At 72.7% G+C, this 56583-nt stretch carries 52 protein-coding genes and 1 pseudogene (2 of these 53 only partly in view); 17 read left to right on the top strand and 36 right to left on the bottom strand.

Annotation, left to right across the window (positions count from 1 at the left end; genetic code table 11):
- Positions 1-568, bottom strand: partial view of an FAD-dependent oxidoreductase gene (locus tag ACTMTJ_RS06200; RefSeq protein WP_441215121.1) — the beginning only. Its footprint begins 629 nt before the window's first position; the window shows 568 of its 1197 coding nt (coding positions 1-568); its start codon is at positions 566-568; its stop codon lies off the left edge, out of view.
- A 25-nt stretch (positions 569-593) separates the two neighbouring features.
- Positions 594-1829: a prolipoprotein diacylglyceryl transferase gene (gene lgt, locus ACTMTJ_RS06195; protein ID WP_441215120.1), complete on the bottom strand. Its 1236-nt coding sequence runs from the start codon at positions 1827-1829 to the stop codon at positions 594-596.
- A gap of 120 nt (positions 1830-1949) precedes the next feature.
- Here lgt and ACTMTJ_RS06190 point away from each other — a divergent pair, with 120 nt between their 5' ends.
- Complete coding sequence (locus ACTMTJ_RS06190; protein WP_441215119.1) at positions 1950-2438, top strand: NUDIX hydrolase; 489 nt, start codon at positions 1950-1952, stop codon at positions 2436-2438.
- Positions 2439-2560: 122 nt separating this feature from the next.
- Here ACTMTJ_RS06190 and trpA read toward each other — a convergent pair whose 3' ends face one another.
- The 3 genes from trpA to trpC are packed head-to-tail and all read right to left on the bottom strand — an operon-like array spanning position 2561 to position 5437.
- A complete protein-coding gene (gene trpA / locus ACTMTJ_RS06185) occupies positions 2561-3367 on the bottom strand; it encodes a tryptophan synthase subunit alpha (protein WP_441215118.1) in 807 nt (268 codons plus the stop codon).
- Positions 3364-4584, bottom strand: coding sequence for a tryptophan synthase subunit beta (gene trpB / locus ACTMTJ_RS06180; protein WP_441215116.1), 1221 nt, complete (start codon positions 4582-4584; stop codon positions 3364-3366). Before trpB ends, trpA begins: the two co-directional genes overlap by 4 nt.
- Positions 4585-4633: 49 nt before the next feature.
- Positions 4634-5437 (bottom strand): indole-3-glycerol phosphate synthase TrpC, encoded by an 804-nt coding sequence (trpC, locus tag ACTMTJ_RS06175; protein WP_441215412.1) that lies wholly within the window; start codon positions 5435-5437, stop codon positions 4634-4636.
- A gap of 545 nt (positions 5438-5982) precedes the next feature.
- Between trpC and ACTMTJ_RS06170 the strand changes: the two genes are divergently transcribed.
- A complete protein-coding gene (locus tag ACTMTJ_RS06170) occupies positions 5983-6267 on the top strand; it encodes a hypothetical protein (RefSeq protein WP_441215411.1) in 285 nt (94 codons plus the stop codon).
- On the opposite strand, the gene ACTMTJ_RS06165 is transcribed toward ACTMTJ_RS06170, so the two are convergent.
- The 3 genes from ACTMTJ_RS06165 to hisI are packed head-to-tail and all read right to left on the bottom strand — an operon-like array spanning position 6180 to position 8556.
- Positions 6180-6677, bottom strand: a complete 498-nt coding sequence (locus ACTMTJ_RS06165) for a Trp biosynthesis-associated membrane protein (protein ID WP_441215115.1) — start codon at positions 6675-6677, stop codon at positions 6180-6182. The genes ACTMTJ_RS06170 and ACTMTJ_RS06165 overlap by 88 nt on opposite strands.
- Complete coding sequence (locus ACTMTJ_RS06160) at positions 6674-8176, bottom strand: anthranilate synthase component I (RefSeq protein WP_441215114.1); 1503 nt, start codon at positions 8174-8176, stop codon at positions 6674-6676. Before ACTMTJ_RS06160 ends, ACTMTJ_RS06165 begins: the two co-directional genes overlap by 4 nt.
- Positions 8173-8556, bottom strand: a complete 384-nt coding sequence (gene hisI / locus ACTMTJ_RS06155; RefSeq protein ID WP_441215112.1) for a phosphoribosyl-AMP cyclohydrolase — start codon at positions 8554-8556, stop codon at positions 8173-8175. The genes ACTMTJ_RS06160 and hisI overlap by 4 nt, the downstream gene beginning before the upstream one ends.
- Positions 8557-8825: 269 nt before the next feature.
- On the opposite strand from hisI, the gene ACTMTJ_RS06150 reads away from it, so the two are divergent.
- Positions 8826-12500, top strand: coding sequence for a hypothetical protein (locus ACTMTJ_RS06150; RefSeq protein WP_441215110.1), 3675 nt, complete (start codon positions 8826-8828; stop codon positions 12498-12500).
- A 182-nt stretch (positions 12501-12682) separates the two neighbouring features.
- Here the strand turns inward: ACTMTJ_RS06150 and ACTMTJ_RS06145 are convergent, their stop codons facing one another.
- The gene (locus tag ACTMTJ_RS06145; RefSeq protein WP_441215108.1) at positions 12683-13051 is read right to left on the bottom strand and encodes a MerR family transcriptional regulator; all 369 of its coding nucleotides are present in this window, start codon (positions 13049-13051) and stop codon (positions 12683-12685) included.
- A gap of 119 nt (positions 13052-13170) precedes the next feature.
- Between ACTMTJ_RS06145 and ACTMTJ_RS06140 the strand changes: the two genes are divergently transcribed.
- From ACTMTJ_RS06140 to ACTMTJ_RS06130, 3 genes are read left to right on the top strand one after another with little or no spacing between them, the layout of a single operon-like run.
- Positions 13171-13887: an ABC transporter ATP-binding protein gene (locus ACTMTJ_RS06140; protein ID WP_441215106.1), complete on the top strand. Its 717-nt coding sequence runs from the start codon at positions 13171-13173 to the stop codon at positions 13885-13887.
- 52 nt (positions 13888-13939) lie between these two features.
- Complete coding sequence (locus ACTMTJ_RS06135) at positions 13940-14677, top strand: ABC transporter permease (RefSeq protein ID WP_441215105.1); 738 nt, start codon at positions 13940-13942, stop codon at positions 14675-14677.
- A 25-nt stretch (positions 14678-14702) separates the two neighbouring features.
- Positions 14703-15320, top strand: coding sequence for a TetR/AcrR family transcriptional regulator (locus ACTMTJ_RS06130; protein ID WP_441215103.1), 618 nt, complete (start codon positions 14703-14705; stop codon positions 15318-15320).
- On the opposite strand, the gene rpsD is transcribed toward ACTMTJ_RS06130, so the two are convergent.
- Positions 15308-15916 carry a 30S ribosomal protein S4 gene (gene rpsD, locus ACTMTJ_RS06125; RefSeq protein ID WP_441215101.1) on the bottom strand — a complete coding sequence of 203 codons (609 nt, stop codon included), beginning with the start codon at positions 15914-15916 and terminating at the stop codon, positions 15308-15310. The genes ACTMTJ_RS06130 and rpsD overlap by 13 nt on opposite strands.
- 74 nt (positions 15917-15990) lie before the next feature.
- Here rpsD and ACTMTJ_RS06120 point away from each other — a divergent pair, with 74 nt between their 5' ends.
- The gene (locus ACTMTJ_RS06120; RefSeq protein WP_441215099.1) at positions 15991-16743 is read left to right on the top strand and encodes a DUF2470 domain-containing protein; all 753 of its coding nucleotides are present in this window, start codon (positions 15991-15993) and stop codon (positions 16741-16743) included.
- Positions 16744-17134: 391 nt separating this feature from the next.
- Here ACTMTJ_RS06120 and ACTMTJ_RS06115 read toward each other — a convergent pair whose 3' ends face one another.
- A complete protein-coding gene (locus ACTMTJ_RS06115) occupies positions 17135-18886 on the bottom strand; it encodes an ABC transporter ATP-binding protein (protein WP_441215097.1) in 1752 nt (583 codons plus the stop codon).
- Positions 18883-20688 carry an ABC transporter ATP-binding protein gene (locus ACTMTJ_RS06110; protein WP_441215096.1) on the bottom strand — a complete coding sequence of 602 codons (1806 nt, stop codon included), beginning with the start codon at positions 20686-20688 and terminating at the stop codon, positions 18883-18885. Before ACTMTJ_RS06110 ends, ACTMTJ_RS06115 begins: the two co-directional genes overlap by 4 nt.
- Before the next feature lie 108 nt (positions 20689-20796).
- Between ACTMTJ_RS06110 and ACTMTJ_RS06105 the strand changes: the two genes are divergently transcribed.
- Entirely contained in the window at positions 20797-21426 is a 630-nt protein-coding gene (locus ACTMTJ_RS06105; protein ID WP_441215095.1) for a TIGR03085 family metal-binding protein, read from the top strand.
- Positions 21427-21532: 106 nt separating this feature from the next.
- Here ACTMTJ_RS06105 and ACTMTJ_RS06100 read toward each other — a convergent pair whose 3' ends face one another.
- Positions 21533-21985, bottom strand: coding sequence for a septum formation initiator (locus tag ACTMTJ_RS06100; protein WP_441215094.1), 453 nt, complete (start codon positions 21983-21985; stop codon positions 21533-21535).
- Positions 21986-22088: 103 nt separating this feature from the next.
- On the opposite strand from ACTMTJ_RS06100, the gene ACTMTJ_RS06095 reads away from it, so the two are divergent.
- The 5 genes from ACTMTJ_RS06095 (at position 22089) to ACTMTJ_RS06075 (ending at position 27381) form a co-directional block, all read left to right on the top strand.
- Entirely contained in the window at positions 22089-22775 is a 687-nt protein-coding gene (locus ACTMTJ_RS06095; RefSeq protein WP_441215092.1) for a response regulator transcription factor, read from the top strand.
- Positions 22772-24004 carry a HAMP domain-containing protein gene (locus ACTMTJ_RS06090; protein WP_441215090.1) on the top strand — a complete coding sequence of 411 codons (1233 nt, stop codon included), beginning with the start codon at positions 22772-22774 and terminating at the stop codon, positions 24002-24004. Before ACTMTJ_RS06095 ends, ACTMTJ_RS06090 begins: the two co-directional genes overlap by 4 nt.
- A gap of 94 nt (positions 24005-24098) precedes the next feature.
- Positions 24099-24638 (top strand): PepSY domain-containing protein, encoded by a 540-nt coding sequence (locus ACTMTJ_RS06085; protein WP_441215089.1) that lies wholly within the window; start codon positions 24099-24101, stop codon positions 24636-24638.
- A gap of 127 nt (positions 24639-24765) precedes the next feature.
- A complete protein-coding gene (locus ACTMTJ_RS06080) occupies positions 24766-25023 on the top strand; it encodes a hypothetical protein (RefSeq protein ID WP_441215088.1) in 258 nt (85 codons plus the stop codon).
- 531 nt (positions 25024-25554) lie between these two features.
- Positions 25555-27381, top strand: a complete 1827-nt coding sequence (locus ACTMTJ_RS06075; protein WP_441215087.1) for an AMP-dependent synthetase/ligase — start codon at positions 25555-25557, stop codon at positions 27379-27381.
- Between the two features lie 1252 nt (positions 27382-28633).
- Here ACTMTJ_RS06075 and yczR read toward each other — a convergent pair.
- Positions 28634-30088: a MocR-like transcription factor YczR gene (yczR, locus tag ACTMTJ_RS06070; RefSeq protein WP_441215086.1), complete on the bottom strand. Its 1455-nt coding sequence runs from the start codon at positions 30086-30088 to the stop codon at positions 28634-28636.
- Positions 30089-30147: 59 nt separating this feature from the next.
- On the opposite strand from yczR, the gene yczE reads away from it, so the two are divergent.
- Positions 30148-30792, top strand: coding sequence for a membrane protein YczE (gene yczE / locus ACTMTJ_RS06065; protein WP_441215085.1), 645 nt, complete (start codon positions 30148-30150; stop codon positions 30790-30792).
- Here the strand turns inward: yczE and ACTMTJ_RS06060 are convergent.
- A complete protein-coding gene (locus tag ACTMTJ_RS06060) occupies positions 30736-32169 on the bottom strand; it encodes a beta-N-acetylhexosaminidase (protein ID WP_441215083.1) in 1434 nt (477 codons plus the stop codon). The genes yczE and ACTMTJ_RS06060 overlap by 57 nt on opposite strands.
- 59 nt (positions 32170-32228) lie before the next feature.
- Between ACTMTJ_RS06060 and ACTMTJ_RS06055 the strand changes: the two genes are divergently transcribed.
- Complete coding sequence (locus tag ACTMTJ_RS06055) at positions 32229-32645, top strand: hypothetical protein (protein ID WP_441215082.1); 417 nt, start codon at positions 32229-32231, stop codon at positions 32643-32645.
- Between the two features lie 90 nt (positions 32646-32735).
- Here ACTMTJ_RS06055 and ACTMTJ_RS06050 read toward each other — a convergent pair whose 3' ends face one another.
- The 10 genes and pseudogenes from ACTMTJ_RS06050 to hisD form a co-directional block, all read right to left on the bottom strand.
- Positions 32736-34211, bottom strand: coding sequence for a multicopper oxidase family protein (locus ACTMTJ_RS06050; RefSeq protein ID WP_441215081.1), 1476 nt, complete (start codon positions 34209-34211; stop codon positions 32736-32738).
- Complete coding sequence (locus tag ACTMTJ_RS06045) at positions 34208-34930, bottom strand: DJ-1/PfpI family protein (RefSeq protein WP_441215080.1); 723 nt, start codon at positions 34928-34930, stop codon at positions 34208-34210. Before ACTMTJ_RS06045 ends, ACTMTJ_RS06050 begins: the two co-directional genes overlap by 4 nt.
- Before the next feature lie 238 nt (positions 34931-35168).
- A complete protein-coding gene (gene hisF / locus ACTMTJ_RS06040; protein ID WP_441215079.1) occupies positions 35169-35930 on the bottom strand; it encodes an imidazole glycerol phosphate synthase subunit HisF in 762 nt (253 codons plus the stop codon).
- Positions 35927-36646, bottom strand: coding sequence for a bifunctional 1-(5-phosphoribosyl)-5-((5-phosphoribosylamino)methylideneamino)imidazole-4-carboxamide isomerase/phosphoribosylanthranilate isomerase PriA (gene priA, locus ACTMTJ_RS06035; RefSeq protein WP_441215078.1), 720 nt, complete (start codon positions 36644-36646; stop codon positions 35927-35929). Before priA ends, hisF begins: the two co-directional genes overlap by 4 nt.
- A 17-nt stretch (positions 36647-36663) precedes the next feature.
- Complete coding sequence (locus ACTMTJ_RS06030; protein WP_441215076.1) at positions 36664-36981, bottom strand: hypothetical protein; 318 nt, start codon at positions 36979-36981, stop codon at positions 36664-36666.
- A 79-nt stretch (positions 36982-37060) separates the two neighbouring features.
- Positions 37061-37690 (bottom strand): annotated as a pseudogene (gene hisH, locus ACTMTJ_RS06025) (imidazole glycerol phosphate synthase subunit HisH); the annotation flags it as partial.
- Position 37691: 1 nt separating this feature from the next.
- On the bottom strand, positions 37692-37862 hold the full coding sequence (locus ACTMTJ_RS06020) for a hypothetical protein (RefSeq protein WP_441215075.1): 171 nt from the start codon (positions 37860-37862) through the stop codon (positions 37692-37694).
- Positions 37859-38470, bottom strand: coding sequence for an imidazoleglycerol-phosphate dehydratase HisB (gene hisB / locus ACTMTJ_RS06015; RefSeq protein ID WP_441215073.1), 612 nt, complete (start codon positions 38468-38470; stop codon positions 37859-37861). Before hisB ends, ACTMTJ_RS06020 begins: the two co-directional genes overlap by 4 nt.
- Positions 38467-39528 (bottom strand): histidinol-phosphate transaminase, encoded by a 1062-nt coding sequence (locus ACTMTJ_RS06010; RefSeq protein ID WP_441215072.1) that lies wholly within the window; start codon positions 39526-39528, stop codon positions 38467-38469. Before ACTMTJ_RS06010 ends, hisB begins: the two co-directional genes overlap by 4 nt.
- Positions 39525-40817 carry a histidinol dehydrogenase gene (gene hisD, locus ACTMTJ_RS06005; RefSeq protein ID WP_441215071.1) on the bottom strand — a complete coding sequence of 431 codons (1293 nt, stop codon included), beginning with the start codon at positions 40815-40817 and terminating at the stop codon, positions 39525-39527. Before hisD ends, ACTMTJ_RS06010 begins: the two co-directional genes overlap by 4 nt.
- An 87-nt stretch (positions 40818-40904) precedes the next feature.
- Here hisD and ACTMTJ_RS06000 point away from each other — a divergent pair, with 87 nt between their 5' ends.
- Positions 40905-41630 carry an LON peptidase substrate-binding domain-containing protein gene (locus ACTMTJ_RS06000; RefSeq protein WP_441215070.1) on the top strand — a complete coding sequence of 242 codons (726 nt, stop codon included), beginning with the start codon at positions 40905-40907 and terminating at the stop codon, positions 41628-41630.
- Positions 41631-42331: 701 nt separating this feature from the next.
- Here the strand turns inward: ACTMTJ_RS06000 and ACTMTJ_RS05995 are convergent.
- The 7 genes from ACTMTJ_RS05995 to ACTMTJ_RS05965 all read right to left on the bottom strand — a co-directional run bounded on the left by ACTMTJ_RS05995 (position 42332) and on the right by ACTMTJ_RS05965 (position 51605).
- The gene (locus ACTMTJ_RS05995) at positions 42332-43120 is read right to left on the bottom strand and encodes a DUF2567 domain-containing protein (protein ID WP_441215068.1); all 789 of its coding nucleotides are present in this window, start codon (positions 43118-43120) and stop codon (positions 42332-42334) included.
- 37 nt (positions 43121-43157) lie between these two features.
- Complete coding sequence (dnaE, locus tag ACTMTJ_RS05990; protein ID WP_441215067.1) at positions 43158-46697, bottom strand: DNA polymerase III subunit alpha; 3540 nt, start codon at positions 46695-46697, stop codon at positions 43158-43160.
- A 116-nt stretch (positions 46698-46813) separates the two neighbouring features.
- Positions 46814-48427 carry an AAA family ATPase gene (locus tag ACTMTJ_RS05985; RefSeq protein WP_441215065.1) on the bottom strand — a complete coding sequence of 538 codons (1614 nt, stop codon included), beginning with the start codon at positions 48425-48427 and terminating at the stop codon, positions 46814-46816.
- A gap of 223 nt (positions 48428-48650) precedes the next feature.
- The gene (locus tag ACTMTJ_RS05980; protein WP_441215064.1) at positions 48651-49667 is read right to left on the bottom strand and encodes a hypothetical protein; all 1017 of its coding nucleotides are present in this window, start codon (positions 49665-49667) and stop codon (positions 48651-48653) included.
- A 44-nt stretch (positions 49668-49711) separates the two neighbouring features.
- The gene (locus ACTMTJ_RS05975; RefSeq protein WP_441215063.1) at positions 49712-50638 is read right to left on the bottom strand and encodes an RluA family pseudouridine synthase; all 927 of its coding nucleotides are present in this window, start codon (positions 50636-50638) and stop codon (positions 49712-49714) included.
- Complete coding sequence (lspA, locus tag ACTMTJ_RS05970) at positions 50635-51213, bottom strand: signal peptidase II (protein WP_441215410.1); 579 nt, start codon at positions 51211-51213, stop codon at positions 50635-50637. The genes ACTMTJ_RS05975 and lspA overlap by 4 nt, the downstream gene beginning before the upstream one ends.
- Positions 51186-51605 carry a TraR/DksA family transcriptional regulator gene (locus ACTMTJ_RS05965; protein ID WP_441215409.1) on the bottom strand — a complete coding sequence of 140 codons (420 nt, stop codon included), beginning with the start codon at positions 51603-51605 and terminating at the stop codon, positions 51186-51188. Before ACTMTJ_RS05965 ends, lspA begins: the two co-directional genes overlap by 28 nt.
- 553 nt (positions 51606-52158) lie before the next feature.
- Between ACTMTJ_RS05965 and ACTMTJ_RS05960 the strand changes: the two genes are divergently transcribed.
- On the top strand, positions 52159-52788 hold the full coding sequence (locus ACTMTJ_RS05960) for a hypothetical protein (RefSeq protein ID WP_441215061.1): 630 nt from the start codon (positions 52159-52161) through the stop codon (positions 52786-52788).
- A gap of 84 nt (positions 52789-52872) precedes the next feature.
- Here the strand turns inward: ACTMTJ_RS05960 and ACTMTJ_RS05955 are convergent, their stop codons facing one another.
- The 4 genes from ACTMTJ_RS05955 to ACTMTJ_RS05940 all read right to left on the bottom strand — a co-directional run.
- Positions 52873-54378, bottom strand: coding sequence for a potassium/proton antiporter (locus ACTMTJ_RS05955; protein ID WP_441215060.1), 1506 nt, complete (start codon positions 54376-54378; stop codon positions 52873-52875).
- Positions 54378-54677 (bottom strand): DUF167 domain-containing protein, encoded by a 300-nt coding sequence (locus ACTMTJ_RS05950; protein ID WP_441215059.1) that lies wholly within the window; start codon positions 54675-54677, stop codon positions 54378-54380. The genes ACTMTJ_RS05955 and ACTMTJ_RS05950 overlap by 1 nt, the downstream gene beginning before the upstream one ends.
- 532 nt (positions 54678-55209) lie before the next feature.
- Positions 55210-55950: a hypothetical protein gene (locus ACTMTJ_RS05945; RefSeq protein ID WP_441215058.1), complete on the bottom strand. Its 741-nt coding sequence runs from the start codon at positions 55948-55950 to the stop codon at positions 55210-55212.
- Between the two features lie 46 nt (positions 55951-55996).
- Positions 55997-56583: the 3' portion of a DivIVA domain-containing protein gene (locus tag ACTMTJ_RS05940; RefSeq protein WP_308711800.1), read on the bottom strand. The gene runs 211 nt beyond the window's last position; only the last 587 of its 798 coding nucleotides appear in the window; the start codon falls outside the window, past its right edge — the gene reads right to left on this strand; it ends in the stop codon at positions 55997-55999.

Genomic DNA, 56583 nt, shown 5'->3' with positions numbered 1-56583 from the left:
GCCCCTCGTTGAGCGGTGGCACGCGATACCACGGGATGACGGCCCGCCACGCCGCGCAGCCCGAACTGACCACAGTGGACTCCGGCGCCAGCCGCCGCCGCACCGCGCTGTCGATGCCGTCGGCGGCCACGACGACGTCTCCCTCGTACGTGGTGCGGCCGTCGCTCACCGCGGGCCGCTCCCGCTCGTCGGCCCGCACGCCGCGCACGGTCACGCCGGTGCGGATCTCGACCCGGTCGCCGAGCCCGGCCACGAGCGCGTCGTACAGGTCTTCGCGGTGCACGATCACCGGGCCGCGCCCGACCACACCGCGCGGCTGCACGAGCCACTGCCCGTCCGGCCGGCGTACACCGCTGTCGGGCAGCGGCGTGGCGATCGCGTCGAGCCCGCCGGCGAGGCCGAGGGCGTCGAGGGCGCGCATCGCGTTCGGCCAGAGGATCAGCGCGGTGCGCTCGGCCCGGACCCGGTCGTCGCGCTCCAGCACAGTCACCTGCCAGCCGGACCGGGCCAGTGCGCCCGCTACGGCCAGGCCGCCGATGCCCGCCCCGACGACCACAGCCGTACGCATCGGTGGCGCCCCCTAGTCTCGTGCCTCAGCGGTCGTCTTTGGAGGTGACCGCGCGGTCCGGCGGGTCGGCGTCGCCGGCGGGGCCATTGTCGCCGTCCGCGGAAGCGCCGGGGTCGGACGCGCCGTCCGCCTTCTCGGCGTCGTCGTCATCGTCGCCGGGGTCCTCGGTGATCGCCACGTCGCCGGTGCGCTCGATCGTCTCGTCGTCCGCGAAGTCATCGAGCAGGTCGCCCGAGTCGCCGGCCGGCTCGTCGTCGGGTGGCAGGTCGCCGGTCTCCTTGTACCGCAGGTACTGCTCCTCGGTCACCACGCGGTAGCCGCTGGGCTTGGCCGCCGCCCGCTCGGCCGCGCCGCCGGAGACGTCCCGCTGCGAGACGTCGGTGCTCCCGCCGCCGACCGGGGCGAGCGCCGGCGCGTCCCGGGGCACGAGGAACTCCTGGAAGCCGCGGGTGCGCACGAAGTAGAGCAGGGCACCGAGGAAGAGCAGCACCGAGACGTACACGTTGACCCGCACGCCCGCGATGTCGTTGGCCTCGTCGGTGCGCATCAGCTCGATCCAGAACCGGCCGACCGTGTAGCCCATCACGTAGAGCGCGAAGGCCCGCCCCTTGCCCAGCTTGAACCGGCGGTCGACGAGCAGCACCAGCACCGCGACCCCGATGTTCCACAGCGCCTCGTAGAGGAACGTGGGGTGGTAGAGGTCGGGCTCGAGGATGGGGTCGCCGTTTTGGTCCTTGAGGGCGTGGCCCGGGTTTTCCGGGTCCATCTGGTGGATCTTGAGGCCCCAGGGCAGGGTGGTGACGCCGCCGTACAGCTCGTTGTTGAACCAGTTGCCCACCCGGCCGACCGCCTGCGCGAGGGGCAGGCCCGGTGCCACCGCGTCGGCGACGACGGTCAGCGGGATGCCGAGCTGGCGGCAGGCGATCCAGCCGCCGAGCACGCCACCGGCGACCGCGCCCCAGACGCCGAGGCCACCCTCCCAGATCTTGAACGCGTCAGCCGGGCTGCCGCCCTCGCCGAAGTAGTCCTGCGGCGACGTGATGACGTGGTAGAGCCGGGCGCCGACGATGCCGAACGGCACCGCCCACACCGCGATGTCGAGGACCGCCCACGGCGGCCCGCCGCGGCGGCGCAGCCGGAACTCGGTCACCGCGCAGGCGACGGCGATGCCGAGGACGATGCAGAGAGCGTATGCCCGGATCGGGATCGGACCGAGCTCCCAGACCGCTGAGCTGGGGCTCGGGATTGCGGCGATTGTCACGGGTGCACACGCTACCGTCGCGGGCCGCGCTCGCGTTAGCCCGGTCACGCCCAAATCGGGCATGGTTTGTCGGTGAACGACGGCTGACTTCTCCGTTGGGCAGTCGTACGCTCTTTGTCCATGAGCTCTTTGACCTCCGCGGTGGCCGCCGTCATCACCGACGCCGCCGGCCGCGTGCTGCTCTGCCAGCAAAGTCAGGGGCACCGGCTGTGGTGCCTGCCCGGCGGTCGCATCCGCCAGGCCGAGAGCCCGGTCCACGCGGCGATCCGCGACATCCGCGAGGAGACCGGTCTGGAGACCCACATGGTCGACCTGGTCGGCGTCTACGAGCTGACCGGCAACACCTGTGGCGAAGACATGCCCGACGTGCTCAAGTACGTCTTCCGCGGCCAGATCGACGGCGGCGAGGCGAGCGTCAACTCACCCGGCCGGATCAGCCGGCTGTCCTGGCACGACCCCTCGATGCTGCCCGAGCCGATGACCCCGGTCGCCCGCGCGGCGATCGCGGACGCGGTGGCCGGCCACTCCGGTGTGCTGCGCCACGTGCTGCGCGACAGCGAGCCGGAGATCCCCGAAGCCGCCGAGCCGCTCACCGCGGTCGCGGCCTAGATCGCGAGGGAGGCTAGCGCGGCGGCGTCTGGACTGAGGCGACGCGGACCTCGACCACCGCAGACCGCCGCCGAGGGAAGACGTCGCCTTCAAGCGCTGCGCGACCGAGCGATCCGTCAAACTCAGGCCTCCCGCTTGACGGCCCGCACGCCGCGGGCCAGGTCGGCGCTGAGCGCGCGCAGGGACGCCAGCCCGGCGGCCTCGTCGGGCGCTTCCAGCACGCACCGGACCAGTGCGCTGCCCACGATCACCCCGTCGGCGAAGGAGCCGACCTCGGCGGCCTGCGCGCCGTCGCGTACCCCCAGACCCACGCCGACCGGCAGGTCGGTGACCGCCCGGACCCGGGCGACGAGCGCGGGCGCCGCGGCCGACGTCTGGTCGCGGGCGCCCGTGACGCCCATGACGGCGGTCGCGTAGACGAAGCCGCGGCAGTGCCCCACGGTCATCGCGAGGCGGGCGTCGGTCGACGACGGCGAGACCAGAAACGTGCGGTCGAGCTGGTACGCGTCGGACGCGGCCAGCCACTCCCCCGCCTCGTCCGGGATGAGGTCGGGCGTGATGAGACCGGTGCCCCCGGCGGCGGCGAGGTCGCGGGCGAAGGCGTCCACGCCGTACCGCTCGATCGGGTTCCAGTAGGTCATCAGCACCACCGGCACCCCGGTGCCGGCCACGGCCTCGATGGCCCGGAGCGTGTCCTGGGTGCGGACGCCGCCGGCGAGCGCGATGTCGCTCGCCTTCTGGATAACCGGACCGTCCATGACCGGATCCGAGTACGGCAGCTCGACCTCGATCACGTCGATGCCCGCCTCGGCCATCGCGACCATCGCGGCGATGCTGCCCTCGACGGTCGGGAAGCCGGCCGGCATGCACCCGATCGCCACCGCGCGCCCCTCGGCCCGCGCCTTCTCGAAGACCTCGGTGAGGCTCATGCGTCCAAGATCCCGAAGTAGGAACCCGCGGTCTCCACGTCTTTGTCCCCCCGACCCGACAGGTTGACGATGATGGTCGGCTCGCGGCCGAGCTCCGCGGCGAGCGCCGGCGCGATGGCCAGCGCGCCGGCCAGCCCGTGCGCGCTCTCGATCGCCGGGATGATGCCCTCGGTGCGGCAGAGCAGCTGGAACGCGTGCATCGCCTCGGCGTCGGTCACCGGCAGGTACTTCGCCCGCCCGGCCTCGTGCAGCCAGGCGTGCTCCGGCCCCACGCTCGGATAGTCGAGGCCCGCAGAGATCGAGTACGACTCGACGGTCTGCCCGTCCGCGTCCTGGAGCACGTACGTCCGGGCGCCGTGCAGCACGCCGGGCGAGCCGCCGCTGAAGCGCGCCGAGTGGCGGTCGGTGGTGACGCCCTCGCCGCCGCCCTCGAACCCGAACAGCCGGACGCCCTCGTCACCCACGAACGCGTGGAAGATGCCGATCGCGTTGGACCCGCCACCCACGCAGGCGGCGACCGCGTCGGGCAGCGTGCCGGTCTGGTCGAGGAACTGCTGGCGCGCCTCCACGCCGATGCCGCGCACGAAGTCGCGCACCATGCCCGGGAACGGGTGCGGCCCGGCCGCCGTGCCCAGCAGGTAGTGCGTGTCGTCTACAGTGGACACCCAGTCGCGGAGCGCCTCGTTGATCGCGTCCTTGAGCGTGCGGGAGCCAGTCTTCACCGGGACGACCGTGGCGCCGAGCATCTTCATGCGGGCGACGTTGAGCGCCTGGCGCTCGGTGTCGACCTCGCCCATGTAGACGACGCACTCCAGGTCCATCAGCGCGGCCGCCGTGGCGGTGGCCACCCCGTGCTGGCCGGCGCCGGTCTCGGCGATCACCCGCGTCTTGCCCATCCGCTTGGTGAGCAGCGCCTGGCCGAGCACGTTGCGCACCTTGTGCGCGCCGGTGTGGTTGAGGTCTTCGCGCTTGAGGTAGATCCGCGCGCCGGCCGCCGCGGAGAACCGGTCGGCGCGGTAGAGCATCGACGGCACGCCCGCGTAGTCGCGCAGCAGCCGCCCGAACTCGGCCTGGAACGCCTCGTCGGCCATCGCGTGCCGGTAGGCCACGTCGAGCTGGTCGAGCGCCGCGATGAGCGCCTCGGGCACGAAGCGCCCGCCGAACCGCCCGAAGTGCCCGCTGACGTCCGGCAGGAGGCCGGCGGCTGAGGCGTTCACCGTCCTTCACCTTCCGGTCGGTGCCGCGCCGGAAGCGCGGCTGAGGCGTTCATCGCACCGGCCTGGGTGTGGCGGGGTGGTTGCCCGCGTTGACCAGCTCGGCCACCGCGTCGCGGGGGCTCTTCTTGGTGACCAGGCCCTCACCCACGAGCACGGCGTCGGCGCCGGCCGACGCGTACCGGATCAGGTCGTGCGGCCCGCGCACGCCCGACTCCGCGATCTTCACGACGCTGTTGGGCAGGCCGGGCGCGATCCGCTCGAAGACCGAGCGGTCGACCTCGAGGGTGCGCAGGTTGCGCGCGTTGACGCCGATGACCTGGGCGCCGGCCTCCAGCGCGCGGTCGGCCTCCTCCTCGGTGTGCACCTCGACGAGCGCGGTCATGCCGAGCGACTCGATCCGCTCCAGCAGGCCGGTCAGCACCTTCTGCTCCAGCGCCGCCACGATCAGCAGCACCAGGTCGGCACCGTGCGCGCGGGCCTCGTGCACCTGGTAGCTGGAGACGACGAAGTCCTTCCGCAGCACCGGCACGCCGACCGCGGCCCGCACCGAGACGAGGTCGTCCAGCGAGCCGCCGAACCACCGCCCCTCGGTGAGCACGCTGATGCACCGGGCGCCGCCCGCCGCGTACTCCGTGGCCAGGTCGGCCGGGTCCGGGATCTCGGCCAGCTGCCCCTTGGACGGGGACGAGCGCTTGACCTCGGCGATCACGCCCACGCCGGGGCGGCGCAGTGCCGCGTAGGCGTCGAGCGGTGGTGGAGCGGCGGCCGCGAGCTCCTTGACCCGCTCCAGCGACACCCGCTGTTGTCGCAGCTCGACGTCCTCCCGCACACCGGCGAGGATCTCGTCGAGCACACTCGCGGGTCCCCCGGCGGCCGGCTTGCCGCCCTCGTCTTCCGCGTACGCATGCTCAGCAGTCACCAACGGACTCCCCTTTCCGGGTGTCATTCGCCCGATGCTAGGGGGCGCCACGGACGTGTCCGAGTCCGGGGTATGGCACGCCTCACGGGTTGGACTCGGGCATAATGCCCGAGCTGGTCGGCAAGATCCGTCCCGAGGAGCGCAGCGACGAGGCCGGATCGCGCCGGCCAGTCGGGCATCAGCGAGCGAAGCGAGCGCGATCAGCACTGCCCGAGCTGGTCGGCAAGATCCGTCCCGAGGAGCGCAGCGACGAGGCCGGATCGCGCCGGCCAGTCGGGCATCAGCGAGCGAAGCGAGCGCGATCAGCACTGCCCGGCGCATTGTTCGCCGCGTCACGTTCCGGCCATGCGATGGCCATCTGTCCGGGCTGTTGCCGGACACTTGACCGTCGGGTCACCGACCCGAAACACACCTCCCGCACGATCATCTTCAGGCAGACTGTTCGACGGTGCCCGTCACCCGAGTCCCGGAGCGCGACCATGAGCACACAAAACACCGGCGGCCTTGTCGAGATACCCCGTTCCGTCCTTTCGATGGCTGTCGGCGTGATCGACACGGTCGAGCGCGTCGTCGTCGGGGACGCCCGGGTGCGCACCGCCCAGCGCAACGCCTGGGAGGCCATCTGCGCCGACCGGGCCCGCGCCCTGCACCACGACGAGGTGCGCCGCCTGGTCAGTCAGCTCAGCGTCGGGTCTTCGCCGCGGTCGAGCGCGTCCCAGGCCGCCGTCGGGCCGTCGGCCGGCCGCCGCGCCGCGCGCTCGTAGCGGGTACCCAGGCCCGGCCAGGAAGGCCCGCGCACGGCGGCGGCCGCGCCGCCCGCGGCGAGCGACAGCCCACCGGCCACGCAGGCCAGGGCCCACGCGGTGGTCTCGCCGAGACCGTAGGCGCCGCCGGCCGTGACCCCAAGACCCACAAGCAGCAGGAGTACGCCGAGCCAGCGCCGCACCGCGCGACGGGTGGCCACGACCGCGCCGGCCCCGGCGAGCCCGACGACCGCCAGGGGCGGCAGCCAGGGCAGCAGGTCACCCCCGGTCTGCGCCGTGCGGGTGGGTGGCAGCGGCTCGGGCCGCGCGACGACGTCGACCGCCCAGGTGCGGGTGGCCGCGAAGAGCGCCAGCCCGGCGCCGGCGAGGCAGAGGACGACGGTATAGGCCAGCTGGCGTCGCTCGTTCATCGGGCCGGTTTCAACGTCTCCGCCGCGGCGATGGCGGCCAGCACGGCGGCCGCCTTGCTCCGGGTCTCCCGCTCCTCCGCCGCCGGGTCGGAGTCGGCGACGATCCCCGCGCCCGCCTGCACGTAGGCGCGGCCGCCGCGGATCAGCGCGGTGCGGATCGCGATCGCCATGTCCATGTCGCCGCCGAAGCCGAAGTAGCCGACCGTGCCCCCGTACAGCCCGCGGCGGGTCGGCTCCAGCTCCTCGATGATCTCCATGGCCCGCACCTTGGGCGCGCCGGAGAGCGTACCGGCCGGGAAGGTGGCGGCCAGCGCGTCGAACGCCGTCTGGTCCGCGCGCAGCTCACCGACCACGGTGGACACGATGTGCATCACGTGGCTGTAGCGCTCGATGGTCGCGAACTCCGGCACCTCCACCGTGCCCGGCCGGCAGACCCGCCCGAGGTCGTTGCGGCCGAGGTCGACGAGCATCACGTGCTCGGCCCGCTCCTTGGGGTCGGAGATCAGCTCGGCGGCGAGGCCACCGTCTTCCTCCGGGGTCGCGCCGCGCGGCCGGGTGCCCGCGATGGGGTGCAGCAGTGCCGTCCGCCCGGTCACCTTGAGGTGCGCCTCGGGCGAGGAGCCGACGATGTCGAAGTCGTCGAAGCGGAGCAGGTACATGTACGGGCTGGGGTTGGTCGTGCGCAGCACCCGGTAGACGTCCAGCGGGTCGGCGGTGGTCTCCCGCTCGAAGCGCTGCGCCACCACGATCTGGAAGCACTCGCCCGCCCGGATCGCCTCCTTGGCCACCTCGACCGCCTTCGGGTACGCCCCGGCCTCCGTGCGGCTGCGGACCTCGCCCGCCGGCGGGCTGTCCACTGTGGAGATCATCGGCGGGATGGGGCGGGAGAGGGCGGTGGTCATCGCGTCGAGGCGCCCGACCGCGTGGTGGTACGCGGCGTCGGCGTCGTCGCCCTGGACGATCGCGTTGGCCACCAGGATGGCGGCGCCCTCGTAGTGGTCGAGCACCACGAGGTCGGTGGCGAGCATCATGCCGAGCTCGGGCAGCCCCAGGTCGTCTTCGGCCAGGGTGGGTAGGCGCTCGAAGCGGCGCACCAGGTCGTAGCCCAGGTAGCCGACCATCCCGCCGGTGAGCGGCGGCAGGCCTTCCGGCGGCTCGTTGTTGGTGAGGGCGGCGACCGTCTGCTTGAGCACGTCGACCACCTCACCCTCGGTCGGCACGCCGGCGGGTGGGGCGCCCAGCCACACGGCCCGCCCGTCCCGCTCGACAAGGGTGGCGGCGCTGCGCACGCCGATGAACGAGTAGCGCGACCACGCGGTGCCCGCCCCCTGCTCGGCCGACTCCAGCAGGAACGTGCCGGAGCCGCCGGCGAGCTTGCGGTAGACCCCGATGGGCGTCTCTCCGTCGGCCAGCAGCCGCCGGGTCACCGGCACCACGCGGCGGGTAGCGGCGAGACCGCGGAACGTGGCGAGGTCTGGACTGACCGCTCCGGTGGTCATGCGGACGCTCCCGTCTTGACCGGCAGCTCGTCGAAGAAGCACGTGTGGTTGCCGGTGTGGCAGGCGGCGCCCACCTGCTCGACGGTGACCAGCACGGTGTCGCCGTCACAGTCGAGCGACACCGCCTTCACGTACTGGTGGTGGCCCGACGTCTCGCCCTTCACCCAGTACTCCTGGCGGCTGCGCGACCAGTAGGTGGCCCGCCCCGTCGTGAGGGTGCGATGCAGCGCCTCGTCGTCCATCCACGCCATCATGAGCACGTCGCCGGTGCTCTCCTCACGCACGATCGCGGCCACGAGGCCGGCATCGTTACGGCGCAGCCGCGCGGCGATCATCGGGTCGAGTGCGGACGGCCTTCTCGGCGGTTCGGGTAGTGCCACGGTGTCCAATTGTTCCGCACCGGAATCGGTGCTCTTCCGGGGGCTGTGCGAAGGAGCGCCGGACGGTAGGTTGTCGGTGCGCCGCCAGGGTCTCCGGCGGGGTGCCCAGTTGTCAGGCTGGGCCACTATCGCAACGGTTCGGCGTCATGTCCGCCTTCCCGTGGGCTGCGCCGCCGAAGATCGCGTACGGGCGCACCGGGCACCCCGGCGTCCGCTCGCCGGGGCCCAGCCGAGCGGACGGAGGACACCACGCCATGCAGCCCACCCCCATGCCAGGTTCCGAGCACGCCGACACCGAGACCACAGCCGCAATCCCTGTGGTACCAGCCGGGTTGTTGCCCGGCCAGCGCCCGCCCTCCGACCAGACGTCGGCCATCAACGAGCCGACGACCGAAATCCCGATCATCGTCCCCCGCGACCGGGCCGAGGAGTCCCCGCTGCCACCGATCGCCAGCCAGCTGATCGAAGCCTCCACCCCGAGCCCGGCCGCCCCTGACGCCCTCGCCCCGCCCGTCCTCGACGCCCCCACGGCCCCTGACGCCGTATCCGCTCCCGACACCCTCCCGCCCGCCGGCACAGACCCGGACACCGTCCCGTCCACTGAAGCCACCCCCGACGCGGAGGCCGACGCCGCCGACCCGGACGCCAGCGCGGCGACGCTGGAGGCCGACCCGGCGGCTGAGCCCGCGAGCGAGGCGGACGCGACGCTGGACCCGGAGGCCGACGCCGCTGACCCGGCGGCCAGCGCGGCGACGCTGGAGGCCGGCGCCGCCATGAGCCCGGAGGCCGACGCCGCCGACCCGGACGCCAGCCCAGCGACGCTGGAGGCCAACCCGGCGCCGGAGCCCGCGAGCGAGGCGGACGCGACGCTGGACCCGGAGGCCGACGCCGCTGACCCGGCGGCCAGCGCGGCGACACTGGAGGCCGACCCGGCGGCTGAGCCCGCGAGCGAGGCGGACGCCTCGCCAGACCTGGCCGCCGCGCCGGCGGACGCGGCGCTGACCACAGACGACGACCCGACGCCCGTTCCCGACGCCACGACGGACATCGATCCGACGCCCGCACCTGAGGCCACGACGGACACCGAGACGGCGGCCGAGCCCGACACGGCGCCGGAGGCCGAGACCGAGGCGGCGGCGCCCCAGGCTGAGAGCAAAGCCGCGCTCGCCCCAGACGCGGGCGCGGGCGCCGATGCGGCGCTCGACACCGACGCCGGATCGGACACCGACGCGGAAGCCGACACGGAGGCGGAGGCCGACGCCGTGCTCGACCCTGAGGCGAGTGCGGACGCCGACGCCGCGGTGGACACCGATGTGGACGCCGAGACCGACGGCGCGGACCAGCCCGAGGCGGATCTGGCCGCCGAGCCGGACGTGGCCGAGGACACCGAGCCGACGGACGCGGTGACACCGGACGCTGAAGCCGAAGCCACGGTTGAGGCCGACGCGGACGGCGGCACCGAGCTCGATGCCGGAGCCGACGAGACGGCCGAGACGGACTCCTCGGTCGAGGCTACGGCGGACCCGGCGACGGTGGACGAGTTGGACGCCGCGGCGGAGCCAGCGGACGAGCCCGGTGCGGACACCGCCGCCGACCCCGACGCATCGGCCACCACGCTCGAAGAGCCGGCTGGCACGGAGGACACCGAGCCGGATGCCGACGCGGCCCTGACCGCCGACCTGGCAGCCGCCGAAGACGAAACTGAGCCCACGGCCGAGACCGATACCGATCCAGAGGCCGAAGACGAAGCCGAGCCCACGGCCGAAGCCGACACCGCGGATGCCGAAGCCGAGTCCGGTGTGGACGCTGACGCCACAGTGGCCGAGGCCTTGGACACCGACACGCCGGAAGCCGGCGAGGCCAGCAGCACCCCCGCGGACGCGGATGCCGATGGCGAGGCAGACACCGTCGTTGAAGCGAGCACCGCCGACGAGGCGGACGCTGCCGAGGAGGGGGACGCTGCCGAGGAGGGGGACGCTGCCGAGGAGGGGGACGCTGCCGAGGAGGCGGACGCCCTCGCCGAGCCAGACGCCGGCGACGGAGCAGACGCGGTCGAACAGGACGTCACCACCGACGAGGCAGACGCCGTCGATGGAGTGGACGCCGAGCCCTCTGCCGATGCTGAGGGCGACGCACTCGCGGAAGCCGACACCGAGGCCCAAGCACTCACCGAGGCCGGGGCCGAAGTGGAGGGTGCCGCCGAGACCGAGCCTGAGTCCGGAGCGGCCATCGCACCGGAGGTGGACGCCGCGGTAGAGGCGAAGCCGGAGTCCGAGGCCGCCACCGAGCCGGAGGCCGACGCGGGCGAGCCGGTCGCGGGCCTCACCACCGACGCGGAGTCCACAGGGGACACCGACACCGAAGCGGCGGCCGTCTCGGACGCCGAAGCCGCCGCGACCGACTCCGAAGCCGACGCCACCGCAGAAGGCGTCGCCGACGCCGCCGCGGAAAGTGAGCCCGACGCGGACGCAACCGCGGAGAGCGACTCCGACGCCGCCGCGGAAAGTGAGTCCGAGGTGGACGCCGGCGCGGGTCTGGCCGAGGGCGAGGCGAGCGGCGACGAGGCGGCGGCCGCCCTTGATGGTGACGGCGTCGTCGCCGAGACGGACTCCGCCGACGACGAAGGGCCGGAAGCCGAGGCGGACACCGACGACGAAGGATCGGAAGCCAAGGCTCGCACCGACGACGGAGGCTCGGAAGCCGGCGCGGCCGACGCCGGGGCGGAGGGGGACGGCGGCGTTCTCGAATCCGCTGCTGACGAAGGGGACGCCACCGCGGACGAGTGGGCGGGCGACGGCGCCGGTGGTGACCCCGACCTCGACCTCGACCAGCCGGTCGAGGTTGGCGCGCTTGCCGCGCATTCCACGCCGCTTTCGCCTGCTGATGTTCCCGCTGAGGCCGTGCCCGGCATCAACGGGGCGGCCCTCGCCGACGCGTGGGCGGAGCCGGTGGATGGGGCGGTTGAAGAGAAACTCAGTGAGGAGGACATCATTCAACCCACAGATGCCGCCGCCGAGCGGGAGGTCAGCCCATCCGCCGGGCTGTTGGGCAAGGATTGGTCCAACCCGGAGCCGGTCGTCGCGCCGCTGACGGCCAGCGGTCCGCCCAGCGGCGACGACCACGACTGGGCCAGCCCGCCGGCCGGTGGTGACGACCACGACTGGGGGACCCCGCCCGCCGACGACGTTCCCGCGGTCGGCATCCTCGCCGCGGCAGACACCGAGGCCGAGGCCGACACCGACGACGAGGCCACCACCGACGCCGAGGCCACCACCGCCGCCGACAGCGAGGCCACCGCCGACAGCGACGACGAGGTCGAGACCATCGCCGCCGCCGACACCGACGACCGGGCCGACGCCGAGGTCACCGCCGCGACCGCCGACACCGAGGCCGAAGCCGACGGCGAGACCGCAGCGGACGCGGAAGCCGCAACCGATGGCGAGGCCGGGGTCGACGCTGAGGCCGCCGACGACATCACCGTCGAGGACGAGGCGGCGGAAGAAGCCACCGCCGCCGCTGTCGAAGAGGTCGACGCGGAGGGTGACGAGGGCGACCGTGCGGAGGAGCTCGTCGGAGCCGGGGCGCCCGCCGCGCTCGCGGTGCTCGGCGAGGGGGTGGCGCACGGTGACGATCACGCGGTGGCCACCCAGCTCAGGCCGGGCGATCTCGCCGAGACGCACATCGCGGTCTGGAGTGAGGAGGCCGCGGAGCGGTTCCGGGAGGACTGGCACCTGATCAAGGCGAACTTCGTCGACGACCCGTCGGCGGCGGTCGCGCAGGCGCAGGCCCTCGTCGCCAGCGCGGTGCACGCGCTCGGTGAGCGGCTGCTGGACGAGCAGGTCGACCTTGACCCGCGCCGGCAGTCGGAGACTCCGGACACCGAGGCGTTGCGGGTGGCCATGCGCCGCTACCGCGACTTCCTCGACCGGGTGCTCGCACTCTAGTGCGGTGGTAACAAGCCTTCACCGGGTGAGCGGTGGCCTTCGGCCGTCGCTCACCCGGGCCGGCGAAGCCGGCCAACGTTTTTGGCCACCGCACCAGAAGAAAGCGCTCTAGGAAGAAACCTCTCCAGAAAGCGGCCGGGGCCAGCCCAGTGGGCTGGCCCCGCACCATGTGCATCCGGCGGTCAGCAGAGCTCCTGCTCCATCTTCCCGTACACCTCGATCTTGTAGTTGAGGACCTTCAGGTCCTCCTCGAGCTCGGCGATGCGGGCCAGCACCCGGTCGCGGTGCGCCTCGAAGAGGCGGCGGCGGGCGCCTAACGTGCTGTCGCCCTCCCGGGCCAGCTCCGCGTACTGGCGCATGTCCCGCACCGGCATCCCCGTGCGCCGCAGCCGGGTCAGCAGGATCAGCCAGTCGAGGTCCTGCTGGGTGTACCGCCGCCGGCCCGCCGAGTCGCGGCCGACCGGCTCGACCAGGCCCTCCTGCTCGTACCACCGCAGCGTGTACGTGGTGAGGCCGACCTGCTCAGCGGCCTCGCTGACCGTCATCGTCATGTCCACAGACTTCCAGTTCGAGCCCACTCGAAGTCAAGGCCGCGAAAAGCCCGACTTGAGCTGGGCCAAGATTTCATCTAGCGTTGAGTTCATCAGGTGATGAGTTTTTGGGAGGCATCATGACCAGCGCGATCGAGGTCCGGGACCTCGTTGTCGAGCGCGGTAAGAGACGGGTGCTGCACGGGCTCACGTGCTCGATCCCGCGGGGCAGCGTGACCGGGCTCCTCGGCCCCAGCGGCAGCGGCAAGACCACCCTCATGCGGGCGATCGTGGGCGTCCAGGTCGTCAAGTCGGGCTCGATCGAGGTGCTCGGCGAGCCGGCCGGGTCGGCGCCGCTGCGCAGCAAGGTCGGCTACCTCACCCAGGCCCCGAGCGTCTACGCCGACCTCACCGTCCGGGAAAACGCGCGCTACTTCGCCGCGCTCTACGGCTACGACCGGGCCACCGCCGACCAAGCGATCGCCGACGTCGGGTTGGCGAAGGCGGCCACCCAGCTGGTCGGCACCCTCTCCGGCGGCCAGCGCAGCCGGGCCTCGCTCGCCTGCGCGATCATGGGTGAGCCGGAGCTGCTGGTGCTCGACGAGCCGACCGTCGGGCAGGATCCGGTCCTCCGCGACGAGCTGTGGAAGCAGTTTCACGACCTGGCCGGCCGGGGCGCGACCATCCTGGTCTCCAGCCACGTGATGGACGAGGCGGGGCGGTGCGAGCGCCTCCTGCTGATCCGCGAGGGCGCGCTGATCGCCGACGACACCCCCTCGGCGGTGCGCGAGAGGGCCGGCACCGACGACCTCGACGAGGCGTTCCTCCGGCTCATCAAGGCACAGGTGGCGGCATGAGCGCGCAGCGAAGCGGAGCGCGCATGCTTCGCCAGGCAAGGCAGGTGGCGGCATGAGCCCACGCATCCTCGGCGCGACGATCACCCGCATCCTGCGCCAGCTGCTGCACGACCCGCGCACGATCGCCATGCTCGTCGTCGTGCCGGCGCTGCTGCTCGCCCTGCTCTACTTCATGTTCGACGACCAGCCCATGATCTTCGACCGCATCGCGCTGATCATGCTCGGCGTGTTCCCGTTCGTGATCATGTTCCTGGTGACGAGCATCGCGATGCTCCGCGAGCGCACCACCGGCACGCTCGAGCGCCTGCTGACCACCCCGCTCGGCAGGCTCGACCTGCTGTTCGGCTACGGGATCGCGTTCGGCATCGCCGCGGCCGTGCAGGCGTCGGTGGCGGCCGGGCTGGCCTACTGGCTCTTCGACCTCGACACGGCGGGCAGCACCGGGCTGGTCATCCTGATCGCGGTCGTCAACGCGGTGCTCGGCGTGGCGCTCGGCCTGTTCTGTAGCGCCTTCGCACGTACCGAGTTCCAGGCCGTACAGTTCATGCCAGTCGTGGCGGTCCCACAGATCCTGCTGTGTGGGCTGTTCGTGTCCCGGGAGCAGATGGCGGGTTGGCTGGAGGCGATCAGCGACGTGCTGCCGCTGTCGTACGCGGTGGAGGCCCTCCAGGAGGTTGGCGCCAACGCGGACGCGACGGCCACCCTCTGGCGTGACCTCGGCATCGTCGCGGGATGCGTCGTGGTCGCCCTCGTGTTGGCCGCCGCCACGCTGCGCCGCCGCACCGCTTGACGAGAAGCAAGGAACAAGGACGCACATGGCACGACGGACCGGACGCCGCCCTGGTAACCCGGACACCCGTGAGTCCATCCTCACGGCGGCTCGGGACGCGTTCGCCGAGCGGGGCTTCGAGGCGGCCTCCATCCGCGGGATAGCGACCAGCGCCGGTGTGGATCCGGCGCTGGTCCATCACTATTTCGGGACCAAGGAGCAGCTCTTCAAGGCGTGCATGAACTTCCCGATCGACCCGGGCGAGGTGCTCCCGCAGGTGCTCTCCGGCGGGCCGGACGAGATCGGCGAGCGGCTGGTGCGGTTCTTCCTCCGCATCTGGGACTCGCCGGCCGGGGTGGGCGGGGTGGCGCTGATGCGCTCGGCGGTCTCCAACGAGTGGACCGCCCGCCTGCTGCGCGAGTTCGTGACCACGCAGATGATCCGCCACGTACTGCCCAAGCTCACCACCGACCCGGCGGAGGCGCCGCTGCGGGCCAGCCTTGTCGCGTCGCAGATGGCCGGGTTGGCCATGATCCGCTACGTGCTCAAGCTCGAGCCGCTGGCCTCCGCCCCGGTCGAGGTCGTGGTCGCGGCGGTGGCGCCCAACGTCCAGCGGTACGTCAACGGAGACCTGGGCGCCCCCCACGCCGCTCAGCGCGAGTAGAACTCCACCACCAGCTGCTCGTCGCAGATCACCGGCACCTCGCGGCGCTCCGGCTCGCGCAGCAGCGTGGTGGTCAGCTCGGGCAGGTCGGTCGACAGGTACGGCGCGGTCGGGCCGTCCACGTGCGCGCCGGCGGCCGCGATCTGAAACGGCGGCTTCTGCCGGCTCGACTCGCGCACCCGCACGACCTGGCCGGGCCGCAGCCGGTACGAGGGGCGGTCCACCTTGGCGCCGTCCACGGTGATGTGGCCGTGCGCGACGACCTGGCGCGCCTGGTAGATGGTGCGGGCCAGCCCGGCGCGGAAGACCACCGCGTCCAGGCGGCGTTCGAGCAGCGAGACGAGCAGGTCACCGGTCTTGGCGGTGCTGCGGTGCGCCTCGGCGAAGGTGCGGCGCATCTGCTTCTCGCTGATGTTGTACTGGAAGCGCAGCCGCTGCTTCTCCAGCAGACGCACCTGGTAGTCGGAGGTCTTGCGGCGCGACCGCCCGTGCACACCCGGCGGATATGGACGGCGCTCGAAGTACTTGGTGTCCTTGCGCGTCAGCGGGATGCCGAGCGCCCGCGAGATGCGCGCCTTGGGTCGAGCCTGGTTCACGTGGACGACTCCGTTCGAGTAGGTTAGCCTGCCCTTACTAAGCCTAACCTAACCGACCGCCGGAGGTCCCCGACATGCAGCCCACCCCCGCCGAGGTCGCCCGCACCCTGGCCGCCGGCCGGCTCCCCGGCACCGCGCACATCGCCTGCCGGCCCAGCCCGCACCGGGTGCGGCACGCCACCGACGCGGCCGGGCGGGTGCTGATGCTCGTACCGGCGGGTGGCGAGCTCGCCGACTCCCTGCGCCCGGCCGAGGGCACCGACGACGTGGCCGTGGTGCTCGACGTGCAGGACGTGCCCCCGGTGGCCGGCTCGCCGACGCTCGGCCGCGTATGGGTCTCCGGCTGGGCCGCCCCGCTCACCGGCGTCGAGGCCCGCCAGGCCGCGCAGGACTTCGTCGACATCGACCCCGTCGGCGACCTGCTCGACGTGGGCCGCGGCCAGGTGCTCTTCCGCATGGAGCCGGCCGAGGTCCGCCTGGAGGTGGGCGGCCGCATCCGGGACATCGATCCCGACGAGTACGCCGCGGCCGAGCCCGACCCGCTCCAGGCCGTCGAGTGGGACCTGCTGACCGACCTCGCCGACCACCACGTGCCGGAGATGGCCGAGTTCATCCAGCGGCAGCTCGCCGGCAGCGGCCACACCGGCCCGGACGGCCCGCCGCCGCGGGTGGTGCGCCTCGACCGCTACGGCTTCGTGGTGGCCCTCGGCGCGCCCGGCCGCGAATACCGGGCCCGGCTCGCCTTTCCCCGCCCGGTCGCCGACCGCGCCGACCTGGCCCGCCTGCTCCACCCCGTGCTCTGCCGCCGCTGCGCCGTCACACCCTGAGCCCGCGACCGGGGCCGGCCACGCAAGCTTGGGAGGGCCGTGCGGGTAAGGCCCCGGTCGCGTATTTACCGATTTGCCCACGTCCGCGTCAGCGGCAGACCGTATGCTCCCGCGGGCACCGCTCCCGGCCGGCGGCTCGCAGAGCGAGCCGAAACCCCCGGCCGTCCGCTGCCGGGCCCGCGGGTCAAGCCCACCCGCACCCGACCCGCCGCACCCAAGAGGGCAGCCCTCTACACGCCTGGCCGGTGACACGGGAGCCCTCCGCGGAATTCACGCCCAAGAGGGCTGCCCTCTTGGGGCAGCCCGGAGGTTTGGGCTTGCACGGCGGAGCCGGCGGCCCGCGGGAGCATACGGTCTTCAGCTGACGCGGACGTGGGCAAATTTGCTTGGGTTATCGGGTTTGTTCGAGCCAGGAGGCGTAGAGCCTCGCGTAGACCGAGCCGCGTTCCTTGACCAGCTCGGTGTGCGGGCCGCGCTGCACGATGCGGCCCTTGTCGACGACGATGACCTCGTCGGCGGCCTGGGCCGTGGAGAGGCGGTGGGCGATCGCCACCGTGGTGCGGCCGCGGGTCACCGCGTCGAGCGTGCGCTGGAGCCGCACCTCGGTCGCCGGGTCGACGGCGCTGGTCGCCTCGTCGAGCACGAGCAGGTCGGGGTCGGCCACGTACGCGCGGGCCAGCGCCACCAGCTGCCGCTCGCCCACGCTCAGCGCCTCGCCGCGCTCGCCGACCGGTGTGGCCAGGCCCATCGGCAGGCCCTCGACCCAGTCGGCGAGGCCCAGCTCGGCGAAGGCCAGCGCCAGCCCGTCGGAGCCCAGCCCCGGGCGGCCGAAGCGCACGTTGTCGGCCACCGTCGCGTCGAAGAGGAACCCGTCCTGCGGCACCATCACCACGCGGCTGCGCAACGAGTTGAAGCGCACCCGGTCGAGCGGCGCGTCCGACAGCAGCACCTCGCCCGTCGACGGGTCCATGAGGCGGGTGAGCAGCTTCGCGAACGTGGTCTTGCCGCTCCCCGTCTCGCCCACGACCGCCACCCGCGACTTCGGCGCGATTTCCACGTCCACATCGGACAGTACGGTGGGGCCGCCGGGGTAGGCGTACGAGACGCCGGCGAAGCGGATGCCGAGCGGGCCGGGCGGCAGGTCGACGCCCTCCTTGGCCGGGTCGGCCACGTCGGGTTCGAGGTCGAGCACGTCGAGGACGCGGCGCCAGCCGGCGATCGCGTTCTGCGCCTCGTTGAGCACCTCGGTGGCGATCTGCACCGGCTGCACGAAGAGCGCGACGAGGAAGAGGAACGCGGTCAGCTGCCCCACCGTCAGCGTGCCGTCGACGCCGAGCAGCACACCCACGACCACCACCGAACCGAGGGCCAGGCCGGACGCCAGCTCGCCGGTCGAGAAGCTCGTCACGCTCAGCGTCATCGCCCGGCTCTGCGCCCGCCGCTGCGCGTCGATGGTCGCGTCAAGCTTGCCGGCGGTGCGGCCGGAGACGCCGTACGCGCGGATGACCGCCGCGCCCACCACGCTCTCCGAGATGGCCGCCAGCATCGCGCCCATGCGCTGGCGCACGATCCCGTACGCGCCGGCGAGGCGCTTCTGGAAGCCCCGGATCACCGCCACCGCGGGCAGGAACGCGGCGAAGACCACGAGCGTGAGCTGCCACGAGTACACGGCCATCACGACCACGGTGACCACGACCTGGCCGGTGCTGACCAGCAGGATCACGCCGCCCCACTGGAGGAACTGGGTGATCTGGTCGACGTCGCTGGTCACCCGGGAGACGAGCGAGCCGCGCCGCTCCGACTGCTGGTGGAGCATCGACAGGTCGTGCACGTGGCGGAAGGTGCGCACCCGCACGTTGGCCAGCGCGGTCTCGCTGACCGTGAAGAGGCGGCGCATCATCAGGTAGCCGCAGAGCGTGGTGACCACGAGCACGGCGGCGGTGATCCCGACGACGGTGCTCACCACGCCGATGTCCGGGCCACCGGGCGCGCGGAGGCCGCGGTCGATGCCCTGCTGGATCGCGACGGGCACGGCCGCCCGCCCCACCATCGACACGACGGCGAGCGCGAGGGTGCCGGCCAGGCCGGTGCGCAGCTCGGGTGAGAGCGCCAGGCCGCGGCGCATGGTGGCCCAGGCGCTCATGCGACTTCCTCGTAGGCCCGCTCGCGCTCCCGCTCCGCTTCGGCCTTCTCGTACGCGGTGACGAGGTCGGCGTACCCGGGCACGGTGGCCAGCAGCTCCGGGTGCGTGCCGGTCGCCACCACCCGGCCGTGCTCGACGTAGACCACCTCGTCGGCGAGGGCGATGGTGGCTCGGCGGTACGCGACGACGAGGATCGTGGCGGGCGGGTCGGCGGCCCGCAGCGAGCCGAGGATCGCCGCCTCCACGCGCGGGTCGACCGCGCTCGTGGCGTCGTCGAGCACGAGCAGGCCGGGCCGGCCGGCGAGCGCCCGGGAGAGCGTGAGCCGCTGCCGCTGCCCGCCGGAGAGCGTGGCGCCGCGCTCGCCGACGTGGGTGTCGAGCCCCTCTGGCAGGCTGGCGACGAAGCCCTCCGCCTGTGCCATCCGCAGCGCCGCCCACACGTCTTCGTCGGAGACGCCGGGGCGGTCGAGCGTGACGTTGGCCCGCACGCTGTCGTCGAAGACGAACGGCACCTGCGGCACCAGCGCGATCGTCTCGGCCAGCGACTCGGCGGTCAGCGCGGTCAGCGGCGTGTCGTCGAGGAAGACGGTGCCGTGCGCGGGGTCGACGAGGCGCGCCGCGAGCGACGCGATCGTCGACTTGCCCGAGCCGGTCGGTCCGACCAGCGCCACGGTCCGCCCCGCCGGCACCGTAAAGGAGACATCCGAAAGGACGGGCGCGTCCTCGTATCCGAAGTGGACTGAGTCGAAGCGCAGCGTCGCGGGCGTGCCGCGACCGCCCCGGGCGCGGGCGCCGTAGGGCATCTCGCCGTCCGCGGTCAGCACCCGCTGCACCCGCTCCCACCCGGCGACGCTGCGCGGCAGCTCGGCGAGCACCCAGCCGATCGCCCGCACCGGAAACGCCAGCACCGTGAACAGGAACGCGACGCTCACCAGCTCGGTGACCGTCACCGCGCCCTGCCGCAGCCGCCAGGCGCCGACCAGGAGCACGGCGAGCGTGCCGAGGCTGGGCAGCGTCTCCAGCATCGGGTCGAAGACGCCGCGCAGCCGCCCCACCGCGATGAGCGAGTCGCGCAGCTCGGCCGCGCGGGTGGCGAAGCGGGCGGTCTCCTCGGCCTCGCGGCCCATCGTCTTGACCACGAGCGCGCCGTCGAAGCTCTCGTGCGCGATCGCGCTCACCTCGCCGCGCAGCGCCTGGGCGCGGGTCTGGCGGGGCGCCATGCGGCGGGAGTAAACCACGTTGAGGGCGAAGAGCGCGGGGAAGATGGCCGCGCCGACCAGCGCGAGCACCCAGTCGGTGGCGAAGAGCGACACGAACGCGCCGGCCAGCATGATGAGGGTGCCCACCGCGAACGGCAGCGGCGCGATCGGAAACCAGGTCGCCTCGACGTCGGAGTTGGCGTTGGAGAGCAGCGTGCCGGTGGCGTTGCGCTGGTGCCACGCGACCGGCAGCTCCAGGTAGCGGCGGGTGACCTGGCGGCGGTACGACGCCTGGAGCCGGTACTGCATGAACGCCGCACCCAGCCGCCGCGCGAAGATCGAGCCGACCTTGAGCAGGCTCAGCCCGACGAGCGCCGCCGCCACGAGGAAGAGCAGGCCGGTGTCCGCCTCACCGTCCTCCACCGCGGGCACCACGATGTCGCCGACGATCGCGCCGACCACATACGCACCGGCGATCGTGAGCAGGCCGAACGCGCCACTGCCGACGACCGAGACGGCGAAGATGCGGCGCTCTTCGCGGATCGCGCGCCCCAGGATGCGCAGGCCCTGGACCAACACATCCCGGCTGGTACTCTCCGCCACCACTCCCCCGTAAGCACTATTTGGTCTTCTCTATCCTTACCGGAGGAAACGCCTGGTGGCGACCGCTTATCCGCTGTGTCAGCCGTCACACGCGCTAACTTGGGGCGCATGGCCCGCTATGCCCAGAGTGAACGGCAGCTCCTCGCCGACCTGCTGATCGCGGTCGGCCCCGACGCGCCCACGCTGTGCGAGGGCTGGACGGCACGCGACCTGGCCGCCCACCTGGTGATGCGGGAACGCCGCCCCGACGCGGCAGCCGGCATCCTCATCGGCCCGCTGCGCCGCCACTCCGAGCGGGTGCGCACGTCGCTGGCCACCCGGCCCTACCCGGAGCTTGTCGACATGGTCCGCGCGGCACCGTGGTGGAGCCTGGTGAGCAACCCGCTCGCCGACGCGGCGGCGAACACGATGGAGTTCTTCATCCACCACGAGGACGTCCGCCGCGGCCGCCCCGGTTGGCGCCCGCGCGAGCTGCCCCGCGAGCAGCAGGAGGCCCTGTGGCGGCGGGCCAAGGGGGTGGCCAGGCTCGCCCTGCGCCGGGTGCGCGCCGCCGTGCGCGTCCAGGCACCCGGGTACGGCGAGACGACCGCCGGCTCCGGCGGCGCCCAGGTACGCCTGGTGGGCGCGCCCGGCGAGCTGGCGATCTTCCTGAGCGGCCGCCAGCGGGCCGCCCGGGTGCAGGTCGACGGCACCCCCGAGATGGCCGCGTTTCTCCGCTCCGCCAAGCTCGGCGTCTGAGTGCCCGCGGGTTCGAAAAACCGCGACCCAAGAAACCAGGGTGAGGCGCGGGAGCGGCGGCCTGGACCACGACGGGCATCGCGGCAGCTCAAATCCCTGTCTTTGGCTAGTCGTCGACGCGGGTGATCGCCGGGGTGCCGGCGCGGCAGGCGATGTGCAGCTCGACCTCGCCGCTGCCGTGCCCCTCGCCGCCCCGGTCGAAGGTCACCTCCGCCTCCTCGGCGGGGCCCTTCTCGTAGTCGGTGACCTGGTATCCCTGGGCGGGCGACCACGAGACGAGCGTGACGAGGCCACCGCCGCAGGTGGCCACGACGCGGCCGGCGTCGTGGGTGAGGAGGGTGCCCGCGCCGGCGGTGGTCGACGGGGTCGGCCGCGGGCCGGCGGTGGTCGGCGGCACCGGTGACGCGAGGGCCTCGGCGACCTCCTCCTCGGTGAGGGTGGTCGCGGCCGTGCCGGTGATGCCGTCGCCGATCACCCGCACCGCGCCGAGGCCGGCGACCGTCGCGACCGCCGCCGCGACGAGCCAACCCACCATCGCGAACGCGGCGCGGCTACGCATTCCCCGACTATGCCCTGCCCGCCGTTAAGGCGGGCGCCGGGCGACGCTAAGGGAGGGTTAACGCAGGTCCCGCGGCGTGCGGGTGCAGGATAGGTTGCCTGGTGTGGCCCGCCTGCTGCTCATCGAAGACGATCTCGCGATCCGCACGCCGCTGATCCGGGCGCTGCGCGAGCGCGGGCACGCGGTGGCCGCCGCGCACACCGCCATGAGCGGGCTTCAGACCGCGCTCCAGGAGCGCCCCGACCTCGTGGTGCTCGACCTGGGCCTGCCCGACCTCGACGGGCTCGAGCTGCTCCGCATGCTGCGCGGCGTGAGCGCGGTGCCGGTCATCATCGCCACCGCACGTGACGACGAGGCGGAGATCGTGCGTGGACTCGACGCGGGGGCGGACGACTACGTGGTTAAGCCGTTCACGGCGGCGCAGCTCGACGCCCGGGTGCGCGCGGTGCTGCGGCGCGGGGCCGGCGACCCGGGCGAGTCGGCCGTGCTCGTCGGTGAGCTGCGGGTCGACCCGCGGTCGCGGGAGGCGACGCTGGCGGGGGCGGCGCTCGATCTGACGCCACGGGAGTTCGACCTGCTGCACCACCTCGCGGCCCGCGCCGGGCAGGTGGTGACGAAGCGGGAGCTGCTGACCGAGGTGTGGCAGGTGCCGTACGGCGGGGCGGACAAGACCGTCGACGTGCACCTCTCGTGGCTGCGCCGCAAGCTGGGCGAGACCGCGCAGGAGCCGCGCTACCTCCACACGGTGCGGGGTGTTGGCGTGCGCCTGTCGGCGCCGGGGCCTTCGTGAGGCGGCGGCTCGCGCTGCTCGTCACCGCGACGGCGTGCCTGGTGCTTGTCGCGTTCCTGGTGCCGCTCGCCGTGCTGGTGCGGGCGGTGGCGCAGGACCGCGCGGTGGTCACGGCCACCGCCGACGTGCAGGGCCTGGTGCCGCTGGCCGCCACCACCGACCGAGCCGGCCTCGCCTCGCTCGCGTCGGGCGCCGGCCGCCCGGTCACCGTGTACCTCCCGGACGGCTCGTCGGTGGGCGCGCCGGCTCCGCGTACCCCGGCGGTGGAGCTGGCGGCGCGCGGCCGGAGCCTGACCGTGAAGGTCGACGGCGGCCGCGAGATCGTCGTGAGCGTCCAGGGTCGCGACGACGGCACGGTGGTGCTGCGCACGTTCGTGACGGCGGAGGAGCTCTCCCGCGGCGTGACCCGCGCCTGGCTGGTGCTGGCCGCGCTCGGCGTGGCGCTGGTGCTGGTCGGTCTTTTCGTCGCCGACCGGCTGGCCCGCTCGCTCGTCGCCTCCATCACCGAACTGTCCACTGTGTCCCACCGCCTCGCCGGCGCCGAGCTCTCCGCGCGCGCCACGCCGTCCGGCCCGGCCGAGCTGCGCGACGTGGCCGGCGCCCTCAACCACCTCGCCGGCCGCATCCAGGACCTGCTGCGCGAGGAACGCGAGCAGGTCGCCGACCTCTCGCACCGCCTGCGTACGCCGCTGACCGCGCTCCGCCTGGAGGCCGAGGCCCTGGCCGACCCGGCCGAGGCCGCCCGCGTGACCGCCGGCGTCGACGCCGTCGAACGCGCGGTGAGCGGCCTCATCCGCGCCGCCCGCCACTCGGCACCGGCGGCCGGCGGGTGCGACGCCGCGGCGGTGGTCCGCGACCGGGTGGCGTTCTGGGCGGTGCTCGCCGAGGACACCGGCCGCGACGTCCGCCTCGACCTGGTGGACGGCCCGCTCCCGGTGCCGGTCGCGGCCGACGACCTGGCCGCGGCCGTGGACGCCCTGCTCGGCAACGTCTTCGCGCACACGCCGGACGGCACACCGTTCGGGGTGAGCCTCGGCGGCGACGGCGTGCTGACCGTCACCGACGAGGGCCCCGGGCTGCCCGCGGGTGCTGGCGAGCGGGGCGAGAGCGGCGCCGGCTCCACCGGCCTCGGCCTGGACATCGCCCGCCGCGCCGGGCGGGTCCTGCGCCTGTCCAACTCCCCGACCGGTGGCGCGGTGGTGACGCTGGAGCTCTTGGCGCGGCCGTAGCCTCAGCCGCCGCGCTCTTAGCGCGGCCTTAGCGTTGCCACAGCGCGCCCCTAGGCCGCGTCGGGCGAACCTCATGTCGACAAGGAGGTACGTCATGGCACGCAAGACATTGCTGGTACTGGTCAGCGCGGTGGCCGCCGCCGGGATCGTCGCGACCGGGGCGGCGGCGGGTGCGGCGCTCACCGGAGGCGCCGCGGACGACGGCTTCGGCGTGGCAGTCTCGGCGTCTGCGTCATCCCCGTCGGACGACCCGACGTCGACGGCGCCCGCCGCCGACGCGATCGGCCGCGACCGGGCGATCGACATCGCGCTCGCCACCACCGGCGGCGGCACGGTGGTCGACACCGAACGGGAGTTCGAGCACGGCCGGCCGACCTGGAAGATCGAGATCGTGAAGGGCGGCGTGGAGCACAAGGTCTACGTCGACCGCGAGACCGGCGCCATCGTCAAGTCCGACCGAGACGACGACCGCGACGACAGCGGCCGCGGCGGAGACGACGACAGCGGCCGCGGCGGAGACGACGACAGCGGCCGCGGCGGAGACGACGACAGCGGTCGCGGCGGAGACGACGACAGCGGTCGCGGCGGAGACGACGACCGCAGCGGCAAGGGTCGTGGCGGGGACGACGACTAGTCCCAAAACGCACCGGACGATCGGTCGCACCCTGTCTATAGAACGATAGGGTGCGACCGTTCATTTTGGCTAAATCACAAATGCCCGGCGGACAGTTTGGTTCCTGAAGCTCTGCCAAGATGGCGCGGTGCACGTCTTCGTCGACGAGTCCGAACGCCACGGCACATATCTGCTTTGTGCGGCGATCTACGAACCAGCCGATTTACCAAAGGCTCGGACGATCCTGCGCGGATTCGCCAAACCCGGGCAGCGGCGCGTGCACATGGTGAAAGAGCGAGACTCCCGCCGCCGGGAGATTCTGGGCGTCATCGCGACAAGCCGGGCGCGCGGGAGGATCTACCTTTGCGACGGACCCGCCGTCGCGGCGCGAGAGGCCTGCCTCTAGCAGCTCCTCGGCGATCTGACGATCACTCGGGCATCGGCACGCTCCTTGATCCTGGAATCGATGGACGGCCAGGATCACCGGGACCGGGAAACCATCGCCAAGGCTCGCAAAGCGATGCCTTCGCTCAAGGAGCTGTCATATGCACAGTTACGTGACACGAGGAGCCATTATTGGCAGCCGCCGACTGCATAGCCTGGTCCTACGGCGCGGGCGGGGACTGGCGAAAGCGAATCGATCCCTTGATCAAGAAGATCACCGAGCTGCGCCTATGACGATCCCAGAAAGCGCGAAACCCGACCTCCCACCGTCCGGAGAAAGGCCGGGATCACTTCCGAAAGCTCAACAGCAACCGGCCCACCCATGGTCCCCCAGTCCCACCGCCCCCGCAACCCCAGTCGGCGTGGTGGGCCGAGACACGATGTGGATGGGAGGTCGGTGGGTCTTGGCGACAGGGCCGGTCCACCACTACCGTTCAGTAACACACTAGCGTGACGGCGGTCACGTTGTTGACTTGTGAGGCGGCCCCCAGCTATGTCTCTTGATATCCCCTACCGGTCCATACCGGACATGTTCCTGAAACGCGTCGCGGCGACTCCCGACCGCGAGGCACTGGCCCATCCCGCGCCGGACGACTCCGGGCCGGTCTGGCTGAAGTGGTCGGAGATCGGCCGCCGGTCCAAGGCGATCGCCGCCGGGCTGATCGGGCTCGGCGTCGGCATGGAAGACCGCGTCGCCATCATCTCCAACACCCGGCTGGAGTGGGTGCTGGCCGACCTCGGCGTCATGTGCGCGGGCGGCGCGACCACCACGGTCTACCCGACGACCGAGCCGGAAGACGTCGCGTACATCATCGGCGACTCGGGCTCGACCGTCGTCATCGCCGAAAACGCCACCCAGGCGGGCAAGCTAGCCGGCGCCAGCGTGCCGGCCGTCAAGCACGTCGTGCTCATCGACGGCCCGGCCGATCCGGCCGCCGCGCCACCGCAGACCACACTCGCCGACCTGGAGGAAGTGGGCGCCGAGCGGTTGAAGGCGGAGCCCGACATGATCGAAAAGATCGTGGAGGGCATCACCCACGACCACCTGGCCACGCTGATCTACACGTCGGGCACCACCGGGCGCCCCAAGGGCGTCGAGCTGCTGCACGGCGGGTGGTGCTGGGAGGCGGTCGCGCAGGCCGGACCGGGCCTGATGGAGCCGGAAGACCTCCAGTACCTGTGGCTGCCCCTCTCCCACTCGTTCGGCAAGACGCTGATCACCGGCATCATCCACGTCGGCATGCCGACCTATGTGGACGGCCGCCTCGACAAGCTCGTCGACAACCTCGCGGTGGTCAAGCCCACGCTGATGTGCGGCGCGCCGCGCATCTTCGAGAAGGTGTACAACCGCGCGGTGTCGTCGGCCCAGGACGCGGGCGGCGCCAAGGCGAAGATCTTCGCGTGGGCGGTGCGCACCGGCAAGCAGAAGGTGGCGCTGGAGCAGGCCGGCAAGCCGGTGCCGCGCGGCCTCGCGATGCGGTACGGCCTCGCCAACCGCCTCGTCTTCAGCAAGCTCCAGGCCCGCCTCGGCGGCCGCATCCACAAGCTCGTCTCCGGCGCGGCGCCGCTGTCGGTGCCGATCGCCGAGTTCTTCGCGGCGGCGGGCCTACCGATCGGCGAGGGGTACGGGCTCACCGAGACCAGCGCCGGCAACTTCGTCAACCGGCGCGACTGGGTCAAGATCGGCACGTGCGGCCCCGCGCTGGGCGACCTCGAATGCAAGATCGCCGAAGACGGTGAGATCCTGCTGCGCGGCAAGCCGGTCATGCGCGGCTACCACAACCTGCCCGAGGAGACGGCCGCCGCGTTCACCGACGACGGCTTCTTCCGCACCGGCGACATCGGCGAGCTCGACCCGGACGGCTTCCTGCGCATCACCGACCGCAAGAAGGACCTGGTCAAGACGTCCGGCGGCAAGTACATCGCACCGTCGCACATCGAGGGCATGTTCAAGGCGCTGTGCCCGTACACGTCGCAGGTGGTCGTGATCACCCAGGGCCGCAACTTCTGCACGATGCTGGTCACCCTCGACCCCGACGCGATCGTGGGGTGGGCGGCCGGCGGCCCGCACGCCGGCAAGACCTACGCCGAGATCGCCGGCTCGCCCGAGGCCCGGGCGATGGTGGCCGGCTACGTCGAGGAGCTGAACGCCAAGCTCAACCGGTGGGAGACAGTCAAGAAGTTCACGATCCTGCACCGTGATCTCACGATCGAAGACGGGGAGATGACCCCGTCCATGAAGATCAAGCGCCGCGTGGTGGAGGCCAACTTCACCGGCGAGATCGACAAGATGTACGAAGGCAGCCTCGCCGAGATCTGACCGACGTGGAGGGCGAGCCCAGGTGGGCATCCGCCTGGGCTCGCCCTCGACCGATCCGAAGACAGCTTCGATCCCTGAATCCCTTATATAGACAGAGATTTGAGCTACCGCGACGCCCGTCGTGGTCCATGCCGTTGCTCCCGCGGCCTCACCCGTCCGCCGCTGGTCACGCTCACCTCGCGCAACCGGAGGGGAGGACGCGAGGGCGGCTGGATTGGGCTCGCGCCAGGCGGCTGTCGACGTTTGTCCACAATGTCTGCTGGATGGGCGCTCCAGGAAGCAACGGGCGTTTCGTCGCCGCGAGTAACCGCCGCGACGGTGTGAGCGGCGCAGCGCCGGGGCCGCCAGCCGCCGTCTGATCGGCGCGTTTTGTCGTGGTGTGGAGGCCGTGGCGCTGGTCTGCTCTCCGTGCGGGAGGACGACGGCATACGGCATGGCCGGGCTTCGCCCGCTGGCTGCGGCTGAGGGGTTGACCGGGCCGCGAAACACAAGGACCGGCGGGTCACCGGCCGACTTTCCCACTGTTTGGGGAGGTGGCTCAGCATCCGGGATGCGTCATGATCGTTAGCCCGGAACCCGTGTGACACGCCGGCACGGACGCGGGTTTTGGGCTAACGATCACCGAAGCGTGGTGGGCACCGGGCTTGCGAAGCCTTGCCCCTTGATCGATGGCCGGTGTTTTGGTGCTGGTCAGGCCGCACCCAGGCCTCCGCTCGCACAGGTCCCTTGATCGGCGGGCCGTGTTGTAGATCGTGGTCATCTGGACCCCCTCCAGGGGGTCTGAACGACCACGATCACCGGGACTTGCCCCATCCTCGTCGCCGATCAAGGCCTTGCGGCACCACCCTGGACACCTAACGCACCACAGGCACCCCAGACCACCTCTCGCGCGACCGTGCCGAACCGGCGACACCCGCTCTGGCCAGCACCGAAATACCGGCCAACAATCTGGACCTGGACGGCGGGTCGGGATGTCGCAGGTTGGGGCTTGTCCCGCGGACCTGGCAGTGGACGGCCGGGGATTTCGGCTCGCCCTGGCGAGCCGCCGGCCGGGAACGGTGCCCGCGGGAAAGCACCCCAAGAAAACGCTCCGCTGCGCTCCACGTTTCCCCGGGGACCCCGCGCATACGGTCCGCAGCTGACGCGGATCTGGGAAAGAATCTGCCTCCAAGCAGCGCCACGACGAGCGGCGACGCTGACCGGGCAAGGCCTCGGTGAGGCCGCGAGAGCAGCGGCCTGGACCTCAAATCTGTCAGGTGAGGATCGCCGGCTCGCGCCACTGTGGACGGCGGGTGCGGTCGAGGTCGTAGCGGACGGCGGCCAGGCGCTTGACCGCGTCTTCGAGGTCGGAGGCGGGCAGCGTGAACGGGAGGCGGACGAACCGCTCCAGCGTGCCGTCGACCCCGAAGCGCGGGCCGGGCGCCAGCCGCACGCCGACCTCCTCGGCCGCGCGGGAGAGGGCGCTCGAGACCGGGCCGTCGAGCTCGGCCCAGAGTGTCACGCCGCCGCTCGGCACGCGGATGCCCCACTCGGGCAGCTCGCGCCGGAGGGCCGCGACGAGCGCGTCGCGCTGCTCGGCGAGCTGGCGACGGCGCTGCGGCACGATGACGTCGGCGAGCTCCAGCAGCTGCACGGCCACGAGCTGGTCGAGCACCGGGCTGGCCATGTCGACGCCGACCCGCAGCGCGGCCAGCCGCTGCACCAGTGGGGCCGAGGCGCGCACCCAGCCGATGCGGAGGCCGCCCCAGTAGGGCTTGCTCATCCCGCCGATCGAGACCACCCGCGAATGGCGGTCGTAGCAGGCGACCGGCGGCGGCATTTCGGTGCCGTCGAGTGGGAGGTCTACAAAGGACTCGTCGATCACCAGGTCGGTGCCGGCGGCGTGTGCGGCCGCCACGACGCGCTCGCGCAGCCCGGCTGGCATGAGGTGGCCGGTGGGGTTCTGGAACTCGGGGATCAGGTAAGCCAGCCGTGGCCGGGTCTGCCGCAGGCCGTCGAGCAGCAGGTCGGCGTCCCACCCCTCGCCGGTGTCGAGGCCGTGGGTGGCGATCCGCGCGCGCCGCGCGGACAGTGCGGCAAGCGCGTTGGGATAGGTGGGCGACTCCAGGAGCACCGGCGCGCCGGGCGGCGCCATCAGCCGCAGCACCAGGTCGAGGGCGTGCTGGGTGCCGCTGGTGACCATGATCTGGTCGGGGCTGGTGGGGAGGCCCCGCTCGGTGTACCCCCGGGCCACCGCCTCGCGCAGCTCGATGATGCCGGTGGGGTGGTAGCCGGCACCGGACAGGTAGCGGTGGAGGCCCTGCGCGGCGGCCGCGGCGGCCGGCATCAGCTCGGGCGGGGCGGCGAGCGCGGCGCACCCGAGGTCGATCATGTCGAGGTCGTCCTGCGGGGTCCACAGGCCCGAGCTGGCCACCTTGTGCCCGCCGGGGAGCGTGGTCCAGCTGCCGGCCCCACGCCGGCTGGTGAGGTGGCCCGACTCGCGCAGCTCCCGGTAGGCCGCGGTCACCGTGGTGCGGCTCACCTTGAGTGCGTCGGCGAGCTCGCGCTCGGCCGCGAGTCGCACACCCAGCGGCAGGCGCCCGTCGGCGAGCAGGCCCCGGATTGCGCCCGCGAGCGCGGCGTAGTCGGGGTTGCGCCGGCGGCCCGGCAGCGCGTGCCAATGGCCGAGCAGGCGCGCGAGCTGGCTCCCTCTGACGGTGCTGGTCATGCCACCCTCCCAAGATTGGCCATTGGTGAGGATACCAATCTGGCCGGAGAGTGGACACCATGTTCACGATCGAGCGGGCCACTCGCCGGCTGACACAGCTCTTCGCCGGGCTGGTGCTCTACGGCGCCAGCATGGCCCTGATGATCGAGTCGCGGCTCGGCCTCGACCCGTGGGACGTGTTCCACCAGGGGCTTTCCGAGGTCACCGGCCTGCGGTTCGGCTGGATCGTGATCCTGGTCGGCGCGGCCGTGCTGCTGCTCTGGATCCCGCTGCGCCAGCGCCCCGGCATCGGCACGGTGGCCAATGTCGTCGTGATCGGCCTCGCCGTGGACGCGCTGCTGGCCGTGCTGCCCACCGCCGAGCCGCTCGCCCTACGCATCGCGTTTCTCGTGGGCGGCATCGTGCTCAACGGCGTCGCGACCGGCCTCTACATCGGCGCGCGCCTCGGCCCGGGGCCGCGGGACGGGCTGATGACCGGCTTCGTGGCGCTGAAGCCGGGCCGCTCGATCCGCGTGGTGCGCACGGTGATCGAGGTGACGGTGCTCGCGGTGGGCTGGCTGTTGGGCGGGACCGTGGGCGTGGGGACGGTGCTCTACGCGGTGGCGATCGGGCCGCTCGCGCACGTGTTCATCCCGCTCTTCACGGTGTCAGAGCGGCCGGTAGCGGACCCCCATGCGGTCGAGCCGGCCGAGGTGGCCCGCTAGCCGCTGCCGAAACTCGCCGAAGTCGCCGCCCGGCCCGCTCCACCCCAGCTCGGCGATCGCCGCCAGCCGCGGAAACGCCCGCCACTCCACCAGGTCGGTCGTCGGCAGGTACTCGCTCCACACCTGCCCCTGCACGCCGATCACGCCGTCGTCGGGCCGGTAGCCGTACACCTTCTCCAGCGGGAGCGGGCCGTTGATCGCGAGCGGCTCGTCCGGGTCGTCCACCGTCTCGGCCCAGTCGAGGTACGTATGGCTCTGCGGCGCCGCGACGGTCGGGTGGCCGGCGGCCAGCGCCACGCCCACCCGGCGCTCGCCCTGCCACGCGAAGACCGTGGCGCCGGGCGGTGCCTGCCGGTCGACGAGCTCGTCCCACACGCCCACCTTGCGGCCGCGCGCGGCCAGGTGCTCCGCGAGCAGCCCGGTGAACCACCCCTGAAGGTCGGCCACGTCGCCCAGGCCCAGCTCGGCCGCGCGGGCGAGCGCGTCGGGGCTGGCCCGCCACTCCTCGGTGGGCACCTCGTCGCCGCCGACGTGCACGTACTCGAACGGGAACACCTCGACCACCTCGTCGAGCACGTCGAGCACGAAGCTGCGCGTGGCGTCGGAGAGGTTGAGGATGTGGGACGAGATGCCCCATGTGGTACGCGTCTCGAGCTGGCGGCCGGGCAGGTTGCCCAGCTCGGGGTAGGCGGCGATCGCCGACTGGGTGTGGCCGGGCAGGTCGATCTCCGGCATGATCCGCACCCCGCGCCGCGCGGCGTACGCGACGAGGTCGCTCAGCTCCCGCTGCGTGTAGAAACCCCCGTGGGGTACACCGTCGGAGCGCCCCTCCCGCGCGTGCCCGGCCGGTGACTCGCGGCGGAAGCCGCCCACCTCGGTGAGCCGGGGGTACTTGCGCACCTCGAAGCGCCACCCCTGGTCGTCGGTCAGGTGCAGGTGGAGGGTGTTGAGCTTGTGCATGGCGAGCAGGTCGACGTACCGCCGCAGGAACGGCATCGGGTGGCACCAGCGGGCGACGTCGAGCAGCGAGCCGCGCCACGGGTACGCGGGGCGGTCGGTGACCTCGACGCACGGCAGCCGGCGCGGCTCTCCGGCCGGCACGAGCTGGAGGAGCGACTGGACCGCCCAGCGCAGCCCGTCTTCGGTCGCGGCGGTCGCGGTTACCCCGTCCGGGGTGACCGACAGGTGGTATCCCTCGGCGCCCAGGCTCCCGTCCGCTACGACCCGGAAAGTCAGGTCTGATCCGTCGCTCAGCGGAAGGGGCAGCAGCTCACGCACCAGAGCGGTGATCGCCGGTGGCCCGCCGAGGCCGGCCCCCTCGGCCAGCAAGAACTGTCCATCGTGGAGGGTGGCGTCCGCGGATCGAGGAAGCAGCATACTGATCAGCAAATCACATGGACTTCCGGGAGGCGGGCCCACCAAGGCAAGATGTCGCCATGGCGGAGGCGGGTTGGGATAGGAGCGACGCTTGGATCTTCGTCTCGGTGGTCATCGGCGGCGGCTCCGGCCGGCACCTGAGGTCACCCAACACGCGCCGGCCCGAAGGCGTCCCGCTGGCCGGGCTGCTCGCCACCGCTGAGCATTTGCAGGATGCAATCCCCGCCCGCGACGAGGTGGAGAGCGCGATCCAGCGCTTGTGCGGCGCCGACCTGGTCACCGTCCAGGATGGCTTCTTCCGCCTGACGGCCACCGGCGAGACACTCTGGCGCACGCGTCCGCGGTCGGGCCTCTCCAGCACCGTCGACACCATGCACGGCATCCTGACCCGGAGCCGCCCACCCGGCCCAAGCGCCACCTGGACCCTGACCGAGCCCGACTACGCGGCGGCGGTGCGCGCGGCCTTCGCCCCCTGACCGACCACTCAGTCAGCCGCGGCTTTTGGCGGCACTCGCCGGTCAGCCAGCCGCGGCTTCGCGGCTGGGACCGGTCAGCCGCGGCGGCGGTCAGCCGGCTACGGCGTCGCGGGTGACCTCGAAGCTGAACATCATGCCGCCCTGCATGTGTTCGGCGATGTGGCAGTGGGCCATCCAGAGCCCGGGGTTGGTCACGTCGAGGAGGATGTCGACGACCTCCCCGGTGCGTATCAGCACGGTGTCCTTCCAGACGAGGTTGGGCTCGACCTCCCCGTCGCGCGTGAGCACCAGGAAACGGCCGGCGCCGTGGATGTGGAACGGGTGGTGCATGGGATGGTCGGAGTCCATCTCGTTCACCAGTCGGATCTTGACTCGCTCACCCACGGTGAAACGCCAGTCGATCTCGGCGTTGGCAGCGCCGGTGCCGCGGTCGACGATCCGCCACCGCATGTTGGCCGTGGTGGTCTGCCGGTTGACGTCCACCATCTCGTCTTCCCACTCGATGCCGCCGCCGTCGCCGTGACCGTGGTGATGGTGATGATGGTGATGGCCCTGGCCGTCCATCTCGGCGACGAGCGCCAGGGTCTTGTCCGGCGGGGCGGCGATCCACCGGGCGAGCCGCTGCCGCTCGGCGCGCAGCTCCGGGGCTTCGCGCGGCACCGCGAAACGCGCGGCGACCGACGGCGCCGCCGGCCGCTCACCCACCTTCACGGCGGCGAGGCGGTGCACCCGGCCCGGCGTGTGGTGCTCCAACGCCAGCTCGCCCGGCCGGTCCAGGAGGACGTCGACGACCGCCCGCTCGGACGGCGCCAGCAGCACCTCGTCGACCAGCTCGGCGCGTTCCATCCGGCCGCTGTCGCCGCCGACAAGCTTCATCCAGGCCCCCGGCAGGCGGACGTTGAACACCCGGGTGTTGGCCGTGTTCGTGAGCCACAGCCGCACCACGTCGCCGGCGCCGGCGGTCAGCTGGAGGTCGGTCTGTCCCGCCACCAGGAGCACGGTGCCGTAGCGCCCCATGGCCACGTGCGTGATCTCGGTGGTGCTGAACGGGGCGATCGCGCCGTCCTCGACGAGCAGGTCGTCGAGCGTGAGGACGAACTCCCGGTCGACCGGCGGCCAGTAATCGGGCTCGGCGGGCACCACCAGGATGTTGCCGTACAGGCCCAGCTCCTGGGTGTAGTCCTCGCGGATGTGCGGGTGGTACCAGTACAGGCCGGGGTCGGGAAACTGGATCCGGTAGCTGAAGCCGCCGCCCACCGGGATGGGCGCCTGTGTCTCGTGCGGCACGCCGTCGTACCTGTTGTCCAGGCGCAGGCCGTGCCAGTGGACGGTGGTGTCCAGGTCGCCGCGGTTGGTGACGTCGACCTGGATCTCGGCGCCCTGCGGCACCTTGAGGGTCGGGCCGGGGATCGAGCCGTTGTAGCCGAGCATGCGCACGGTGGCGTCGCCGAGCCGCTTGGCCACCGGACCGATCCGCAGGTCGAAGGTGTCGCCGTGAGCCAGCTCCAGCAACGCCGGCCCGGTCGCCTCCGGCAGCCCCGCCGGGTCGGTGGGAAATCCCGTCATGACACACCCCGCCGTTCGCGAAACTTGGTGAGTACCCGCCGCCAGGCGACCGTGGCCACCGCGCGGGCCTCGGACGGATTGACCGCGACCCTCCTGCCGAGCGCCTTGGCGTTGCCTAGGACGGCCGCGCTCGCCTTGCTCGGGTGGCCGGCGTCGAAGGGCGGATCCGGGTCGTACTCGATGTACAGCTGGATCGTCTCCGCGTGCTCCCGGCCGGCGATCTCCCCGGCGAGCCACAGGCCGAGGTCGATGCCGGCGGAGACGCCCGCGGCGGTGACCACCTTGCCGGCCCGCACGATCCGCTCCCCCGGACGCGGCTCGGCGCCCATGGCCGCCAAGGCGCGGACGACGTTCCAGTGGGTCGTGGCTGGCTGCCCGTCGAGGATGCCGGCGGCGGCGAGGATCAGCGCGCCGGTGCAGACCGACGTCGTCCACTGTGTGGTCTCGTGTACCTGCCGCAGCCAGTCGCCCAGCGCGGTGTCGGCCATCGTCGTCGCGGTTCGCGGGCCGGACCCGGGGACGAGCACGACGTCCGGTCGGGGCGTCTCGGCGTAGCCGTGGGTGGCGCCGAGGAAGAGCACACCGCTGTCGGCGACGACCGGCCCGGGCTCCGCCGCGACGAACCGTACCTCGGCGTCGGGCAGCAGCCGCAGCACCTCGTAGGGCCCGATGGCGTCCAGTGCCGTCAGGCCCGGGTAGAGCACGATCGCGATCTGCATGAACGGATCAGTACCACGGCCGTGCTTCAATCCGGCTTCACCGCTGCCGGGCCGGCTCGGACCGGGCCCGGCCCGGGTCCGCTCGGGCCACGCCGGCTCGGGCCGGCTCGGGCCGCGCCGGGCCGGCCGCTGGGCCACGGGTCAACGGCCGGGCCGGGCCACGCCGGGCCGGGCCACGCCGGGCCGGGCCACGCCGGGCCGGGCCACGCCGGGCCGGGTCATGGCGCTGAGCCGCGGGTCAGCGCACGGGGTTGCCGGCCTCGCGCAGGGTCTCCTTCACCTCGCCGATCGTCAGCTCGCCGAAGTGGAACACGCTGGCCGCCAGTACCGCGTCGGCGCCGGCCTCGACCGCGGGCGGGAAGTGGGCGCGCTCGCCGGCGCCGCCGCTGGCGATGACCGGGATCTCGACGACCTCGCGGACCGCGCGGATGAGCGGCAGGTCGAAGCCGGCCTTGGTGCCGTCGGCGTCCATCGAGTTGAGCAGGATCTCGCCGGCGCCGAGCTCGGCGCCGCGCCGCGCCCAGTCGACCGCGTCGATGCCGGTGCCGCGCCGGCCGCCGTGGGTGGTGACCTCGTAGCCGCTCGGCGTGTCGGGTGTGGCGCGCACGTCGAGCGAGAGCACCAGCACCTGGTTGCCGAACCGGTCGGCGATCTCCGCTATGAGTGAAGGGCGGGCGATCGCCGCGGTGTTGACGCCCACCTTGTCGGCGCCGGCGCGGAGCAGAGTGTCCACATTGTCCACCGAGCGGACTCCCCCGCCGACGGTGAGCGGGATGAAGACGGACTCGGCGGTGCGCCGCACCACGTCGAGCATCGTGCCGCGGTCGTCGGACGAGGCGGTCACGTCGAGGAACGTCAGCTCGTCGGCGCCGGCCGCGTCGTAGGCGGCGGCCAGCTCGACCGGGTCGCCCGCGTCGCGCAGGTCGACGAAGTTGACGCCCTTGACCACCCGGCCGGCGTCCACGTCGAGGCAGGGAATCACCCGCACGGCCACGCTCATGCCAGTGCCGCCAGCGCCTCCGGCACCGTGAACGCCCCCGCGTACAGCGCCTTGCCGACGATGACACCCTCGACGCCTTCGGACTCCAGGCCGGCGAGCGCGCGCAGGTCGTCCAGTGTGGACACACCACCGCTGGCGATGACCGGGCGGTCGGTGCGGGCGCAGACCTCGCGGAGCAGGTCGAGGTTGGGGCCGGTGAGCGTGCCGTCGCGGTGCACGTCGGTGAGCACGTACCGCTGGCAGCCGGCCTTCTCCAGCCGTTCCAGCACCTCGAAGAGGTCGCCGCCGTCCTTGGTCCACCCGCGCGCCGAGAGGGTGTGGCCGCGGACGTCGAGCCCTATGGCGACCCGCTCGCCGTACTCGGACACGACCCGGTCGCACCACTCAGGGTTTTCCAGCGCGGCGGTGCCGATGTTGACCCGGGCAGCGCCGGTGTCGAGCGCGCGGCGCAGCGACTCGTCGTCGCGGATGCCACCGGACAGCTCCACGTCGACGTCGAGCCGGCCCACGACCTCCGCCAGCTGCTCCGCGTTGGAGCCCCGGCCGAACGCGGCGTCCAGGTCGACGAGGTGGACCCACGAGGCGCCGTCGCGCTGCCAGGCGAGGGCGGCGTCGAGCGGGTCGCCGTAGACGGTCTCGCTGCCGGCGGCGCCCTGCACGAGACGGACGGCCTGGCCGCCCGCGACGTCGACGGCGGGGAGGAGGACAAGGCTCACGGAGGCTCCAAAAACGATCAGGTACGGCGGCCGAGCGCGATCACCACGACGGCCGGGAGGACGAGCATAAGCAGGACGATCAGCACCAGGCGCAGGCCGAGCGGATCGACGAGGAACCAGGTGGCGGCGATCAGCACCGCGGAGACCGCCACGATGCCGGCCCGCTGCGCCCGGCTGCGGCGGGCGAGCAGGGTGCCGGTGCGGCGGCGGCGCGGCAGGGTGGGCTTGAGGCGGCGCAGCGCGTCACGGCGCTGGCGCCGGCGAGCGGCCTTCGCCTTTTCCCGGGCCGCGAGCGCCTCCCGCTCGGCCCGGCGTCTGGCCCGCTCCTTAGACACCGCCAGACACCCCGGGCACCCCGGGCGCCGACGCGACACCACCCGACACCCCGGGCGCCCCCGGCGCCGACGCGACACCACCCGACACCCCGGACGCGACACCGGCGAGCGTCCCGACCCAGTTGCGCAGCAGCGCCGCACCGGCGTCGCCGGACTTTTCCGGGTGGAACTGGGTCGCCGACAGCGAGCCCCGCTCGACCGCCGCCACGAACGGCACGTCGTGCGTGCACGTGGTCACGCCCGGACCCGAGCCGAAAGCCGCGTACGAGTGGACGAAGTAGAACCGCGTGCCCGGCGCCATCCCGGCGAAGAGCACCGAGCCGGCGGCCGGCTCGACAGTGTTCCACCCCATGTGCGGCACGCGCTCGGCGGGCAGCCGGGTCACGCCGCCGGGGATCAGGCCGATGCCTTGGGTGACGGTGCCGTGCTCGTCGCCGTACTCGAAGAGGATCTGGGCGCCGACGCAGATGCCGAGCACCGGACGCCCGGCGGCGACCCGCTCGGCGATGACCGGCCCGGCGCCCAGCTTGTCGACGCCGGCCATGCACGCCGCGAACGCACCGACACCCGGCACGACGAGGCCGTCCGCGGCGGCGGCCGCGTCGAGGTCGGGCGTGACCGTCACGTCGCCGCCAGCCCGCGCCAGGGCCCGCTCGGCGGAGCGCAGGTTGCCCGAGCCGTAGTCGAGGACCACCACGCTGGGCGCCATGTCAGCCCTCCCCCGGCATCAGCCACAACAGGCCACCGCCGGCCGCGAGCGCGGCGAGCACCGCGACGACGCCGACCGCGGCCCGCGCGGCACCCTGCTTGTGCAAAGACCATGCGCCACCGGCCAGCACGCCGGCGAGTGCGAACAGGGCGACCGGGGCGACGGAGCTCACAGCGTCCCCTTGGTGCTCGGCACCGCACCCGCCGCACGCGGGTCGATCGAGGTCGCCTCGCGCAGGGCCCTCGCCACCGCCTTGAACTGGCCCTCGACCACGTGGTGCGCGTCGGGGTGGCCGCCGGGGCGGGCGGCCCGCAGCACGGTCACGTGCAGCGTCACCTTCGCCGCCTGGCCGAACGACTCCCACACGTGGCGGGTCATGCTCGTCGGGTAGACCGGCCCGATGTACGGGGCGAGGGCGGGCTCGTCGTGCACCACGTACGGCCGGCCGGACAGGTCGACCGCGGCCTGCACGAGCACCTCGTCCATGGGGACGACGGCCGAGCCGTACCGCCGGATGCCCGCCTTGTCGCCGAGCGCCTCCGCGAACGCCGCGCCCAGCGCGAGCGCGGTGTCCTCCATCGTGTGATGCGCGTCGATCTCCAGGTCGCCGACGGTGTTGACGGTCAGGTCGAAGCCGCCGTGCCGCGCGATCTGGTTGAGCATGTGGTCGTAGAAGCCGACCCCGGTGCTGATCTCGCCCTTGCCGCTGCCGTCGAGGTCGATCTCGACGAGCACCTTGGTCTCTTTGGTGATCCGCTCGATGCGGGCGGTGCGACTCAAGGAAGGACCTCCACTGACGAAAGGAAGGCGTCCGTCTCCGCGGGCGTCCCAGCGGTCACGCGCAGCCAGCCGGGCAGGCCGACATCGCGCACGAGCACACCACGGTCGAGCAGCTCACGCCATGCCTTTTTCTGGTCGCCACCGGTGGAGTACAAGACGAAATTGGCGTCGCTGTCGGCGACCCGGAAGCCGCGCGACCGGAGCGTGGTGACGATGCGGTCGCGCTGCTCTTTGATCGCCTCGACGGTGGCCAGCAGCGCGCCGCGGTGGGCGAGCGCCGCGCGGGCGGCGGCCTGGGTGAGCGAGGAGAGATGGTACGGCAGGCGCACGAGCTGCACCGCGTCGACCACCTCGGGGTCGGCCGCGAGGTAGCCCAGCCGCCCGCCGGCGAACCCGAACGCCTTGCTCATCGTGCGGGTCACCACGAGCCGCGGGTGGCCGGGCAGCACGCTCAGCGCGCTCGGGGTGCCGGGCCGGGCGAACTCCGCGTACGCCTCGTCGACCACCACCATCCCGCGCGCCGCGTCGAGCACAGCGGTGACCACGGCCGGGTCGAGGGCGGTGCCGGTAGGGTTGTTGGGCGAGCAGAGGAACACGATGTCGGGGCGGTGGCGCTCGACCTGCTCGACCGCGTGGGCCGCGCTGAGCCCGAAGTCTTCGGCCCGGTAGCCGTCGACCCAGGCCGTGCCGGTGCCCTTGGCGAGGAGCGGATGCATCGAGTAGGCCGGGGTGAAGCCGAGCGCGGTGCGCCCCGGGCCGGCGAAGACCTGGAGCAGCTGCTGCTGGATCTCGTTGGACCCGTTGGCGGCCCAGACCCGCTCGCCGGTGAGCCCGTGCCCCAGGTAGGCGGCGAGGTCGGCCCGCAGCGCGACCGCGTCGCGGTCGGGGTAGCGGTTGAGGTCGCGCAGCTCGGCCTGGAGCGCCTTGCCGATCGCCTCGACCACCGCGTCGGGCACGGGGTACGAGTTTTCGTTGGTGTTGAGCCGGACCGGCACGTCGAGCTGAGGCGCGCCATAAGGCGTGAGCCCGCGCAGGTCGTCGCGGATGGGGAGACTCACCTGAACCGCGCCTCCACCGCTTGGCCGTGCGCCGGCAGGTCTTCGACGTTGGCGAGCGTGACCACCTTGCCGGCCACGTCGCGCAGGGCCGCCTCGCCGTACTCGATCACGTGGATGCCGCGTAGGAACGACTGCACCGACAGCCCCGAGGAGTGGCGTGCGCAGCCGCCGGTGGGGAGCACGTGGTTGGACCCGGCGAGGTAGTCGCCGAGCGACACCGGTGACCACGCGCCGACGAAGACCGCGCCGGCGTTGCGGACGCGGAGCGCCCAGGCCCGCGCGTCGACGGTCTGGACCTCCAGGTGCTCGGCCGCGTAGGCGTCCACCACGCGCAGGCCCTGCTCCAGGTCGTCGACGAGCACGGCGCCCGACTGCGGACCGGTCAGCGCCTCGGTGATGCGGCCGGCGTGCTTGGTGGCGGCCACCTGGCGAGTCAGCTCGACCTCGACCGCCTCGACCAGCGCCGCGGAGGGCGTGACGAGCACGCTCGCGGCGAGCGGGTCGTGCTCGGCCTGGCTGATCAGGTCGGCGGCCACGTGCACCGGGTCGGCGGTGTCGTCGGCGAGGATCGCGATCTCGGTCGGGCCGGCCTCGGCGTCGATGCCCACCACCCCGCGGAGCAGCCGCTTGGCCGCGGTGACCCAGATATTGCCCGGCCCGGTGATCATGTCGACCGGCTCGCAGTGGCCCTCCACGCCATACGCCAGCATGGCGATGGCCTGGGCGCCGCCGACCGAGTAGACCTCGTCGACGCCGAGCAGCGCGCACGCGGCGAGCACCCGCGCGTCGGGCAGCCCGCCGTTGTCGACCTGGGGCGGGCTGGTGATCACCAGGCCCTCGACGCCGGCGACCTGGGCGGGCACGACGTTCATGACCACGGTCGACGGGTACATCGCGAGGCCACCCGGCACATACAGCCCCACGCGGCTCACCGGCACCCACCGCTCGGTGACCGTGCCGCCCGGCACCACCTGCGTGGTCACGTCGGCGCGCCGCTGGTCGGTGTGCACCTTGCGGGCCCGGGTGATCGCCTCGGTCAGCGCGGCCCGCACCTCGGGGTCGAGATGGGCTGCCGCGGCCTCGATCGCCTCGGCCGGCACCCGAAGCCGCTCCAGCCGCACCCCGTCGAAGCGCTCGGTCGCCTCCCGGACCGCGGCGAACCCATGCTCGCGCACCGCCTCCACGACCGGGCGGATCGTCTCCACCGCGGCGGAGACGTCGAGCTGGGCACGGGGCAGCAGGCCGCGCGGGTCGGTGGCACCGCCGCGCAGGTCGATCCGGTTGAGCACGTACCGAGTCTATGCGGCGGTTTGTGGCACCCCGGCGCGCCCGTCCGGCCGGTCCAGGCCTTGAGATTCCTCCGTTAGGCTTTCTGGATGAGTCCGCGGCTGCCGGTCTTTCCGTTGGGCACTGTGCTCTTCCCCGGTCTCGTCCTTCCCCTGCACATCTTCGAGGAGCGCTACCGCGAGCTGGTGCGCCACCTTGTCGCGCTGCCCGACGGCACGCCCCGCGAGTTCGGCGTGGTGGCGATCCGCCGCGGGTGGGAGGCCCCGCTCTCCACCGCCCCCGGCGCGAGCGCGCCGGCCGCCGACGTGAGCCTGCACGAGGTGGGGTGCACGGCGGAGCTGCGCCAGGTGACCGAGCTGCCCGACGGGCGGTTCGACATCGTCACCGTCGGCCGCCGCCGCTTCCGCCTCACCGACGTCGACAGCGACTCCCAGCCCTACCTGACCGGCGAGGTCGAGTGGCTTCCCGAGCCGGGCGGGCAGGAAGACCTCGCCGACCTGCTGGCCCCGCGGGTGCTGTCGGTGTTCCGGCGCTACCTGCGCCTGATGCGCGCCGACGGCGACACCGACGACACTGTCGACCTGGCCGAGGTCAGCGAGCAGCTGCCCGAAGACCCCACCGTCCTGTCCCACCTCGTCGCCGCCACGGCCGCGCTCACCGTCGAAGACCGCCAGCGCCTGCTGGCGGCCGACGACACGGCCGCCCGCCTCCGCTCCGAGCTGCGCCTCCTCAACAGGGAGGCCGCCCTGCTCGGCCGCGTGCGGGCCGTGCCCGTCCCCTTGGCCGAGCTGGCCGTCCCGATCAGCGCCAACTAGAGCTTCGGGGTCGGCGGCGCTGTCCGTCGTGGCGGTGCTTCGAGGCAGATTTTCCCAGGTCCGCGTCAGCTGCGGACCGCATGCTCCCGCGGGCACCGCTCCCGGCCGGCGGCTCGCGGGGCGAGCCGAAACCCCCGGCCGTCCACTGCCAGCTCCGCGGGACAAGCCCCCACCACCGCCAGCATCCTGACGCAGCGTCACCAGCCCGGGGGCCGGGCTTCGAGATCTTGGGGGCAAGGCTTCGCAAGCCCGGTGCCCACCACGCTTCGGTGATCGTTAGCCCAAAACCCGCGTCCGTGCCCGCGTGTCACACGGGTTTCGGGCTAACGATCACCGCGCCGTCCAAATCCTGAGCCGATCGTCCCGTCACCTGGGAGACGCGGGGCCGCGGCGGGCGCAACGATCAGACGGCGGCTGGCGGGCCACGGCCACCAAGAACGCGAACAAGGGCCAGGCGGCCCCGTCCGGAGCCCGAGGCCCCGCCGGAGGCGCACTAACCGCAACCACCAACAACCCGACAGGAGCGAACTCCGAAAGTCGAGGCGCCCTAACTCACCGAGATCTCGCCTCGTGCGCCGCACACACCGTCAGCGTGACCAGCGGCGGACGGGTGAGGCCGCGGGAGCAACGGCATGGACCACGGCGGACGTCGCGGTAGCCCATATCTTGATCTTGGGTTGGATCTTCGCGGTCGGCGGACCTCAGCTGGGTGGCGCGGCGGGGCCGTGCGGTGGGGAGGCCCAGGGGCCGGCGCCGGGCATCGGGTCCTTCGCCGGGCCGTCGATGCCCATGCCGTTGAGCGGCTGGGGGCGCCAGTCGGGGCCCGCCGGCAGGCGCGGCACGTCCGGCGGAGGCTGCCAGGCGTGGTCGGCCACCAGCTCCGGGGCGGCCTCCAGCGCGAGGGGCGCCGCCGGCTCGGGCTCGGGCACCAGCGAGGGGTAGCGGGACCAGCCGGCCAGCAGCGTGTACATGACCACGGCACCGAACGCCGGCAGCAGGACGTCGCCCTGGAGCGTCGGGACGAACCCCCACAACCACTCGAACCCGCCGGCCCGCAGCTCGGCCGGCTGGCTGAGCGGGGTGCCGACCGGCGCGCTCGCGGCCAGCCGCTCGAAGTCGCCGTGCGCGAGCGTGCCCACCCACCAGGCGACGAGCGCCGCGCCGACGGTGCCCACCGTCAGGCCGAGCAGCAGGACCGGGCCGCGGTGGCGGCGCAGCAGCGCCCAGACCACGATGGCCGCGAGGATGCCGAAGCCCAGCCCGAGCAGCGTGAACCACCCGTCCGCGGCCACGAACTCCTCCGGCTGCGGGTCGGTCAGGCGGGCGCCGCCCTCGGTCTTGATCAGGGGCACGTCGGGGGCCAGCGCCGTCCACAGCCAGCCGAGCGGCGCGCCGAGAGCGGCCAGAACGAGCGCCAGAACGAGGCCGACCAGCGCCGTGGGCCACCCCTTGCGCTTCGGCTCGGGCCGCCCATTCGGATGCTCGCTCACGGCCCGATCCTCTCAGGCCCGAGCGGCCACCGGCACATCAGCCCGCGACCGCGGCGGGGCCGAGGAGTGCCTTGAGGTCGGCCATCAGCGCGGTGGTCGGCGCGACCCGGGTGGGGCCGAGCCGCAGCAGCGTGGCGCGTGAGCCGTTGACGAGCTTGACGTGCACCTCGGCCTTGCCCGGGTGGCTGCTCAACACCTCGCGCAGGCGCTCGACCATCGGCGGCGTGCACCGCGACGGCGGCAGCGCCAGCACGACCGGCTTGATCTCGTCGGCCGCGGTGATGTCGGGCAGTGACATGTCCATGGCCATCAGCCGCGGCTGGTCGTCGCGCCGGTCGACCCGGCCCTTCACCACGACGATCGCGTCCTCGGCGATGTACTGCCCGACGATCTCGTACGTGTTGGGGAAGAACAGCACCTCGACGGCGCCGCCCAGGTCTTCCAGCGTGGCCGAGGCCCAGGCCCGCCCCTGCTTGGTGATGCGCCGCTGCACGCCGGAGAGGATGCCGGCGAGGGTGACCACCGCGCCGTCGCCGACCGAGCCCTCCTCGGCGAGCGCGGAGATGGACATGTCGGCGGCGGCGCTGAGCACGTGCTCGACGCCGAAGAGCGGGTGGTCGGAGACGTAGAGGCCGAGCATCTCGCGCTCGAACGTGAGCAGGTCGCCCTTGTCCCACTCGCCGGCCGGGATCTGCGGTGTGACCACCATGCCGCCGCCGGCCGCGTCGTCACCGCCGCCGAACGCGTCGCCGAAGAGGTCGTACTGCCCGATCGCCTCGTTTTTCTTGATGTCGAGGAACGAGTCGATCGCGTCGGCGTGCACCGCGAGCAGGCCCTTGCGCGGGTGGCCCATCGAGTCGAACGCGCCCGCCTTGATCAGCGATTCGATGGTCTTCTTGTTGCAGGCCACGGCGTCGACCTTGCGCAGGAAGTCGTAGAAGTCGGTGTACGCGCCCTTTTCCTTGCGGCACCGCATGATCGCCTCGACCACGTTGGTGCCGACGTTGCGCACCGCGGCCAGGCCGAAGCGGATGTCCTCCCCCACGGCGGCGAACCGGGCCATCGACTCGTTGACGTCGGGCGGCAGCACCTTGATGCCCATGCGCCGGCACTCGGCCAGGTAGACCGCGGACTTGTCCTTGTCGTCGCCGACGCTCGTGAGCAAGCCGCTCATGTACTCGGCGGGGTAGTTGGCCTTGAGGTAGGCGGTCCAGTAGGACACCACGCCGTACGCCGCGGAGTGTGCCTTGTTGAACGCGTAGTCGGAGAACGGGACGAGGATGTCCCACAGCGTCTTGATCGCCGCGTCGGAGTAGCCGTTGTCCTTCATGCCGGCGGCGAAGGGCGCGAACTCCTTGTCGAGGATCTCCTTCTTCTTCTTGCCCATCGCGCGGCGCAGCAGGTCTGCTTTGCCGAGCGTGTAGCCGGCCACCTTCTGCGCGATCGCCATGACCTGCTCCTGGTAGACGATCAGCCCGTAGGTGTCGCCCAGGATGTCTTTCAGCGAGTCGGCCAGCTCGGGGTGGATCGGCACGACCGGCTTGCGGTTGTTCTTACGGTCGGCGTAGTCGTTGTGCGCGTTGGCGCCCATCGGGCCGGGGCGGTAGAGCGCGCCCACGGCGGAGATGTCTTCGAAGTTGTCCGGGACCATCGAGCGCAGCAGCGCCCGCATCGGCCCGCCGTCGAACTGGAAGACGCCGAGCGTGTCGCCGCGGGCGAGCAGCTCGTAGGTCGGCTTGTCGTCGAGCGGCAGGTCTTCGAGCACCAGGTCGATGCCGCGGTTGTCACGGATCGCGTCGAGGCAATCATCGAGGATCGTGAGGTTTCGCAGGCCCAGGAAGTCCATCTTGAGCAGGCCGATGGACTCGCAGGCGCCCATGTCCCACTGGGTGATGATCGCGCCGTCCTGCTCGCGCTTGTGGATCGGCAGCACGTCGACGAGCGGGTCGCGGGAAAGGATCACGCCGGCCGCGTGCACGCCCCACTGCCGCTTGAGCCCTTCGAGGCCCTTGGCGGTGTCGACGATCTTTTGCACCTCGGCGTCGCCGTCGTAGAGCTGGCGGAACTCGACCGCCTCGGGGTAGCGCGGGTGGCTGGAGTCGAAGATGCCGCCGAGCGGGATGTCCTTGCCCATCACCGCCGGCGGCATCGCCTTGGTGATCTTGTCGCCCATCGCGAACGGGTAACCGAGCACCCGGGCCGCGTCCTTGATCGCGGCCTTCGCCTTGATCGTGCCGTACGTGATGATCTGCGCGACCCGCTCCTCGCCGTACTTCTCCGTCGCGTACCGGATCATGTCGCCGCGCCGGCGCTCGTCGAAGTCCATGTCGATGTCGGGCATCGAGATGCGGTCGGGGTTGAGGAACCGCTCGAACAGCAGGCCGTGCTGCATCGGGTCGAGCTCGGTGATGCCCAGCGCGTACGCGATGAGCGCGCCCGCCGCCGATCCGCGGCCCGGGCCGACCCGGATGCCCTCACGCTTCGCGTACGCCACGAGGTCGGCGGTCACCAGGAAGTAGCCCGGGAAGCCCATCTTGATGATGACGTCCAGCTCGTACTCCGCCTGGGCGCGCCGGTCGTCGGGCACGCCGCTGGGGAAGCGCCGCTCCAGCCCGCGCATGACCTCCTTGCGCAGGAACGACTCCTCGGTCTCACCCGCCGGCACCGGGAACTGCGGCATGAGGTTACGCGCGGCGAACAGCGCCGAGTAGTCGCCGATCTTTTCGGCGATCTCCAGCGTGTGGTCGCAGGCGCCGGGCACCTCGGCGTCCCACAGCTTGCGCATCTCGGCCGGCGACTTGAGGTAGAAGTCGCGGGCGTCGAACTTGAACCGCTTGGGGTCGGCCATCGTCGAGCCGGACTGCACGCAGAGCAGCACCTCGTGCGCGTCGGCGTCGCGGTCGAACGTGTAGTGCAGGTCGTTGGTGGCGACCGGCTTGAGGTTGAGCCGCTTGCCGAGCCGGATCAGGTCTTCGCGGACGCGGGTCTCGATGTCGAGCCCGTGGTCCATCAGCTCCAGGTAGAAATTGTCCGGGCCGAAGATGTCGCGGAACTCGGCCGCCGACGCGCACGCCTTCTCGAAGTCGCCGATGCGCAGCCAGGTCTGGATCTCGCCGGACGGGCAGCCGGTGGTGGCGATGATGCCCTTGGCGTATCGATGGAGCAGCTCGCGGTCGGCGCGCGGCTTGTAGAAGTAGCCCTCCAGGCTCGAATACGACCCGAGGCGGAAGAGATTTTGCAGGCCGCCGGCGTCGGTGGCGAGCATCGTCATGTGCGTGTAGGCGCCACCGCCGGAGACGTCGTTTTCCCCGCCGTCGGCCCACCGCACGCGGGTGCGATCGCGCCGGTCGGTGCCCGGTGTCAGGTAGGCCTCGAGACCGATGATCGGCTTGACGCCGGCGGCGGTGGCCTGCTTGAAGAAGTCGTAGGCACCGAAGAGGTTGCCGTGGTCGGTCATCGCGAGGGCCGGCATCTCCAGCCGCCTGGCCTCGCTGAAAAGATCCTTGAGCCGCGCGGCGCCGTCGAGCATCGAGTACTCGGTGTGTACGTGAAGATGCACGTAAGACGGCTCCGACACCCTGCCCCCTCCCAATGTCAGTTCGAGGCGAGCCTAGCCCGCGGGTACGACGGCAGACACGGCTGACACGGCACCGAAGCGTGCCATCTGGATCACGCCACCGGAGACTTGCGGAGCTAACGGACGAACGGCTCCAGCATCACCGAGGCCGCCTTGAGCCAGGCCGACCGGGTGTCCGGCTGGAGCTGGTTGTACTCGATCGAGGAGCCGGTCTCCAGCGCCGGGTCGTACGGCACGACGGCCACCGCCCGGGTACGCGTGGAGAAGTGCCGGGCCAGGTCTTCCAGCAGCGGCGAGTGGCCGGGCGTCGGGCAGGAGAGCAGCGTCACCGCGTTGGCCGCCAGCTCGCCCATGCCCACCTCGTCGAGCAGGTCGAGCATCCAGTCGGCGGTGAACGCGGCGTCCTCGCGCGGCACCGTGGTGATGACCAGCTGGTCGGCGGCCTGTAGCACGGTCTGCCAGTTGGCGCTCTCCACGTTGTTGCCGGTGTCGACGCAGATCACGTCGTGGGTGCGGCGGAGCAGCTCCAGCACCCGGCGCACCGTGTACTGGTCGAGGCGCTGCGCGAACCGCGGGCTCTCCTCACCGGCCAGCACGTCGTACGAGCCGTCGGAGGCGTGCCGCAGGTAGTCGTCGAGCTCCTCCTTGAGCTCCAACCCGTGGCGGGCCTCGACGTCGGCCAGGTCGGCGATCAGATGCCGGATCGTGCGGGCGTGCCGCGCGCTGCCGGCCCGCAGGCCGAGGGTGCCGCGCAGCTCGTTGTCGTCCCAGGCGAGCACGCCGCGCCCGCGCACGCTGCCCACGGTCGCGGCGGCGAGCACCGTCGCGGTGGTCTTGTGCACGCCGCCCTTGGGGTTGGCGAACGCGAGCACCTTGGGCATGCCGAGGTCGCGCCGGAGCACACTGACCGCCCGCTCCACCTCCGCGTCGGGGCGGGACTGCCGGAACTCCACCTGTGGCACGTAGCCGTTGTCCGGCGGCGGTGCCGGCGGGGGCGGCGGGGGCGGCGGTGGCGCGGACCGGGGCGGCGCCGGTGGCTGCCACCCGCCCTCGAGCTCGGCCCACCGGCTGTATCCACCGGGCGACGACACCGGCCGGGGCGCCGGATCACGCTGGACCGGCTCACGCGGCATGGGCTCGCGCGGGGCCGGCTCGCGCACGACCGCCGGGCCGGGCCGCGCCGCCATGCGCGGGTCGGGACCCGGGTAGCCCGGCTCGGCCGGGTAGCGCGGCGGCTCGGGCCGGCGCCCGCCGCCGTCGCCGTAGCGACCCTCGGGGTAACGCTGGTCGGCGTAGCGCGCGTCCGGCGGGTAGCCGTCCTCGGGATAGTCGACCGGGCTCCCGTACGCCACCGGGCTGCCGTATCCGCCCGGCGGGGCGTAGCCGCCGCGGCCGCGGCCGTTGGTGCCGTTGGCCGCGCCGTTCGCCCCCCGGGGGCGCGGCGGCGGACCCTCGAACCCGCGGCCGCCGTCGTAGCCACGGCCGTCGCCACCGCGCTGGTCGTCCCACCGGTCGTCGTATCCGCCGTCGAGCGGGCGGGGCGGTGGCAGGTCGAAGGCGGGTCCGTCGTCGTCGCGGCCGTCCAGCGGGCTCGGCGCCCGGCGCCCGCGCGGATCGAAATCTACGTCCGTCTGTTCACCATTTCGGCCGCCTCGGGCACGGTCGAGCAGCGCCCGCCAACGCGGCGCTGGTTCCGCAGGCCGGCCCCAGCCGGTCTCGGTGCCCTCCACGGCTCGGCCCTCCCAGCGCCATATCGGTCCCGCCCTGACAGGCTACGAACAAATCCTCGTTGAGACCACACCATCTGCCCAACGAGCGAAGCACACACAGTGCGTCACTTCCGGTTCCTTCCTGGCCACCCGGTCCAGACACGAACCCCGCCGGCCAATAGTTCAACGCGCCGTCTGTGATCCGGGATGCTGCCGCACGGAGTGACCGCTACCGCACGTGAGGTCACTGCGGGGCCGCGGGCGAGGTCGCCGGCTCGGTCGGTGGCGGCGGCGACGCGGGCGGTGTGGTCTCCGCCGGCTCCGCGGTCGTCGGGGCGGGCGAGGCCGGCGCCTCGCTGGTCACGGCCGGCTCGGGCGGTGCGGCGCTGTCGCTCGGCTCCGGGACGGCAGCGAACGTGGCCGGCGCGGTCGGGTCGGGTGTCGGCAGCGCGGTGTCGGCCGGCGGCCGGACGACGTCGTCCTGCTCGGGCAGCGGCGGCAGGAACACGGCCCGGTCGAGGCGGCGCACCTCGGGAGCCGGGTCGACCGCGCGCACCTCGGAACGGGTGGAGATCTGCTCCAGAGCGGACGGTGTGGCACGAATCACCGCCGCGTACACGCACGAGCACTTCGACCGGTACGCGGTCGCCTCGGCGATCGCCACCGCCGCGCCGCTGTCGTACACCTGGCGCAGCTGCCGCTCCCGCTCGCCGTCGCCGGTCAGCTTGCTGCTCAGCATCCGGTACTCGGCGGCCTCGGTCTCCTTGCGCTCGGCGATCTCGGCCATGCCGGCGACCACGTCGGTGGGGATCCGCACCGCGGGAATGTGGACGATCTGCGTCTGGGTCTGCGCCAGCGGCACCCGGCCAAAGACCTGTGCGACCGAGGCGTCCGCCAGCACCGGGGTGAGCCGGTCCGGCGCCAGGTACTCCGTGAGGGTGACCAGCGCGTACGTGTCTCCCGTGGACGGTGGCGTGGCGACGAGCTGGGCGAGCTCCTTGCGGCTCGACGCGACGTATCCGGGGATCGACTGGCCGTCGCCCACGCCGACCCGCACGACGTCACCGACCGTCGGATCGCCGCCGGGCGCGCCCCGGTCGGCCGCCCACACGGCGGTCAGCAGCACGGCTGTCGACGAGAGCAGCGCGGCGCTGGTCAGCACCCGCATCCGCAGGCGCCCCTGCGCCAGCCGCGACATCGCCTTTGCCAGCGGCGGCAGCAACCGGCTGTCCAACCGGCGCAGCAAGTCGCCAGTGCGCACGGCGTAGCTCTCCCTCGAATGTCTTCGGCCCTCGACCCGTGTGGTCAGGCGGCGTCACGGAGCGTGTCCAGCGCGTGCGCCAGGTCATCAGGGTAGTCGCTGACGAAGCGAACTTCTTCCCCCGTACGGGGGTGGAGGAAGCTGAGCGCACGGGCGTGCAGCCATTGCCTGGTCAGACCCAATCGGGCAGCGAGCGTCGGATCCGCGCCGTACGTCAGGTCACCGACGCACGGGTGCCGCATGGCCGAGAAGTGGACCCGGATCTGGTGCGTACGGCCGGTTTCCAGCCGCACATCGACGAGGCTTGCGGCCGGAAACGCTTCCAACGTGTCATAGTGCGTGATGCTCGGCTTACCGCCCGACATCACCGCCCACTTGTAGTCGTGGGTGGGGTGGCGGTCGATCGGCGCGTCGATGGTGCCGCGCAGCGGGTCGAGGTGCCCCTGCACCAGCGCGTGGTATCGCTTTTCGACCTCGCGCTCCTTGAAGGCCCGCTTCAGCACCGTGTACGCGTGCTCACTCTTGGCCACCACCATCACGCCGGTCGTGCCGACGTCGAGGCGGTGCACAACGCCCTGCCGCTCGGCCGCGCCGCTGGTGGAGATGCGGTGGCCGATCGCGGCGAGGCCGCCGATCACGGTCGGACCCGTCCACCCTGGACTCGGGTGCGCGGCCACGCCGACCGGCTTGTCCACGACGACGATGTCGTCGTCCGCGTAGATCACCCGCAGCCCCGGCACGGCCTGCGGCACCACCTCGACGGCGGCCGGCGGCGCGGGCAGCGTGACCTCCAGCCACGAGCCGGCGGTGACCTTGTCGGCCTTGGGCCGCGGCACCCCGTCGACGAGCGCGTTGCCCGCCTCCACCAGCGCGGCCGCGGCGCTGCGCGACAGCCCGAAGAGGCGGGACACGGCCTGGTCCAGGCGCAGGCCGTCGAGCCCGTCCGGGACGGGTACGGAACGGGTGGTCATTTGCCCTTTACCCTCGTGCCGTCGCGCTGGCGGCCGGTGAACTCGAGTGCGATGGCCAGGACCACGCCGCAGACCAGCGACGAGTCGGCCGCGTTGAAGATCGGCCACACCTGGCCGTGCGGGTCGAAGAGGCTCACCATGTCGACCACGTGCCCCTGGAACGGGCTCGGCGCGCGGAAGACCCGGTCGGCCGCGTTACCCAGCGCGCCGCCGAGCACAAGGCCCAGCGCGACGCCCCACGGCACCGAACGCAGGCGCAGCGCCATCCACACGATCCACGCGATCACACCGCAGGTGATCAGCGGAAACACGAACGTGTAGTCGCTGCCGAGGCTGAACGCCGCCCCGCTGTTGCGGGTCAGGCTGAGGTAGACGGCACCGCCCAGCAGGCGGACCGGTTCGCTGTCTTCCAAATAGGAGAGTGCGAGCTGCTTGGTGCTCTGGTCGACGAGCACCGAGACGGCGGCGGTGGCGAGCAGGATCCACACCGCCCGCCGTCGTGCCGGCGGTGCCGGACGCTCGCCAACCGCTTCTTCCGTCTCCGCGCTCAGCGCCGCTCCTCCAACTGTTTGCACGTCACGCACAGCGTCGCCGACGGGAAGGCGGCGAGCCGCTCCACCGGGATCGGGTTGCCGCACCGCTCGCACCAGCCGTAATTGCCCTCGTCGAGCCGCTCCAGCGCACGCTCCACCTGACTGATCCGGTCGAGAATGCCGTTTGCGAGGGAAATCTCCTGCTCCCGCTCGAACGTCTTCGTGCCCGTGTCGGCCTGGTCGTCGCCGGCCGAGTCGGTGAGCCGCTCGCGCTGAAGCTCGGTGATCTCGCTCAGCGTCTGATCGTACTCGGCTTGCAGTTCGTCCCGGCGCCCTGCCAGGGCGGCCCGGATCTTCTCGGTCTCCGCGGCGCTGCGGGTCCCCTTCGCCGGCTTGCGGCTGGTGGCGGTCTTGGTGTCAGCTGGCTTCGCCATCGTCGCTCCCTTGGCCGCGGTGTCCGCGGCGATAGGCGGGGCCTGGGTGGCCGCGGTCGGTGTCGTGGTGCTCGCAGCACTGCCGGCCGGGTGGGCCGGAGCCACGGCCTCCGCCGGCGCCGGGGTGGGCGCCGGTGTCTGTGGTGGTGCGCCCGCGCCGGTCACCGTGGTCGGTGGGGTCGCGGTCGCGGCGGGGGTTTCCGGGGGTACGGCTCGCGCCGCCCCCTTCCGCGCGGCGGACTTCTTGGTGGTGGTCGCCGTGGCGGCGGCCTTCTTCGCGGCTCCGGCGGCCTTCGCGGCTGCTGGCGCTCCGACCGCTTCGGCGCGCTTCGCGGCTTGCGTCGCCTTGGCGGTGCCAGTGGTCTTCGTGGCTTTAGCCGGCTTTGTCTCTTCAATCAGCTTCGGGGGCGCGGACTTCGCCGTCTTCCTGGGCGCGGCCTTGGTCGGGGTGGCCTTCTTTCCCGCCACCTTCTTGGTAGTGCGCGTCGCGACCTTGGCCGGAGTCGCGATCTTGCCAGTGGTCTTGGCCGGCGCCGCGACCTTGCCGGCGCCCTTGGCCGGGGCCTTCTTCACCGCCGCCTTCGCGGAGCCAGCCGCCTTCGCGGGAGGCACGGCCTTCGCGGGAGGAGCGGCCTTCGCGGAGCCGGCCGCCTTCACAGGACCAGCCGCCTTCGCGGGACGGGCGGCCTTCGCGGAGCCAGCCGCGGCCTTCGCGGGCGCCGCAGCCTTCGCGGGCGCCGCAGCCTTCGCGGAACCAGCCGCGGCCTTCGCGGGCGCCGCGGCCTTCGCCGGGGTGCTCGACCGCCCGCTCGCGGCCGGCTTCGCGGGTGCCTTCTTCGCCGCCGTCTTGCTGGTGGAGGTGCCGGCGCGCGCCGGACCGGACGATGCCTTGCGGGCGCTCGTGGCCTTCTTCGCCGGGGTGCCGCCGCCGTTTCTGGCCGCCGCCGCCCCGGTGCGGGCCGGTCCCGCGGCCGCCTTCTTCGCGGCCGGTGCCTTGGTCGCGGGCACGTTCGCGGTACGCTGCGCCGCGGCCCGAGTGCCTCCGGTGCGTGTGCTCGCACCGCCCTTCGATGCCGCCTTGCGTGCGGCTTTCGCCCGCTCGGCCATCGCGTTCCCCCACTTGCAAAACGGGCGCGCGGCGGACGCCGCGCACTCCGGTGGCTGGCAAGAATACGGAACGTGAAGACGTCCGACAACATGCCGCACCGCTCGTACCCAATTCAGAGGCTGCTAAACCCACAAACCGGGCAAAGGACACTCTAGTCGATCAATCGTCGCGATCGTCGCCGTACTCGTGAAACCACTTCGCCAACCTGCCCCGGCGGCTCACCGCGCGCAGGCGCCGTTCGGCCGCGTCGCGTACCTGGGCGGTGGCCACGATCAACAGGCTGTCGCCGACCTTGAGCCGGGTGTCCGGGCCGGGCACGAAGCCGACCCCGTCGCGCAGCACCAGCGTGACCGACGCGCCGACCGGCAGGCGCAGCTCGTCGAGGTGCACCCCGGCCAGCCGCGAGCCTGCCGGCACCTCCATCTGGAGCAGGTCGGCGCGCATGTGTTCGAGCGGGGCACTGTCCACATGGATCTCGGCGGCCTCACCCGGCGCGGTGACCCGGAGCACGCGGGCGACCGGCGCGAGCGTGCCGCCCTGCACCAGCGTGTAGATCACGACCAGCACGAACACCACGTCGAAGAGCTGGGTGGCACCCTCGACCCCGGCGGAGAGCGGCACGGTCGCGAGCACGATCGGCACCGCGCCGCGCAGCCCGGCCCACGACAGGAACGCCTGGTCGCGCACCCCCACCCGAAACGGCATCGCGGACAGCGCCACCGACAGCGGCCGGGCGAGCAGCACCAGCGCCAGGCCGGTCACGATCGCAGGCACCAGCGCGTCGCCCAGCCGCCCCGGCGAGACGAGCAGCCCGAGGAGCACGAAGAGCCCGATCTGCGCCAGCCACGCCAGCCCGTCGGCGAACCCCAGGATCGCCTGCCGGTGTGGCAGCCGGGCGTTGCCGAGCACCACGCCGGCGACGTACACCGCGAGGAATCCGGAGGCGTGCGCGACGGCGCCGGCGGCGTAGGCGAGCACGGTGAGCCCCACGGCGGCGATGGGGTAGAGGCCGGCCGACGGGAGCGCGGCCCGGCGGAGTGTCCACCGCCCGCCGATCCCGACCAGGTAGCCGATCGCCGCGCCGGTCGCCAGCTCGTAGGCGACGACCAGCACCTCGTACCACCAGGGGTGGCCGCCGCCGATCGGGTTCGTGGACAGGAGGACGACGAGGAGGACGGCGGGCGCGTCGTTCATGCCGGACTCGGCCTCGAGCGTCGCCACCAACCGGGGTGGCAGGCGCAGACGGCGGAGGGTGGCGAAGACCGCCGCCGCGTCGGTCGAGGAGAGCACCGCCCCGTAGAGGAGGGCGAGCCGCCAGTCGAGGTCGAGCACGAGGTAGACCGCGACCCCCACGATGGCCGAGCTGGCCAGCACCCCCAGCGTGGCGAGCGTGGCCGAGACGCCGAGCACCGGCCGGAGCATGCCCCACCGCGCGGTCAGCCCACCCTCCGCGATGATCACGATGAGCGCGCAGAAGCCGAGCGTGCGGGTGAGCTCCGCGTTTTCGAACTCGATGCCCAGCCCCGACTCCCCCAGCGCGACACCGATCGCCAGGTAGACAAGGAGGCTGGGCAGACCGACGCGGGTGGAGAGGCGCACCGCGCCGACGGCCACGAGCACGACGACCGCGCCCACGAGCAGGGCGACGTCCAGCCGGTCCGTCACTAGGGGGTCTCGCGGAGTGCGTCGAGCCGGCCGGCCAGGTCGGCCACCCCGGTCACCTCGAAGAGCTTGTCACGGCTGGCCGCACCCGACCGCAGCGTGACCTGCGCCGGTCGCACCCCGAGCGCCTCGGCCAGCGCCCGCCGGGCCGCCTCGGTGGCCCGCCCGTCGACCGGCGGCGCGTGCACCGCGATGACCACCGCCGGCCCGAACGGCCCATCGTGCCGCCCGCCCACGCGCGCCCGAGCGGCGCCGGGCTTTACCCGGACCGGCACAGCGATGGCGTCAGGCCGCGTGACCATGCCTCATTCTGCCGGCACGACGGTCGACGCGGGATCGGATAGTGCTTTAGATCCGCCCTTTTATATATGCCCGCGTCCGCGTCAGCTGGAGACCGCACGCTCCCGCGGGCCGGCGGGTCCGCGGTGCAAGCCCCAAGACCCTGGGGCCTCCGGCCCCAGACCCCGGGCCGCCGCAGAGATGGGGAAGAGCAAGCGGGGCGGTGATCTCCTCGGCAGGCGCTCCCGCACCCGTCGCCGCGATCGCCGGGGGCCGCACTTGGAGTGCCTACGGTGCGCGCGGGGGTGGCGAAAGCCGTCCGTGGCGAATTTGTGCCCCCATAGGGGCCATTTTTCGCCACGGACGGCCTCGGGCTGGGCTTGGCGCGCGGAGCTGGCAGCGGAGGGCGGGGGTTTCGGCGAGCTCTGGCGAGCCGCCGGCCGCAGCGGTCTCCGGCGGGAGCGGCGGTCCGCAGGTGACGCGGACCCGGGCAAATCTGCTCTTGAGGTCTGGAGGCGTCTGCCCCTGAGGTCTGGACGCGTCTGCCCCGACGGTCTAGACGCGGCGGGCGTCGGCGAGCAACGCGCTGTCGGGCTCGCAGCGGCCACAGGGGCTGAAGCCGAGCTCGACCGCTTCGCCGACCGGGAGTGGCTCGCTCTCGCGGCCGAGCAGGTGGACGCAGCCGGCCAGGTGGTAGCGCGGGCGGCCGTCGATCACCAGGACGTCGGCTGTCATGCGGGCGATGCGGGCGGCGTCGGCGGGCGAGACGTACTGCGCGGCGGGCTCGTCCGGCGGGTCGTCCTCGTCGAGGATGTCGGCCGTGGTCTCGTCGGCGTCGGCGATGTCGGCCGGGCGCTGCGGCGGCGCGTAGTCAGCCGGCGGGTAGTCGAGCGGCTGGCGCGTGTCGAGCGGCTGGTGGGCCTGGTACTCGACGTCGGGCTCGGCCACCGCGACCGGCGACTCGAAGAGCATGGTGCTGTCGGACTGGCGGGCCGGTGGCGCGAAGACCGGGCCGGAGCGGCGGGCGAGCGGCTCGGTCGGGCGGGCGGCGGTCAGTGCCCGGCGCTCCCATTCGGCTTCCTCGGCCTCGTCGCCGGCACGCTCGCGCTCGTCGTCGTCGGCGTAGCCGGCGTCCGCACGGGCGGCGGCGGCCTGGCGGGCACCGACGACCAATGCGACGGCGGCCAGCAGGCTCGCCGCGATGGAGCTGATCAGCAGCGCGCTCGACCCGTTGGCCAGGCCGAGCACGAGCAGCGTGACGGCGACGAGGATGAGCAGCAGACTTCCGACGATCACAGCTCACCCCCGCCGCATGAAACGGCTTTTCTCTCGTATTGGTGGTTTACCGGCTCTCGAGCGCGCCCGCACGGCCACCGCCGTAGGAGCCAGCCGTGGCCAGGCCACCGGAACCACCGACGGCCCGGTTGCCATCCGCCCGGCTCATCTCCGCCTCGAGACCCTGCCCACGACCGTCCAGGTCGCGCAGCTGGCTCTCCAGGTAGGCCTTGAGCCGAGTGCGGTACTCGCGCTCGAACTGCTTGAGCTCCTCGATGTGCTTTTGGAGCGCGGTGCGCTTGGCGTCGAGCCCGCCCATCGCCTCCTGGTGCCGCTGCCGGGCGTCCCGCTCCAGGGCGTCGGCCTTGGCCCGCGCCTCGCGCGTGACCTCCTCCGCCTTGGAACGCGCGTCGGAGAGCAGCTTGTCGGCCTCGCGCCGGGCGTCCGCCACGTGGTCGTCGGCGGTGCGCTGGGCCATCATCAGGACCCGAAGGGCCTGCTGCTCGCCGTCGCCACCCACCACCGGACCGCCCTGCGAGCGGACCTGCTCGAGCTCGGCCTGCATGGCCCGGGCCGCCTGCTCGGCGGCCGCCTTGTCCCGCTGGACGCGGTCAAGCTGGGCCTTCATGTCGTTGAGCTCGGCGGCCAGCCGCG

This window comes from Phytohabitans sp. LJ34, assembly GCF_052068095.1.
Taxonomy (GTDB): domain Bacteria; phylum Actinomycetota; class Actinomycetes; order Mycobacteriales; family Micromonosporaceae; genus Phytohabitans.
Note: the sequence above shows the minus strand (reverse complement) of the source record. Positions and strands in the feature narration are given on the sequence as shown.

Coding starts and splice junctions, on each gene's coding strand:
- ACTMTJ_RS06190 (WP_441215119.1), top strand. CDS start 1,950: ATGAGCTCTTTGACCTCCGCGGTGGCCGCCGTCATCACCGACGCCGCC.
- trpA (WP_441215118.1), bottom strand. CDS start 3,367: ATGAGCCTCACCGAGGTCTTCGAGAAGGCGCGGGCCGAGGGGCGCGCG.
- ACTMTJ_RS06170 (WP_441215411.1), top strand. CDS start 5,983: ATGAGCACACAAAACACCGGCGGCCTTGTCGAGATACCCCGTTCCGTC.
- ACTMTJ_RS06165 (WP_441215115.1), bottom strand. CDS start 6,677: ATGAACGAGCGACGCCAGCTGGCCTATACCGTCGTCCTCTGCCTCGCC.
- ACTMTJ_RS06160 (WP_441215114.1), bottom strand. CDS start 8,176: ATGACCACCGGAGCGGTCAGTCCAGACCTCGCCACGTTCCGCGGTCTC.
- ACTMTJ_RS06150 (WP_441215110.1), top strand. CDS start 8,826: ATGCCAGGTTCCGAGCACGCCGACACCGAGACCACAGCCGCAATCCCT.
- ACTMTJ_RS06145 (WP_441215108.1), bottom strand. CDS start 13,051: ATGACGATGACGGTCAGCGAGGCCGCTGAGCAGGTCGGCCTCACCACG.
- ACTMTJ_RS06140 (WP_441215106.1), top strand. CDS start 13,171: ATGACCAGCGCGATCGAGGTCCGGGACCTCGTTGTCGAGCGCGGTAAG.
- ACTMTJ_RS06135 (WP_441215105.1), top strand. CDS start 13,940: ATGAGCCCACGCATCCTCGGCGCGACGATCACCCGCATCCTGCGCCAG.
- ACTMTJ_RS06130 (WP_441215103.1), top strand. CDS start 14,703: ATGGCACGACGGACCGGACGCCGCCCTGGTAACCCGGACACCCGTGAG.
- ACTMTJ_RS06120 (WP_441215099.1), top strand. CDS start 15,991: ATGCAGCCCACCCCCGCCGAGGTCGCCCGCACCCTGGCCGCCGGCCGG.
- ACTMTJ_RS06115 (WP_441215097.1), bottom strand. CDS start 18,886: ATGAGCGCCTGGGCCACCATGCGCCGCGGCCTGGCGCTCTCACCCGAG.
- ACTMTJ_RS06105 (WP_441215095.1), top strand. CDS start 20,797: ATGGCCCGCTATGCCCAGAGTGAACGGCAGCTCCTCGCCGACCTGCTG.
- ACTMTJ_RS06100 (WP_441215094.1), bottom strand. CDS start 21,985: ATGCGTAGCCGCGCCGCGTTCGCGATGGTGGGTTGGCTCGTCGCGGCG.
- ACTMTJ_RS06085 (WP_441215089.1), top strand. CDS start 24,099: ATGGCACGCAAGACATTGCTGGTACTGGTCAGCGCGGTGGCCGCCGCC.
- ACTMTJ_RS06075 (WP_441215087.1), top strand. CDS start 25,555: ATGTCTCTTGATATCCCCTACCGGTCCATACCGGACATGTTCCTGAAA.
- yczR (WP_441215086.1), bottom strand. CDS start 30,088: ATGACCAGCACCGTCAGAGGGAGCCAGCTCGCGCGCCTGCTCGGCCAT.
- yczE (WP_441215085.1), top strand. CDS start 30,148: ATGTTCACGATCGAGCGGGCCACTCGCCGGCTGACACAGCTCTTCGCC.
- ACTMTJ_RS06060 (WP_441215083.1), bottom strand. CDS start 32,169: ATGCTGCTTCCTCGATCCGCGGACGCCACCCTCCACGATGGACAGTTC.
- ACTMTJ_RS06055 (WP_441215082.1), top strand. CDS start 32,229: ATGGCGGAGGCGGGTTGGGATAGGAGCGACGCTTGGATCTTCGTCTCG.
- ACTMTJ_RS06050 (WP_441215081.1), bottom strand. CDS start 34,211: ATGACGGGATTTCCCACCGACCCGGCGGGGCTGCCGGAGGCGACCGGG.
- ACTMTJ_RS06045 (WP_441215080.1), bottom strand. CDS start 34,930: ATGCAGATCGCGATCGTGCTCTACCCGGGCCTGACGGCACTGGACGCC.
- hisF (WP_441215079.1), bottom strand. CDS start 35,930: ATGAGCGTGGCCGTGCGGGTGATTCCCTGCCTCGACGTGGACGCCGGC.
- ACTMTJ_RS06000 (WP_441215070.1), top strand. CDS start 40,905: ATGAGTCCGCGGCTGCCGGTCTTTCCGTTGGGCACTGTGCTCTTCCCC.
- ACTMTJ_RS05975 (WP_441215063.1), bottom strand. CDS start 50,638: ATGACCACCCGTTCCGTACCCGTCCCGGACGGGCTCGACGGCCTGCGC.
- ACTMTJ_RS05965 (WP_441215409.1), bottom strand. CDS start 51,605: ATGGCGAAGCCAGCTGACACCAAGACCGCCACCAGCCGCAAGCCGGCG.
- ACTMTJ_RS05950 (WP_441215059.1), bottom strand. CDS start 54,677: ATGGTCACGCGGCCTGACGCCATCGCTGTGCCGGTCCGGGTAAAGCCC.